This window comes from Rhodococcus sp. IEGM 1406 (assembly GCF_030056745.1).
GTDB lineage: Bacteria > Actinomycetota > Actinomycetes > Mycobacteriales > Mycobacteriaceae > Rhodococcus_F > Rhodococcus_F erythropolis.
Window position 1 is genome coordinate 57,672 of the sequence record NZ_JASHKO010000008.1, and the last position, 56,052, is coordinate 113,723.

General features: G+C 62.3%; 57 protein-coding genes and 1 riboswitch (2 of these 58 running past the window's edge). Of the genes, 29 read left to right on the forward strand and 28 right to left on the reverse strand.

Features of this window, described 5'->3' with window-relative positions:
* The 9 genes from QM596_RS28340 to QM596_RS28380 all read right to left on the reverse strand — a co-directional run.
* Positions 1 to 340: the beginning of an enoyl-CoA hydratase/isomerase family protein gene (locus QM596_RS28340; RefSeq protein ID WP_283310459.1), read on the reverse strand. 719 nt of this gene lie to the left of the window's left edge; only the first 340 of its 1,059 coding nucleotides appear in the window; its start codon is at positions 338 to 340; its stop codon lies off the left edge, out of view.
* The gene (locus QM596_RS28345) at positions 337 to 1,497 is read right to left on the reverse strand and encodes an isobutyryl-CoA dehydrogenase (RefSeq protein WP_283310460.1); all 1,161 of its coding nucleotides are present in this window, start codon (positions 1,495 to 1,497) and stop codon (positions 337 to 339) included. The genes QM596_RS28340 and QM596_RS28345 overlap by 4 nt, the downstream gene beginning before the upstream one ends.
* A gap of 14 nt (positions 1,498 to 1,511) precedes the next feature.
* Entirely contained in the window at positions 1,512 to 3,029 is a 1,518-nt protein-coding gene (locus tag QM596_RS28350) for a CoA-acylating methylmalonate-semialdehyde dehydrogenase (protein WP_003941275.1), read from the reverse strand.
* Between the two features lie 129 nt (positions 3,030 to 3,158).
* On the reverse strand, positions 3,159 to 3,881 hold the full coding sequence (locus QM596_RS28355; RefSeq protein WP_020970067.1) for a copper homeostasis protein CutC: 723 nt from the start codon (positions 3,879 to 3,881) through the stop codon (positions 3,159 to 3,161).
* A gap of 1 nt (position 3,882) precedes the next feature.
* The gene (gene nagB, locus QM596_RS28360; protein WP_021334281.1) at positions 3,883 to 4,662 is read right to left on the reverse strand and encodes a glucosamine-6-phosphate deaminase; all 780 of its coding nucleotides are present in this window, start codon (positions 4,660 to 4,662) and stop codon (positions 3,883 to 3,885) included.
* Complete coding sequence (locus QM596_RS28365) at positions 4,650 to 5,891, reverse strand: N-acetylglucosamine-6-phosphate deacetylase (protein WP_069147267.1); 1,242 nt, start codon at positions 5,889 to 5,891, stop codon at positions 4,650 to 4,652. The genes nagB and QM596_RS28365 overlap by 13 nt, the downstream gene beginning before the upstream one ends.
* A complete protein-coding gene (ptsP, locus tag QM596_RS28370; RefSeq protein ID WP_019749211.1) occupies positions 5,888 to 7,561 on the reverse strand; it encodes a phosphoenolpyruvate--protein phosphotransferase in 1,674 nt (557 codons plus the stop codon). The genes QM596_RS28365 and ptsP overlap by 4 nt, the downstream gene beginning before the upstream one ends.
* On the reverse strand, positions 7,561 to 7,830 hold the full coding sequence (locus QM596_RS28375; RefSeq protein WP_283310461.1) for an HPr family phosphocarrier protein: 270 nt from the start codon (positions 7,828 to 7,830) through the stop codon (positions 7,561 to 7,563). Before QM596_RS28375 ends, ptsP begins: the two co-directional genes overlap by 1 nt.
* Positions 7,831 to 7,832: 2 nt before the next feature.
* A complete protein-coding gene (locus QM596_RS28380) occupies positions 7,833 to 9,176 on the reverse strand; it encodes a PTS transporter subunit EIIC (protein WP_019749213.1) in 1,344 nt (447 codons plus the stop codon).
* A 327-nt stretch (positions 9,177 to 9,503) separates the two neighbouring features.
* Here QM596_RS28380 and QM596_RS28385 point away from each other — a divergent pair, with 327 nt between their 5' ends.
* Positions 9,504 to 9,734, forward strand: coding sequence for a PTS sugar transporter subunit IIB (locus tag QM596_RS28385; protein WP_003941324.1), 231 nt, complete (start codon positions 9,504 to 9,506; stop codon positions 9,732 to 9,734).
* Positions 9,731 to 10,189 (forward strand): PTS sugar transporter subunit IIA, encoded by a 459-nt coding sequence (locus tag QM596_RS28390; protein ID WP_019749215.1) that lies wholly within the window; start codon positions 9,731 to 9,733, stop codon positions 10,187 to 10,189. Before QM596_RS28385 ends, QM596_RS28390 begins: the two co-directional genes overlap by 4 nt.
* Before the next feature lie 54 nt (positions 10,190 to 10,243).
* Here the strand turns inward: QM596_RS28390 and QM596_RS28395 are convergent, their stop codons facing one another.
* The 3 genes from QM596_RS28395 to QM596_RS28405 form a co-directional block, all read right to left on the reverse strand.
* On the reverse strand, positions 10,244 to 10,993 hold the full coding sequence (locus QM596_RS28395; RefSeq protein ID WP_019749216.1) for a GntR family transcriptional regulator: 750 nt from the start codon (positions 10,991 to 10,993) through the stop codon (positions 10,244 to 10,246).
* A gap of 149 nt (positions 10,994 to 11,142) precedes the next feature.
* A complete protein-coding gene (locus tag QM596_RS28400; protein WP_020908321.1) occupies positions 11,143 to 11,916 on the reverse strand; it encodes an SWIM zinc finger family protein in 774 nt (257 codons plus the stop codon).
* Positions 11,913 to 14,729, reverse strand: coding sequence for a DEAD/DEAH box helicase (locus QM596_RS28405; RefSeq protein ID WP_211919131.1), 2,817 nt, complete (start codon positions 14,727 to 14,729; stop codon positions 11,913 to 11,915). The genes QM596_RS28400 and QM596_RS28405 overlap by 4 nt, the downstream gene beginning before the upstream one ends.
* 92 nt (positions 14,730 to 14,821) lie before the next feature.
* Between QM596_RS28405 and QM596_RS28410 the strand changes: the two genes are divergently transcribed.
* Together QM596_RS28410 and QM596_RS28415 are read left to right on the forward strand one after the other, a co-directional pair.
* Positions 14,822 to 15,742 (forward strand): NADP-dependent oxidoreductase, encoded by a 921-nt coding sequence (locus QM596_RS28410; protein ID WP_283310463.1) that lies wholly within the window; start codon positions 14,822 to 14,824, stop codon positions 15,740 to 15,742.
* An 80-nt stretch (positions 15,743 to 15,822) separates the two neighbouring features.
* Positions 15,823 to 16,524 carry an HNH endonuclease family protein gene (locus tag QM596_RS28415; protein ID WP_283310465.1) on the forward strand — a complete coding sequence of 234 codons (702 nt, stop codon included), beginning with the start codon at positions 15,823 to 15,825 and terminating at the stop codon, positions 16,522 to 16,524.
* Position 16,525: 1 nt separating this feature from the next.
* Here the strand turns inward: QM596_RS28415 and QM596_RS28420 are convergent, their stop codons facing one another.
* On the reverse strand, positions 16,526 to 17,758 hold the full coding sequence (locus QM596_RS28420; protein ID WP_021334169.1) for a metal-dependent hydrolase family protein: 1,233 nt from the start codon (positions 17,756 to 17,758) through the stop codon (positions 16,526 to 16,528).
* Positions 17,759 to 17,916: 158 nt separating this feature from the next.
* Between QM596_RS28420 and QM596_RS28425 the strand changes: the two genes are divergently transcribed.
* The gene (locus QM596_RS28425) at positions 17,917 to 18,552 is read left to right on the forward strand and encodes a TetR/AcrR family transcriptional regulator C-terminal domain-containing protein (RefSeq protein ID WP_283310467.1); all 636 of its coding nucleotides are present in this window, start codon (positions 17,917 to 17,919) and stop codon (positions 18,550 to 18,552) included.
* On the opposite strand, the gene QM596_RS28430 is transcribed toward QM596_RS28425, so the two are convergent.
* Positions 18,539 to 20,113, reverse strand: a complete 1,575-nt coding sequence (locus QM596_RS28430; protein WP_283310468.1) for a molybdopterin-dependent oxidoreductase — start codon at positions 20,111 to 20,113, stop codon at positions 18,539 to 18,541. The two genes, QM596_RS28425 and QM596_RS28430, sit on opposite strands and share 14 nt — an antisense overlap.
* 127 nt (positions 20,114 to 20,240) lie before the next feature.
* Between QM596_RS28430 and QM596_RS28435 the strand changes: the two genes are divergently transcribed.
* Together QM596_RS28435 and QM596_RS28440 are read left to right on the forward strand one after the other, a co-directional pair.
* On the forward strand, positions 20,241 to 21,059 hold the full coding sequence (locus QM596_RS28435; RefSeq protein ID WP_029538385.1) for a shikimate 5-dehydrogenase: 819 nt from the start codon (positions 20,241 to 20,243) through the stop codon (positions 21,057 to 21,059).
* Between the two features lie 13 nt (positions 21,060 to 21,072).
* Positions 21,073 to 21,534, forward strand: a complete 462-nt coding sequence (locus tag QM596_RS28440) for a DUF6328 family protein (protein WP_003941357.1) — start codon at positions 21,073 to 21,075, stop codon at positions 21,532 to 21,534.
* Position 21,535: 1 nt separating this feature from the next.
* On the opposite strand, the gene QM596_RS28445 is transcribed toward QM596_RS28440, so the two are convergent.
* On the reverse strand, positions 21,536 to 22,372 hold the full coding sequence (locus tag QM596_RS28445; protein WP_279219266.1) for a sulfurtransferase: 837 nt from the start codon (positions 22,370 to 22,372) through the stop codon (positions 21,536 to 21,538).
* Positions 22,373 to 22,394: 22 nt separating this feature from the next.
* A complete protein-coding gene (locus tag QM596_RS28450; protein WP_003941342.1) occupies positions 22,395 to 23,018 on the reverse strand; it encodes a LysE family translocator in 624 nt (207 codons plus the stop codon).
* A 102-nt stretch (positions 23,019 to 23,120) separates the two neighbouring features.
* Here QM596_RS28450 and QM596_RS28455 point away from each other — a divergent pair, with 102 nt between their 5' ends.
* From QM596_RS28455 to QM596_RS28465, 3 genes are read left to right on the forward strand one after another with little or no spacing between them, the layout of a single operon-like run.
* Complete coding sequence (locus tag QM596_RS28455; protein WP_003941284.1) at positions 23,121 to 23,594, forward strand: Lrp/AsnC family transcriptional regulator; 474 nt, start codon at positions 23,121 to 23,123, stop codon at positions 23,592 to 23,594.
* A gap of 36 nt (positions 23,595 to 23,630) precedes the next feature.
* Positions 23,631 to 24,869: a benzoate/H(+) symporter BenE family transporter gene (locus tag QM596_RS28460; protein WP_283310470.1), complete on the forward strand. Its 1,239-nt coding sequence runs from the start codon at positions 23,631 to 23,633 to the stop codon at positions 24,867 to 24,869.
* Complete coding sequence (locus tag QM596_RS28465; protein WP_021344881.1) at positions 24,866 to 25,315, forward strand: acyl-CoA thioesterase; 450 nt, start codon at positions 24,866 to 24,868, stop codon at positions 25,313 to 25,315. The genes QM596_RS28460 and QM596_RS28465 overlap by 4 nt, the downstream gene beginning before the upstream one ends.
* On the opposite strand, the gene QM596_RS28470 is transcribed toward QM596_RS28465, so the two are convergent.
* On the reverse strand, positions 25,312 to 26,340 hold the full coding sequence (locus QM596_RS28470) for a phosphotransferase family protein (protein WP_020908344.1): 1,029 nt from the start codon (positions 26,338 to 26,340) through the stop codon (positions 25,312 to 25,314). The genes QM596_RS28465 and QM596_RS28470 overlap by 4 nt on opposite strands.
* Positions 26,341 to 26,561: 221 nt before the next feature.
* On the opposite strand from QM596_RS28470, the gene pdhA reads away from it, so the two are divergent.
* The 5 genes from pdhA to QM596_RS28495 are packed head-to-tail and all read left to right on the forward strand — an operon-like array spanning position 26,562 to position 31,755.
* Complete coding sequence (pdhA, locus tag QM596_RS28475; RefSeq protein ID WP_283310473.1) at positions 26,562 to 27,650, forward strand: pyruvate dehydrogenase (acetyl-transferring) E1 component subunit alpha; 1,089 nt, start codon at positions 26,562 to 26,564, stop codon at positions 27,648 to 27,650.
* The gene (locus tag QM596_RS28480; RefSeq protein WP_283310474.1) at positions 27,647 to 28,624 is read left to right on the forward strand and encodes an alpha-ketoacid dehydrogenase subunit beta; all 978 of its coding nucleotides are present in this window, start codon (positions 27,647 to 27,649) and stop codon (positions 28,622 to 28,624) included. The genes pdhA and QM596_RS28480 overlap by 4 nt, the downstream gene beginning before the upstream one ends.
* On the forward strand, positions 28,621 to 29,856 hold the full coding sequence (locus QM596_RS28485; RefSeq protein ID WP_283310475.1) for a dihydrolipoamide acetyltransferase family protein: 1,236 nt from the start codon (positions 28,621 to 28,623) through the stop codon (positions 29,854 to 29,856). The genes QM596_RS28480 and QM596_RS28485 overlap by 4 nt, the downstream gene beginning before the upstream one ends.
* 10 nt (positions 29,857 to 29,866) lie before the next feature.
* A complete protein-coding gene (locus QM596_RS28490) occupies positions 29,867 to 31,072 on the forward strand; it encodes an MFS transporter (RefSeq protein ID WP_019749231.1) in 1,206 nt (401 codons plus the stop codon).
* 29 nt (positions 31,073 to 31,101) lie between these two features.
* Positions 31,102 to 31,755 (forward strand): hypothetical protein, encoded by a 654-nt coding sequence (locus QM596_RS28495; protein WP_349307332.1) that lies wholly within the window; start codon positions 31,102 to 31,104, stop codon positions 31,753 to 31,755.
* Between the two features lie 371 nt (positions 31,756 to 32,126).
* Here QM596_RS28495 and QM596_RS28500 read toward each other — a convergent pair whose 3' ends face one another.
* The 4 genes from QM596_RS28500 to QM596_RS28515 all read right to left on the reverse strand — a co-directional run bounded on the left by QM596_RS28500 (position 32,127) and on the right by QM596_RS28515 (position 37,052).
* On the reverse strand, positions 32,127 to 33,554 hold the full coding sequence (locus QM596_RS28500) for an NAD(P)(+) transhydrogenase (Re/Si-specific) subunit beta (RefSeq protein WP_020970092.1): 1,428 nt from the start codon (positions 33,552 to 33,554) through the stop codon (positions 32,127 to 32,129).
* Complete coding sequence (locus QM596_RS28505) at positions 33,554 to 33,877, reverse strand: NAD(P) transhydrogenase subunit alpha part 2 (RefSeq protein WP_003941319.1); 324 nt, start codon at positions 33,875 to 33,877, stop codon at positions 33,554 to 33,556. Before QM596_RS28505 ends, QM596_RS28500 begins: the two co-directional genes overlap by 1 nt.
* Positions 33,877 to 34,986 carry a Re/Si-specific NAD(P)(+) transhydrogenase subunit alpha gene (locus QM596_RS28510; protein WP_003941381.1) on the reverse strand — a complete coding sequence of 370 codons (1,110 nt, stop codon included), beginning with the start codon at positions 34,984 to 34,986 and terminating at the stop codon, positions 33,877 to 33,879. The genes QM596_RS28505 and QM596_RS28510 overlap by 1 nt, the downstream gene beginning before the upstream one ends.
* Before the next feature lie 527 nt (positions 34,987 to 35,513).
* Positions 35,514 to 37,052, reverse strand: a complete 1,539-nt coding sequence (locus tag QM596_RS28515; protein WP_165639720.1) for an AMP-binding protein — start codon at positions 37,050 to 37,052, stop codon at positions 35,514 to 35,516.
* A 191-nt stretch (positions 37,053 to 37,243) separates the two neighbouring features.
* Here QM596_RS28515 and QM596_RS28520 point away from each other — a divergent pair, with 191 nt between their 5' ends.
* Both QM596_RS28520 and QM596_RS28525 read left to right on the forward strand, forming a co-directional pair.
* Positions 37,244 to 38,062, forward strand: coding sequence for a maleylpyruvate isomerase family mycothiol-dependent enzyme (locus QM596_RS28520; RefSeq protein ID WP_283310480.1), 819 nt, complete (start codon positions 37,244 to 37,246; stop codon positions 38,060 to 38,062).
* A 34-nt stretch (positions 38,063 to 38,096) separates the two neighbouring features.
* Entirely contained in the window at positions 38,097 to 38,720 is a 624-nt protein-coding gene (locus QM596_RS28525) for a Type 1 glutamine amidotransferase-like domain-containing protein (protein ID WP_283310482.1), read from the forward strand.
* A 57-nt stretch (positions 38,721 to 38,777) separates the two neighbouring features.
* Here the strand turns inward: QM596_RS28525 and QM596_RS28530 are convergent, their stop codons facing one another.
* A complete protein-coding gene (locus QM596_RS28530; RefSeq protein WP_003941297.1) occupies positions 38,778 to 39,104 on the reverse strand; it encodes a hypothetical protein in 327 nt (108 codons plus the stop codon).
* Positions 39,105 to 39,677: 573 nt separating this feature from the next.
* Here QM596_RS28530 and QM596_RS28535 point away from each other — a divergent pair.
* Together QM596_RS28535 and QM596_RS28540 are read left to right on the forward strand one after the other, a co-directional pair.
* Positions 39,678 to 39,947, forward strand: a complete 270-nt coding sequence (locus tag QM596_RS28535) for a GNAT family N-acetyltransferase (protein WP_007726096.1) — start codon at positions 39,678 to 39,680, stop codon at positions 39,945 to 39,947.
* 161 nt (positions 39,948 to 40,108) lie between these two features.
* Entirely contained in the window at positions 40,109 to 41,335 is a 1,227-nt protein-coding gene (locus tag QM596_RS28540; protein WP_054826359.1) for an MFS transporter, read from the forward strand.
* On the opposite strand, the gene QM596_RS28545 is transcribed toward QM596_RS28540, so the two are convergent.
* Positions 41,328 to 42,896 (reverse strand): carboxylesterase/lipase family protein, encoded by a 1,569-nt coding sequence (locus QM596_RS28545; protein WP_030536828.1) that lies wholly within the window; start codon positions 42,894 to 42,896, stop codon positions 41,328 to 41,330. The genes QM596_RS28540 and QM596_RS28545 overlap by 8 nt on opposite strands.
* A gap of 104 nt (positions 42,897 to 43,000) precedes the next feature.
* Positions 43,001 to 43,096: riboswitch (TPP riboswitch) on the forward strand.
* Between QM596_RS28545 and QM596_RS28550 the strand changes: the two genes are divergently transcribed.
* The 7 genes from QM596_RS28550 to QM596_RS28580 all read left to right on the forward strand — a co-directional run bounded on the left by QM596_RS28550 (position 43,084) and on the right by QM596_RS28580 (position 49,495).
* Positions 43,084 to 43,827: a TenA family protein gene (locus QM596_RS28550; RefSeq protein ID WP_069147279.1), complete on the forward strand. Its 744-nt coding sequence runs from the start codon at positions 43,084 to 43,086 to the stop codon at positions 43,825 to 43,827. It overlaps the preceding riboswitch by 13 nt.
* Positions 43,827 to 44,855 (forward strand): ABC transporter substrate-binding protein, encoded by a 1,029-nt coding sequence (locus QM596_RS28555; protein WP_020908360.1) that lies wholly within the window; start codon positions 43,827 to 43,829, stop codon positions 44,853 to 44,855. Before QM596_RS28550 ends, QM596_RS28555 begins: the two co-directional genes overlap by 1 nt.
* Positions 44,833 to 45,636 (forward strand): ABC transporter permease, encoded by an 804-nt coding sequence (locus tag QM596_RS28560; RefSeq protein ID WP_069147280.1) that lies wholly within the window; start codon positions 44,833 to 44,835, stop codon positions 45,634 to 45,636. The genes QM596_RS28555 and QM596_RS28560 overlap by 23 nt, the downstream gene beginning before the upstream one ends.
* Positions 45,633 to 46,424, forward strand: a complete 792-nt coding sequence (locus QM596_RS28565) for an ABC transporter ATP-binding protein (protein WP_283310484.1) — start codon at positions 45,633 to 45,635, stop codon at positions 46,422 to 46,424. The genes QM596_RS28560 and QM596_RS28565 overlap by 4 nt, the downstream gene beginning before the upstream one ends.
* Positions 46,425 to 46,730: 306 nt before the next feature.
* Positions 46,731 to 47,288 carry a LysM peptidoglycan-binding domain-containing protein gene (locus tag QM596_RS28570; RefSeq protein ID WP_020908363.1) on the forward strand — a complete coding sequence of 186 codons (558 nt, stop codon included), beginning with the start codon at positions 46,731 to 46,733 and terminating at the stop codon, positions 47,286 to 47,288.
* Positions 47,289 to 47,453: 165 nt separating this feature from the next.
* The gene (locus QM596_RS28575; protein ID WP_020970103.1) at positions 47,454 to 47,936 is read left to right on the forward strand and encodes a hypothetical protein; all 483 of its coding nucleotides are present in this window, start codon (positions 47,454 to 47,456) and stop codon (positions 47,934 to 47,936) included.
* Between the two features lie 212 nt (positions 47,937 to 48,148).
* Positions 48,149 to 49,495 (forward strand): T3SS (YopN, CesT) and YbjN peptide-binding chaperone 1, encoded by a 1,347-nt coding sequence (locus tag QM596_RS28580; protein WP_070385708.1) that lies wholly within the window; start codon positions 48,149 to 48,151, stop codon positions 49,493 to 49,495.
* A 20-nt stretch (positions 49,496 to 49,515) separates the two neighbouring features.
* Here QM596_RS28580 and QM596_RS28585 read toward each other — a convergent pair whose 3' ends face one another.
* The 3 genes from QM596_RS28585 to QM596_RS28595 form a co-directional block, all read right to left on the reverse strand.
* Positions 49,516 to 50,883 (reverse strand): acetamidase/formamidase family protein, encoded by a 1,368-nt coding sequence (locus QM596_RS28585; RefSeq protein WP_283310487.1) that lies wholly within the window; start codon positions 50,881 to 50,883, stop codon positions 49,516 to 49,518.
* A gap of 113 nt (positions 50,884 to 50,996) precedes the next feature.
* Positions 50,997 to 52,115: a methyltransferase gene (locus tag QM596_RS28590; RefSeq protein ID WP_283310488.1), complete on the reverse strand. Its 1,119-nt coding sequence runs from the start codon at positions 52,113 to 52,115 to the stop codon at positions 50,997 to 50,999.
* 129 nt (positions 52,116 to 52,244) lie between these two features.
* Positions 52,245 to 53,360 carry a Glu/Leu/Phe/Val family dehydrogenase gene (locus QM596_RS28595; protein ID WP_007726076.1) on the reverse strand — a complete coding sequence of 372 codons (1,116 nt, stop codon included), beginning with the start codon at positions 53,358 to 53,360 and terminating at the stop codon, positions 52,245 to 52,247.
* Positions 53,361 to 53,579: 219 nt separating this feature from the next.
* Here QM596_RS28595 and QM596_RS28600 point away from each other — a divergent pair, with 219 nt between their 5' ends.
* Positions 53,580 to 54,092, forward strand: coding sequence for an Lrp/AsnC family transcriptional regulator (locus QM596_RS28600; protein ID WP_003941343.1), 513 nt, complete (start codon positions 53,580 to 53,582; stop codon positions 54,090 to 54,092).
* A gap of 46 nt (positions 54,093 to 54,138) precedes the next feature.
* The gene (locus QM596_RS28605) at positions 54,139 to 54,600 is read left to right on the forward strand and encodes a 6,7-dimethyl-8-ribityllumazine synthase (RefSeq protein WP_003941401.1); all 462 of its coding nucleotides are present in this window, start codon (positions 54,139 to 54,141) and stop codon (positions 54,598 to 54,600) included.
* A 56-nt stretch (positions 54,601 to 54,656) separates the two neighbouring features.
* Here QM596_RS28605 and QM596_RS28610 read toward each other — a convergent pair whose 3' ends face one another.
* Positions 54,657 to 54,863 (reverse strand): hypothetical protein, encoded by a 207-nt coding sequence (locus QM596_RS28610; protein WP_283310489.1) that lies wholly within the window; start codon positions 54,861 to 54,863, stop codon positions 54,657 to 54,659.
* Between the two features lie 212 nt (positions 54,864 to 55,075).
* Positions 55,076 to 55,603 (reverse strand): DUF3558 domain-containing protein, encoded by a 528-nt coding sequence (locus QM596_RS28615; RefSeq protein ID WP_283310490.1) that lies wholly within the window; start codon positions 55,601 to 55,603, stop codon positions 55,076 to 55,078.
* 180 nt (positions 55,604 to 55,783) lie between these two features.
* Here QM596_RS28615 and QM596_RS28620 point away from each other — a divergent pair, with 180 nt between their 5' ends.
* Positions 55,784 to 56,052 carry the beginning of an NAD(P)/FAD-dependent oxidoreductase gene (locus QM596_RS28620; RefSeq protein WP_019749255.1) on the forward strand. Its footprint extends 1,408 nt past the window's final position, so only the first 269 of its 1,677 coding nucleotides appear in the window; its start codon is at positions 55,784 to 55,786; its stop codon lies beyond the right edge, outside the window.

Consider the following 56,052-nt stretch of genomic DNA (forward strand, 5'->3'; position numbering starts at 1 on the left):
CCATGACGATCCCGTCCATGATTGCGACGTACGGCTTCGGGTAGTTCGCGATCTCGGAATTGAGGATGTACTCCTCACGCCAGAAATCGAGCGAACCGGTCTTGCCGTCCTTGGCGTCGTGGTAGATCGAGACGATGTCGCCGCCGGCGCACAGACCACGCTCGCCGGCGCCCGTGAGTACGACCGCCTTGACGTCGTCGTCGGACTTCCATTCCTTGAGTGCCTTGGCCATCGCCTTGACCATCGAGTGGTTGAGGGCGTTGATCGCCTTGGGCCGGTTGAGGGTGATGAGCCCCAGTCCGTCACGCTTTTCGATCAATACCTCGAGCTCGTCGCTCATGCTGCTCCTTGCTTTCCCTGACCTGATGCGACCACGCTTCGCGCGATGACCACCCTCATGATCTCGTTGCTGCCTTCGAGGATCTGATGAACCCGAAGATCGCGGACGATCTTCTCGATCCCGTACTCAGCAAGATAGCCGTACCCGCCGTGAAGCTGGAGAGCCTTGTTGGCTACGTCGAACCCGGTGTCGGTGGCAAAGCGCTTGGCCATCGCACACAACTCCACGACGTCGGACGCTCCGTCTTCGAGTGCGGCAGCGGCGCGCCACAGCAACGTCCTGGCCGCTTCGAGTTCGGTACGCATGTCGGCGAGCTGGAACTGCAGGGCCTGCGACTCGATCAGTGCCGAACCGAAAGCTTTGCGGTCCACCAGATATGCGACTGCCTTCTCCAGCGCCGCCTGGGCCCCACCGACCGAGCAGGCGGCGATGTTCAGCCGGCCGCCGTTGAGACCCTTCATAGCGATGCGGAAGCCGCTGCCCTCTTCACCGAGCATGTTGGCGGCAGGAACTCGCACGTCTTCGAAGATCACCTGACGGGTGGGCTGCGCGTTCCAGCCCATCTTGACCTCGTTGGCACCGAACGACAGTCCGGGCGAATCCTTGGGCACGATGAACGCCGAGATCCCTTTGGCACCGGCAGATCCGGTGCGTGCCATCACGACGTACACGTCGGAAGTGCCTGCGCCGGAGATGAACTGCTTGACGCCGTTGAGGATGTAGTCGTCGCCGTCACGAACGGCCTTGGTGCTCAAGCCCGCAGCATCGGAGCCAGCGCCGGGTTCGGTGAGGCAGTAGCTGCCCAGTTGATCCATCGAGCAGAGTCCGGGGACCCACTTGTGGCGCTGTTCGTCGTTGCCGAACTGGTCGATCATCCACGTGACCATGTTGTGGATGGAGATGTACGCGGCGATCGACGGATCGCCCTTGGCCAGCTCTTCGAAGATCCGGGCAGCGTCGACGCGGCTCAGCTCACTGCCGCCCACGTCTTCACGAATGTAGATACCGCCCATTCCCAGGGACGCCGCCTTACGGAGGACGCCCACCGGGAAATGCTTGGTTTGATCCCACTCCACTGCGTTGGGCGCCAGATGCTCGGCCGCGAAGTCGCGGGCAGTGTCACGAATCGCCCGCTCGTCATCGGTCAGAGTAAACATGGAAGGTAGTCCGATCAGTTCATCGTGGGGATGACGAAGTGATTGGTCTCTTCCTTCTTGCCGGAAGGCCAACGCTGCGTCACCGTCTTGGTCTTGGTGTAGAAGCGGAAGGAGTCGGGACCGTGCTGGTTCAGGTCACCGAAGCCGGAGCGCTTCCAGCCACCGAAGGTGTGGTACGCGATCGGGACCGGGATCGGCACGTTGACGCCGACCATGCCGACGTTGACGCGAGCGGTGAAGTCACGCGCGGTGTCGCCGTCGCGGGTGAAGATGGAGACGCCGTTGCCGTACTCATGTTCGGTCGGAAGACGCAGTGCCTCTTCGTAATCGGCAGCGCGAACCACCTGAAGGACAGGTCCGAAGATCTCTTCCTTGTAGATGCGCATGTCCGAGGTGACGTTGTCGAACAGGGTTGCGCCGGCGAAGAATCCACCTTCGTGGCCTTCGAGGGTGAAGCCGCGGCCGTCGACGACTGCCGTTGCGCCTTCGTCGATGCCGATCTGCACGTAGTTGTTGACGCGGTCGAGGGCATCCTGGCAAACGAGCGGTCCAAAATCGACGCCTTCGTCGTCACTGCGACCGATCTTGAGCTTCGCGACGCGCTCCTTCAGCTTCGCGACAAGAGCGTCCGCGGTCTCCTCGCCGACGGGAACGGCAACCGAGATGGCCATGCAACGCTCACCGGCACTGCCGTAGCCTGCACCGATCAGGGCGTCGGCAACCTCGTCGAGGTCGGCGTCCGGCATGACGATGGCGTGGTTCTTGGCGCCACCGAAGCACTGTGCGCGCTTGCCGTGAGCTGCGGCCGTCTCGTAGATGTACTGAGCGATCGGCGTGGAGCCGACGAAGCCAACAGCCTTGATGCGGTCGTCGGTGAGCAGGACGTCGACAACTTCCTTGTCACCGTTGACCACGTTGAACACACCCGCAGGCAGTCCGGCTTCGAGGAACAGCTCAGCCAGTCGCAGCGGGACAGAGGGGTCACGCTCGGAGGGCTTGAGGATGAAGGCGTTACCGGCGGCGAGGGCGGGGCCGGCCTTCCACAGCGGGATCATCGCGGGGAAGTTGAAGGGCGTGATGCCTGCGACGACGCCGAGCGGCTGACGCATGGAGTACACGTCGATGCCGGTGCCGGCACTCTCGGTGAATTCACCCTTGAGCAGGTGCGGAGCGCCGACGGCGAACTCGATGACCTCGAGGCCACGCTGGATGTCACCCTTGGCGTCGGCGACGGTCTTGCCGTGCTCGGACGAGAGGAGGCGGGCCAGAGAATCCATCTCGGCCTGAGCGAGCTGCAGGAACTTCATCAGCACGCGGGCGCGCTTCTGCGGGTTGAATGCTGCCCACACCTGCTGCGCCTCTTCGGCATTGGCGATGATGGCTTCGGTCTCGGCCTTGCTCGCGAGGGGGACGCGGGCCTGCACCTTGCCGGTGTTGGGATCGAACACGTCCGCAAATCGATCAGATGTCCCGGGAACACGCTTGCCACCGACGAAGTGCGTCAACTCGTGAACCGTCGCATTTTCAACCATTGTGCTAACCCGTTCCTTGCTCGTATGGACCGCCCAGGAGGCAGCAGTGAATATGTCTACCATCCTATAGTTGGATGTCCATGTATGTCTAGAGCCCAAGGGCCGTGCGCCTTTATTAACCGCGGGGGGTTAATAAAGGCGCACAGCGCGGAGCGCGGCTGCCGCTTCCTGCGCGACTACTGCATCGGTGACGTCGTATCCGTCCGATCCCCCGCCCGGGCCACCGGACACCGCGACAACCTTGCGTGCCGAGAGATGCACCGCATCGACGCCGACTGCGGCGATTGCCGGGATGTCGTCGACGGTTATTCCGCCACCGGCCATGATCTGGATCCGGCCTGCGGCATGTTCGACCATTCGACCGATCTCGTCGAGGCCCTCGCTGCAGGTGTCCGCACCCCCGGACGTCAGCACGCGGGTCACGCCCAGGTCGATCAGTTCGTCCAGCGCGGTCAGTCGGTCGGCCACCACGTCCATCGCACGATGTACCGTCACCTCGACCCTCGCACGGTCCACGCATCCGATGATGCGACGCAGCACGACGGTGTCGATCGTATTGTCTTCTGTCAGCGCGCCGACCACGATGCCGGAAGCTCCACCGGCCACGGCCGCACGTACGTCGTGCTCCATCACCCACACTTCGTCGGGTGAGAACACAAAACCTCCGGCGCGCGGACGGATCAGCGGGTGAACCGCGATCCCCACTTCCGACGCTGCCTCGATCACTCCAATGCTTGGCGTCAATCCCCCCGTCGGACCGAGCGCCGCACACAACTCGACTCGAGTCGCTCCTACCGAACGTGCGATCCTCGCCCCCCGCACGTCCTGCACCGCCAGCTCCAGAACCGTCATGTCAGAAGGACTGCCACGACGGCTTGTGCTCGAGCGCATACCGGTAGTAGTCGGCAAGTTTGAGCGAACTGGCCGCAGCTTCGTCGATCACGACGGTGACATGGCGATGCAATTGCATCACCGAAGCCGGGCAGAACGCAGACAACGGACCTTCGACGGCAGCGGCGATCGCATCGGCCTTACCCTCTCCGGTCGCGATCATCACCAGATGCCTTGCATCGCTGATGGTTCCGAGACCCTGGGTGAGCACATGGTGTGGGACGTCGTCCACCCCGTCGAAGAACCGTGCGTTGTCGATCCGGGTCTGCTCGGTCAGCGTCTTCACGCGAGTTCTCGAAGTCAACGACGATCCTGGCTCGTTGAAGCCGATGTGACCGTCGGTGCCGATGCCGAGCAACTGCACGTCCACTCCCCCGGCCGCCGCGATGCTCTGGTCGTATCGCGCGATCTCTTTCTCCGGGCACGGCGCTTCACCGTTGGGACTCGACACCATCGCCGGATCCAGATTGACGTGATCGACGAACTCCGACCGAATCACCGAGTAGTACGACTGCGGATGGCGTTTCGGCAAGCCCAGGTACTCGTCGAGCAGAAACGCCCGAGCCAGCGAGAAGTCGAGTTCGGCATCGCGATGCCTCGCTGCCAGTTCACGATAGGTTCCGATCGGCGACGACCCCGTTGCAAGCCCAAGCGTCGTCGCCCCGGCTCTGACGTAGCCTTCGACGATGTCCGCGACGGTCGAGTCGACCTCCGCGGGTGTCGGCTGAATTACGATTTCCATGATTGTTCCTTTCCGGCGGCTTTTCCGCCGAGTAGTACACGCCCCAGGCGCAAGTGACGATCGGTGACCACGATGTCGGCTCGGCAGCCCACGGCCAGCGATCCGATCAGGTCGCCAAGTCCCAGCAGACGCGCTGGGCTCCGAGTTGCCGCTGCGACAGCGTCTTCCAGCGCGACGCCGCCGTCGAAGACAGTGCTGCGAAGCACGTCGAGCAATCTTGCAGTCCCTCCGGCGATGGCACCGGAACTGCCGTCGGTGGTCGCGAGTCTTGCCACTCCGTCGGCAACCGTGACGTCGAGCGCACCGAGTTGGTAGTCGCCGTCGTCCATTCCGGCCGCGGCCATCGAATCACTGACCAAGGCGATCTGGTCCGGTCCGACAGCGTCGAAGACCATCGACACGGTCTCGGGCGCAAGATGCACACCGTCTGCGATCAGTTCCACCACCATCTCGCCTCTCGCGGCAGCCGCCAGGCACGCCGCGACGGGACCCGGAGATCGATGGTGCAGGGGCGGCATCCCGTTGAAGAGGTGGGTTGCGCTGATCTGACCGGCCCAATCCCCTTGCACCGCAGCATCGATGCGCGCCGATGTCGTTGCCGCGTCCGCATCGGTGTGACCGAAACTCGGCACGATATTGCGATGACGCATGATCGCGAGCAACTCTTCGAAGTTCTCGGTCTCGGGCGCCAAGGTCATGGACCGCACGGTCCCCCGCGCAGCGTCACAGACGGCTTCGAGAAGGTCCGGATCGCCGGGCACGATCGCCGCCGGATCCTGGGCACCGCAGCGAACGCCGTTGATGAACGGCCCCTCGAGGTGGATACCCAGAAGTTCTCCGCGTTCGACCAGATCGGCGAGCATCGTTGCTTGTCGGACCAGATCTGCGCGCGGTGCAGAGACCAGGCTGGCCAGCATTCCGGTCGTGCCGTGCTCACCATGGTGCGCCGCAGCGCGGCTCGCACCATCGGCGTCGGTGTTCGGGAAACCAGCACCAGCTGCGCCGTGGCTGTGGACATCGATCAGGCCGGGCATGATCACCGTGTCGGTGCGTTCCGGAATGACGACGACCGGTGCGGACGCCATGTAGTCCGCAGCCGAGCCGACCCAGCTGATCTTCTCACCGTCCGCGACCACAACTCCGTCGTGAATCTTGCCGATCGGAGACCCGATCACCGTTCCCCGCAGTACGAGCGGATCGCCGACAGCAGCCGAGCCTGATGTACTCATGCTGACTCGCGAATCCGCGCGACAGCTGCTCTACCCTCGAGCGGGTTTCGCGCGCCCCGCGCCGCAGCGGCCATGTCCTTGCACACCGCCAGATCGAGAGAGGCCAGTTGCGCGCGAACTGCGCCCAATGCCGGGACCGACATCGACAGACTCGTCACGCCCAAACCGACCAGAACCGGAGCCAACAGCGGGTCCGACGCGGATTCTCCGCACACACCAACAGGTTTCCCGGCGTCGGCGCCCGCCTGACCGACCATCGCGATCAGATCGAGGACCGCCGGCTGCCACGGATCGAGCAGTTGCGCCAGGCCTCCGGCCATACGATCCACGGCGCAGGTGTACTGGCTCAGATCGTTGGTGCCGATACTGACAAAATCGAGGTGCTCGAGGATATCCTTCGCTCGCAACGCTGCAGCCGGAATCTCGATCATTGCTCCGACCTTGCCGATCCCCCGCGAACGCGCAAGTTCTGCAAAGTCTTTCGCCTCGTCGGCAGTGGCTACCATCGGCGCCATCACCCACAGATCGGCGCCCGTCGCGGTGCCTGCCGCCGCGAGGGCGTCGAGCTGACTGATGAGGGTGTCGGGATAGACCGTGCCGACACGAAGTCCGCGGATACCAAGGGCCGGATTCTCCTCGACCCCGAGATCGAGAAACGGCAACGGCTTGTCCGAACCCGAATCGAGAGTGCGGACCACCACCTTCTGTCCGGCGAAGTGCCCGAGCACCGACGCATACGTCTGCGCTTGCTCCTCCACCGAAGGTGCGTCGTGGCGCCCGAGATACGAGAATTCGGTACGGAACAGTCCGACGCCCTCACAATCCGCCGCCCCGGCCCGCGCGGCGTCCTCGAGGGTTCCGATGTTGGCCGACAACCTCACCGCGAACCCGTCACGCGTGCGTCCTGGACCATGTGCCGAAGCTGACTGCTCTGCCACGAACGATGCTTCGAGGACAGCGCGCTCGCGCATTTCTGCCGAGGGATCGATGGTGACCGTCCCGGTGGTGCCGTCGAGGATGAGGAGTTTTCCCTCCGCCAGCAGATCGGTTCCCGAGCAGTTGACCACGGCCGGGATTCCGAGCGACTTCGCCAAGATTGCGGTGTGGCTGGTCGGACCTCCTTCGGCAGTCAACAATCCGACCACGTCACTGTTGCCCAACGTCGCTGTATCTGCCGGAGCGAGGTCGCGCGCCACCAGGATGTACGGATGACCGGGAGCGGGGATTCCGGGCATCGGTTCCCCGCGAAGAACGGCCACGGCTCGCTGCCCGAGATCGCGCAAATCCGTTGCCCGCTCGGCCATGTACCCACCGAGCGCCGTGAGCTTTTCACAGAATGCGTCGAAGGCAACTGCGACGGCGTGTGCGGTCGGCAACCCCGATTCCAGGTTCGCCTTGGCCGCCTTCACGATGCCCGCATCGCGCGCCATCGCAGCCGACGTCGTCAGGATCTCCGCCGACACGCCCTCGACTGTCTCTGCACGCGAGAGCAGTTCCTCCGCGACGGCGTCCAGTGCCTCACGGATCCTGATCAGCTCCGCCTCGGGACTGCCGGTGATCGGGTCCGACGCCGAAGTCGGCTCAGGCGTGGAGAATCGCAACCACGGCGCACAGACCGAACCCGCGCTCACTCCGATACCCGCGATGCGGTTGTCCACACTCGCCGTCATCAGGCTTCGTCCAGTTCGGAGGCGAGAAACTCTGCGAGCGAACCGACCGCAGCATCGGCGCCGTCACCGTCAGCACGCAACGTCACCGAATCCCCAAATGCGGCTCCGAGAGTCATGACAGACAACATGCTGGAGGCGTCGACGGGTTCGCCGTCGCCCAGCGAGATGGTGACGTCGACCGGCAGGTCGGCCGCGGCGCGCGCGAAGAGCGCTGCGGGTCGTGCGTGGAGCCCGACTCGGGATCCGATTGTCGTGGTTGCGATCGCCATGGTCAGCGTCCTCCCAGTTCCTTGTCGAGCTTGTTTTCCAGTTCGGCGACGAGCGGGGCGTCGGTGCGGCTGTCACCTTCGGCAGCCAGTGCCAGTTCGGCCTCGAGCAGCGCGGCGTCGGGCTCACCTGCGGCCACCTCGACCTCTTCTTCTCGTCCCGGCGTGCGCAGATTCCACTTCTTGATGACGAAGCTGAAAAGGAAGTAGTAGATCACGGCGTAGCCGAGTCCGATCGGGATCAACATCCATGCGTTGGTTGCCTTGCCGAAGTTCAACACGTAGTCGAAGAAGCCTGCGGAGAACGTGAATCCGTCGTGAATCCCCAGCGCATTGACCAAGGCCATCGACGTTCCGGTCAGGAGCGAGTGGATGACGTACAGCGGCCACGCGACGAACATGAAGGAGAATTCGAGCGGCTCGGTGATACCGGTGAGGAAAGCAGTCAGGCCGGTGGAGAGCATGATGCCGCCGACGAGCTTCTTCTGAGAAGGCTTGGCGTTGCGCCAGATTGCGAAGGCTGCAGCGGGGAGGGCGAACATCATGATCGGGAAGAAGCCGGTCATGAACGTGCCGGCAGATGGGTCGCCGGCGAAGAACCGGTTGAGGTCGCCGCGAACGATCTGTCCGCTCGCGTCCTGGTAGTCGCCGATCAGGAACCACACGGCGGAGTTCAAGATGTGATGCAAGCCGGTGGGGATCAGGAGGCGGTTCGCTGCGCCGTAAATGCCGCCGCCCACAACGGTATTGGAAGCAACTGCTTCACCGACCCAGTTCAATCCGGAGTTGAACAACGGGTACACGAATGCCATCAGGACACCGACGACGAGACCTGTGATCGCTGTCAGAATGGGAACGAGCCTGCGCCCGTTGAAGAATCCGAGATAATCGGGAAGCTTCGTTCGATAGAACCGCTGCCACAAGATCGCCGACAGCAAGCCCATCACGATGCCGGCGAGCACACCGTAGTTGATCAGTGATTGATCCCCGTTCGGGTCGGTCTTCCCTTCGAGGACGATGGGCGACATCGCCTTGAACACTCCGTCGATCACCATGTAGCCGACGACGGCTGCCAAGGCAGTCGAGCCGTCGGCCTTCTTGGCCCAGCCGATCGCGATACCGACGGCGAAGATCAGCGGCAGCCACGTGAAGACTGCTTGTCCTGCCGCAGAGATCACTGCAGCAGCACTGTGCATCGAACTGAATCGCCCGAGCAGGTCGTCCTGGCCGAGGCGGAGCAAGATTCCCGCAGCCGGCAGAACGGCGATCGGAAGCATCAAGCTTCGGCCGAGGCGTTGAACCCCGGCGAACACTTTCGATTCCTTCTTCGGGGTGTCTTCGAGAGTCATCAAGGACCTTCTTCGTTCGCCGGGCCGCGTCGCGATCGGCCGCTGGTTCTGGAAATTCGGGTGTCGTGCACGTGCAGGTTTCGTGAAAATGCAGGTCACGGTTCATGCTCGGAAGTGAGGGCAAAACCGTTTTGTCGAAACTGTTGTGGAGCCGGACTTCCAACGGGTACTGTCCGGTCATAACCAGTTGTAGTTTTACCTGGTGGAGGCGAGTTGTCAACACCCAAATGTGACATACGTAACCGGGATAGCCTTGACCAGCAACTAGTCAGCCCACCTGTACGACCGTTCAACGATCACGACCAACCCGACAATCAGGAGCAGCAAATGTCGAAAGCGGAAGCAATCATCAAAGGCCTCGGCGGCGCAGAGAACATCGTCGAGATCGAGGCTTGCATCACCCGCCTGCGTACCGAGGTCAAGGACGGAGCGAAGGTGAACGAGTCCGCTCTCAAGGCTGCCGGTGCACACGGCGTGCTCAAAGCCGGAACGGTTGTCCAGGTCATCGTCGGGCCCGAGGCCGACACCCTTGCCGAGGACATCGAGGACATCCTGTGACGGTCGTCCTCGCCCCGCTGCCCGGCCGGGTCGTCGCACTCGCGGACGTCCCGGACCCGGTGTTCGCTCAGCAGATGGTCGGCTCGGGCGTCGCGATCGAACCCGCCCGCGGTCAAGGCCCGCTCACGGTCGTGGCGCCGATCAGCGGAAAGATCCTGAAACTGCACCCCCACGCGTTTGTGATCTTCGGCGAGAAGGCCACCGGCGTGCTGGTCCATATCGGCATCGACACGGTCAAGCTGGAAGGCGACGGATTCACGCTCATCGCCGCCGAGGGTGACACCGTCGATGCGGGTGATCCCATTGTCAGCTTCGATCCAGCGCACATCGACACGACCGGCTACTCGGCGATCTGCCCGGTTGTCGTGATGGATTCCAAACCGGACACCGTCGAATCCCCTTCCGTCGGTGGGGACGTCGCCACAGGCGACACTCTGTTCGACTGGTCGGCGTAACGCAAAGGGCGAGCACACCGGAAGGTGTGCTCGCCCTTTCGTTTCGAACGATGGCTATTGGTCGCCGCGCGTTTTGGGCCGCGCCTGGCCCTGCACTTCCATCTGCAACTGGTAGCGGTCGGATCGGTACCAACTGCGAGTGTGTTCGACCGGTGCTATCTCACTGAACGACACTCGATCGAAGTACAGGACCGGAGCGCCTTTACGAGTGCCAAGGAGAGTCGCGATCTCCGTACTGGCACCATCTGCACTGACAGTCTGCTCTGCCCGGTCGATCGGCTTGTCGTACTTGTCAGCGGTCGCCCGGTAGATCGAACCCGTCAAGTCCATGTCGAGTAGACCAGGCAACAGTTCCGGATTGAACCAGCCGTCGTCCACACTCACCGGCTCGCCGTCGGCGAGGCGCAAGCGCTTGACGTGATAACCCTCGGAACCCGGTCTCATATTCAGTGCGGCAGCAGTGCTTTCGGGGACCGGCCCCTGCTCACTGACCAGGACCACTGTAGTGGGGTGATGCCCCTGGGCCCTCATCTCCTCGGTGAACGACGCAAGGTGCAGCTTGGACTGGACAGCGCGGTGCGCGACAAAGGTGCCCTTGCCACGCACACGCACGAGGTGTCCGTCATTGACCAACTGGCCGATGGCCTCGCGAACAGTGATCCGACTGACGCCGTAGTCCTGCATCAGGTTTCGCTCGCTGGTCATCAAGTCGCCAGGCTGGAGTTCTTGGGTGCACTTGCGCAGGAGAATGGTGCGCAACTGCTCATGTTTGGGTATTGCGCTGTCGCGCAAATGAACGGGCATCACAGCGACTGTCCCTCCGACAAATGAATAGTCGTCTATTCGCCGACGATAACGATCTGAAATCGCGGGCAGGTCCCGACCGGACCGGTCCAATTAACGATACTGGAATTCACGGTAGGAAACTAGCATCAGTCCGGAGTTGTCCGATTTCAACCGTCCAACCGTCGGTAGATGGACCGTATTTCGTCCAAGGCGACGTTCTGCTGAGCCATGTCCAATCCCAGTGCCGCAACCGCCTCACGCAGACGGCGGATATCCAGATCGTCTATCGCCGGTCGAAATTGCACCTTCGGTAGCGCGGGGAGGGCAGCCGCGATTCCGAACCAATTCTCGACGTCTACCGGAACAGTCGACTCGTCCTCCACTCCCCCGATCAACTGCTCCAGGTCGACCCCGCGAAGTCTCAGCAACCTCAGCGGATCGGTGTCGATCTGCTCGGCAGTCAAGAACGCCACGGCCGCAGCGTGTTTGCACGGCCAGCCGACATCGGGGCAGGTGCAGTCGAAACGGAAAGCCGACGGGCCGTCCGGTATCAGTTGGGCAGCAAGCATGTCCGGGACAGTGCCGGACACCAGCGCGGCAAGGCTTCCCGGCACTCGGCGGATCTTGGTGATGATGTCGTCGATATCCGATTGATCAAGAGTGTCGATCGACAGCGTGGAAACGAAAGGTTGAAGTTGGCTGCCCTGAACCTCGGCCGTCACCACTCCCGGTTCGATGTCGAGCGCCAAAACCTGACCCGAACGCGCATACGTTCGCCCACGCGTGACACGAGGTTTGTCGCCGATCTCTTCGACGACGCGGACAAAAGCCTTGCCCCAGAACGTTCTCCCGAACGCTGGACGAGGCTTGACCGGCGCAGGTGCTCGCCGCCGGGGCCCGGTGTACTCGCTGAAATCGGGGCCTTTACCGCGCGGACTCATTCGCCCACCGCGTCGTCGCCGAGTCGCAACAACTCGTCCAATTGCTCGACGCTCATCTCCGTCACCCAGTTCTCACCGGTCCCGACTGCAAGTTCGGCGAGTTCACTTTTACTCGCGATCATCGTGTCGATTCGCTCTTCCAAAGTTCCGACACACACCATCTTGCGGACCTGCACGTTCTTTCTCTGACCGATGCGGAAGACACGGTCCGTCGCCTGGTTCTCAACCGCCGGGTTCCACCATCTGTCGAGGTGAACCACATGGTTGGCCGCTGTGAGATTCAGACCCGTGCCGCCGGCCTTGAGCGAGAGCACCATGATGGGCGGACCGTCTGCGCCTTGGAATGCCTCGACCATCGCGTCGCGTCCAGCCTTGGACACACCACCGTGGAGAAACGGAACCTCGGTGGTGAACCGGTCGGCCAGGTACGGCACCACTAATTCCCCGAACTCACGAAACTGTGTGAACAACAGAACCTTCTCGTCATCGGCCGTGACCGACTCGACGATATCTTCGACCAGGCCAAGTTTTCCCGAACGGTGTTGCCCGCGGCGCATCACCGGCGAACCGTCGCGCAGGAAATGCGCCGGATGATTGCACACCTGTTTGAGTTTGGTCAGCGCAGACAGGACGGCGCCTTTGCGCTTCATCCCTTCCGTTCCCTTGATCTGCGCCATCATCTCGTCCACCACGGCGCGGTACAACGCCGCCTGTTCCTCACTGAGATTCGCTCGAACCGTCATCTCCAACTTCTCCGGGAGATCCGCGATCACGGAGGGATCGGTCTTGACCCGTCGCAGCACAAAGGGGGACGTGACGGCTCGCAGTCTCGAGACGGCAAGTTGATCTTTTTCCCGCTCGATCGGCACGACAAACCGTTTGCGGAACATCTGCTCAGAGCCGAGTACCCCGCGATTGGCAAAATCGAGGATGGACCGCAACTCGTCCAGCCGGTTCTCCACCGGTGTTCCGGTCAGAGCAACGCGATGGTCCGCAGGAATGCTGCGAGCAGCGCGGGCCTGAGATGTCTTGGCGTTCTTGATGTGTTGAGCTTCGTCAAGCACCACGCGCCGCCAGTCGAGATCCTTGAGCGCCGCGACGTCGCGGGTCATGAGCGCGTAGGTGGTGATCACCAGATCACTCTCACGAACTGCCTGTTCCAACTCCGCCCCGGTAGCGCGATCCGAACCGTGATGAATGTAGACGCGCAGGCTCGGCACAAATCGCGCCGCTTCACGCTGCCAGTTTCCCACGACCGACATCGGACACACCAAAAGTGTTGCTGTCTTGGACTTCTCGTGCGCAAGTAACGCCAACAGTTGCAGCGTCTTACCCAGACCCATGTCGTCGGCCAGTACCGCGCCGAGCCCGAGAGCACTCATGTACGCCAACCAGTCGAGACCGCGTCGTTGATACGGACGCAAAGTCGCGTTGACCGTCGACGGTACCGCGACCTGCCGCGGAGCTACCGACTGGTCGAGCAGTGCAGAAGCCCATCCGGTTGCCTTCACTTCCTCGACCGGCAGGTCTTTGAGGTCGTCGGCGATCAAATCCTTGATCAGATCGACAATCGCCCGGTCCCCGCTCGAGTGCCGCTGACTGACAAAACGAGCCGCGCGGGCCAGGACGTCTTTGTCCGCCTGAACCCACTCGCCGCGCAACTGGACCAGATCGGACTTCGCATCGACCAGTCGGGTCATTTCCTCGGCGGTCAGTACCTTGTCTCCGAGCGCCAATTCCCAATCGTATTCCAGCAATTGGTCCATACCGACCGTACGATTCTCCGCAACGATCGGAGACGCCGCCGAGGTCACCCGCACACGCAGGGATGGAGACACCACGTTCCAGGCACGCGGAAGCAGCAGCGTGATCCCTCGCTCTCGCAGGACTGTCGCGCCGTGTCCGACCAGGTCCATCACGACAGGAGTGGGCAGCAACAGGTCGAGACTGTCCTCGTCGCGCGGCACGTCGCGAAATCGTGGGTAAGCCTTGATCGCCTCTTCGAGTTTGCGGCTGCCGAGCTGGATACGTTTGGGATCCGCCCGGTGCAGTCGAACACGTTCGGGCGCTTCACCTTCGGGACGCAAACACACGTGCAGACGCCACAGCGCATCGTCGTCCGGATCGGAATTGTCGTCGAGTTCAGGCTCGATCAGCCGCAGAACCAAGTCCGGCTCTCCGGCGGTGAACGTCGACCCCCATTCGGCGAGTCCCTCGGCCGCTCGTACCGACACGTCGTCGAAAGCGTCCCCGGACAACACGGCCTGCCACAGCGGGGTCTGCACCACCGGATGCGAGTCACCGAGAACACGACGGACGATCGGGTCCGTGAGTTCGTTCGTGATGTCTTCGATCGTCGCCCTCGGCGAGCCGACCGCCCGCTGCACCGGCGGCATGGCCACTACCAATTCGCCGATCCAGGCGCGCTGGCGTTCCCCCACCGACAACTGCCACCGCGGCCACCAACTACCCTCGGCTCGCGTCAGCGCCGGCACCACCCGCCCGGCGCGCACCCAACGGTCGATTCCTCGCGCCACGTGCACGAGAAAGTGCAGGTCTCCCGCGATTCGCTGGTCGTCGGCCTTGAACCGTAGCAGGAGATCGACTGCGTCCGGCGGCGCCAACGCAACCGCTGCGTACTCACTCTGCAAAGGCCCGCCAGGCACGGGCGGCATAGCGACATTCACACGATGACGGAACTTACGATGCAGGACAGCACTGACCGGATCTCGCGGATCGTCGGTTCCGGCACCGTCGTGCCCGTCGACCCACAGTTTGAGCCCCGATCCCGGTGACCAGAGTCCATGCAGCATCCGACCATCCAATCAGGTGCCACCGACACCGCTCTTCGTCACCACCCTTCCGGACCGTCCTTCCGATCTGGCTGGGCAATAGGCTGGCAGTCATGACGACGGCATACGGCTTCACCGAGTACGGCGGACCCGACACACAGTCCTACTTCGACGTCACCCTGCCCCCACCGGGTGCCGGCCAACTGCTGGTGTCGGTCCGAGCGGCGGGCGTCAACCCAGCTGACTGGAAAGTTCGCGCAGGTACTCGAAAAGATACTGTCCCGGTGACGCTGCCTGCGGTTCTGGGCCGCGAAGTGTCCGGTGTTGTCATCGGAGTAGGTCCGCGGGTCACCGAGTTCGAGGTCGGCGACGAAGTGTTCGGCGCTACCGCTACCGGCTTCGGCGCCTACGCCGCGTCGACATTGCTCAACGTCTCCTCGACAGCACACAAGCCGCCGACCGTGTCCTGGGCCGATGCCGCGGTGCTGACAGTTGCGGCGGGAACGGCTTACGACGCTCTCCACGGTCTGGGTCTGAAATCCGGGGCAACACTCCTGCTCCTCGGTGCCGGCGGCGGCGTTGGTCGAAGCACGACCGCGATTGCGATGTCTCGAGGCATCGACGTCATCGGCGTCGCGAGTGAGTCCAAGCGAACCTCGATCGAGGGCGCGGGAGCACGGTGGGTTGCGTCGGGAGACGCCTTCGCAGGCGAAGTGTCCGCGTTGTACCCAGACGGAGTGGACGCGGTTTTCGACCTGGTCGGCGGGGACACTCTCACTCGCGGCGCTGCGCTCGCCCGACCGGACGCGCCGATCCTGAGCATCGCCGATCCTCTGGCGGCGAGCCGACTCGGCGGCGGCGGTGTCGAACGCCGAAGAACTACAGCAGTATTCACGGAGGTCGCGGCGCTCGTGGCCGACGGGACCCTCGACCCGTCCGTGTCCGGCCGTTACCCATTCTCCCGCGCTGGGGAAGCGCTCGCTGCAGTCGAAGACGGCCATTCAGCCGGCAAAGTGGTGATCGAGTTCGGCTGATTTCTGTCGGCCCCCGATGGTTCAATCACGGTCTACGACGGGCGGCGTTGAATCACCGTCTACGACGGACGGGGGCACAGGTGGTTGCACGGTTATCTGCGATCCTGTCGACGCTCGCGCTCGTATGTCTCGTCGCGTCCTGCGGATGGTTCGGGGACGAGCGTCTCGATTCGGCCCCGGGCAGCCCGACACGATCGGAACTGGAAGAGCTGCTGTCCCGGACCGCGATTGTCGACAACCGACCACATCCGGGTGGATACGAGCGCGGCTGCGGTAACGGCGAGGCTTGCGTCTTCGGCCCCGCTTGGTCCGACGACCAGGACGCACCTGGTGGCCACGACGGGTGCGATACCCGCAACAACGTTCTGGCCCAAGATCTCTCGGACGTGGTGTTCAAACCGGGAACACGTGACTGCGTCGTACTGTCGGGCGCGATGACCGACCCGTACTCCGGTGATCGCATCGAATTCGAACGCAGCCAGGCCAAGTCCGTTCAGATCGACCACGTCTTCCCACTCGCCGCGGCTTGGGACTTCGGCGCGAACTCCTGGACGCCCGCGCTTCGGATGAGGTTCGCGAACGACACGTCACTGAACCTGTTGGCCGTCAACGGCCCCGACAACCAGTCGAAAGGCGACAGCACGCCCGGTGAGTGGTTGCCGCCCAATCCTGCATACCGATGCTTTTACGCCGGCAAGTACTTGACCGTCGCGATTTCCTACGGCTTACCGGTCAGCCGGGCGGATCACTCGGCGTTGACAGAACTCGCCACTCGCTGTTGAGCTACCGGCCGTCCTTCACCACTCGACCGCTCTGAATGACGAGTGCGATGCGCTCACGATCGGCGAAGATGGACGGATCCGTCAACGGATTGCCGCGGAATGCAACGAGGTCGGCGAACTTGCCGACTTCGATGGTGCCGACCTCGTCGGCGATACCGAGAATGTCGGCGTTGATCCGGGTAGCGGAAACCAATGCGTCCATCGGGGTTTCGACCTTGGCGCGCAGGACTAGCTCCATTCCCCGGCCCGTTTGATCGGTACCGATGAGGTCCGATCCCAGTCCCACTCTGACGCCGGCATTTCGAGCAGCAAGAAGCCCGTCGATCTGACCCTGCATCATCTGACCGATCCGAGCCGAAATCGATTCGGGTAGACCTGCTGACGCCGCGCTGTCCGAGAGTGCCTGCACCACAGCCAACGTCGGCACCAACGCGACGTCGTGCTCGGCCATCAACTTGGCAGTCTCGTCGTCGATACCTGAGCCGTGCTCGACGCATTTCGCGCCGGCAGTGACAGCGTTTCGGATTCCCTCGTTGTTGTGGGCATGCACCGTGACATAGGTACCGCGCGCATTGGCTTCCTCGACGGCAACTTCGATCTCGTCGACCGTGAACTGGGTATCGGTGAGCTTGTCATGAGTCGATACCACTCCCCCGGTAACACACAGTTTGAGGAAGTCCGCACCCCTGCGGAACGTCTCGCGAACGTTCTTTCGCATTTCGTGCGGACCGTCGGAAAGCAGAGACATACAACGTAATCCGGGGATGTCATGATCGGACCAGTCCGAAGTCGGCTCCCACTCGGCCGCCAGGTGTCCGTGTCCACCGGTCTGGCACTGGATCGGGCCGCACTGAATGATCCGCGGACCCGGAATCTTGCCCGAGGCGACAACTCCGGCGAGTCCACCGTCGATTCCGCCGCAGTCACGAACAGTGGTGAATCCCCCGTCGAGGGTCGATGCGCAGGTCGCGAACATGTCTGCAGCGAGTTCGGCTACCGAGATCTGACGCCGCAGGCTAGGTGCGAGATCGCTCGATCCACCGAGATGAACGTGTGCGTCGATGAGGCCGGGAGTGATTGTCAGCCCGGTGCAGTCCAGCACCTCCGCCCCCGCGGGCGGCGTTCCACCGAGTGCACTGATGCGGCCATCTTCCACGGCAACAGCGCAGTTCTCGATCGGGTCGGCGCCCGTGCCGTCGATGATCGTTGCACCGGTCAGCCATACGACAGACATATTGAATGTTCCTCCGACGTGTACCGATCGCCGGAAGATTCCGCCGACATACCGAATAGGGTTCGGTTAGTATGATGCATACCGGCTCCCGAAATCAAGGAGTTGTCATCAATCGATCAAGTCCGAGATTGCCGACGAATCCCTCACCAGGAGAATCGATGCCGCGTCCCACTCAGCCGATACTGTCCACGCGAAACATCACCGACGCGGCTCTGGATGCTGTCGACGCAACCGGCGACTTCACCATGCCCGGGATCGCCAAGCAACTGAACGTGACTCCGTCTTCGCTCTACACACATATTTCGGGTCGATCCGAGATCGTCGAACTCATGCGCATCCGCGTGATGTCGTCGATCTCTGTCCCCCACCCACCCGCAGGGTGGAGCGAACGGGTCAGCGCGTGGGGGTGGGCATATCGCCGAACTGCTGTCGAACATTGGCGCCTCATCCCGCTGCTCATGACACGCAGCGTCCGCACCGAGGTGACTTTTGATATTGATACTGCACTCGTTCAAGCATTTTCGGACGGGGGTTTCGATTCGACCGATACGCGTCACGCAATTTCCACGCTGGACAGTCTGGTTCTCGGATCCGTCGTGAAACTCTCGACGCCGGATGTCGCGTGGACTCAATCCTCCAACCCGAGCGAGGTCACGCGTGAGGCCGCGAACCCACTGCGAACCGACGACACCTTCGACTTCGGCCTGCGAACGCTGATCGCTGGATGGATGGCCCAGTGCGTCGTCCGCCTGTATACCGAATCCCATTCGGATCTACCTGTCACTTCACGGTGAACGACCTCGTATGCCATCCAGTGGCTCCACCGGGAATCGGCGGAGTGCGCTCTTCCACCTGAACGTTCCCGTCCAAATCCGTCGCTCTGACCTGCACGGTGTGCAAACCTGAGCCTGCATCCCACATCCACGACCATTGACGCCAGGTGTCGATCGAGTACTCCTGCGCCAGTGTCGCCGGTTGCCATTCGCCGTTGTCGACGCGAATCTCGACCTTCTCGATCCCGCGATGCTGCGCCCAGGCCGTTCCCGCCACCAGCACCTGGCCCGGCTCGATCGGCGCCAAAGCTGCCGGCACCTCGATACGCGACGACGTCTTGATCGGTGCCTGCGCACCCCAACCGCGCTGGGTCCAATAGGCCTCGACCTTGTCGAAACGCGTGAGTTCCCACTCCGTCACCCACTTGGTGGCGGAGACGAAACCGTACAAGCCGGGAACTACCTGCCGAACGGGATAACCGTGCTCGAACGGCAACGGCTCACCGTTCATCGCCACGGCGAGAATCGCGTCACGGCCGTCGGTGACTATCTCGACCGGGGTGCCGACTGTGAAGCCGTCGACGCTGGTCGACAGGAGCATGTCGGCGTCGGGATGGACACCGACTTCGTCGAGCAGGTCCTTCATGGGATAACCGATCCACTTCGCGTTCCCGGCCAGAACGCCGCCCACCTCGTTGGAAACACACGTCAGCGTGATGACTCGCTCGATGGGCGTTCTCGCCACCAGATCGTCGAACGACAACGTCATCTCGCGGTCCACCATTCCGTGAATCCGCAGTTCCCACGAATCCGTCGTCAATTGCGGAACGAGGAGTGCAGTGTCGATTCGATAGAAGTCGTCGTTGGGCGTGATGTACGTCGACGCACCCGCAATCGCGATGTCCGCACCCGCCGGAATCGGCGGCGCCGGGTCAGCGGCAGTGGGCACGACAAAATCTTCACGATTCGCTACTGCTCCGGCGATCCTCTGCCCCACGAACTTCCCGGCGGCACCCGCTGCCGCAGCCACTGCCAACGCCGCACCTGCCAGCAGAAGAAACTGACGACGAGGCAACCACGAGTCGGCGACGCCAGGCGAGAGCGGCACCTCCAACTGTGTGATCAGCAGCCGCAAGGTTGCGACGCCCGCCACCACACCGACCAGTGTCGGGAACACGTACATCGCATCGGCAGTCGGGCGCTGCATCGCCGCATACACACCAACCGCGCCCAGAAGAACAAGGATGACACTGCCGATCGGGCGGCGTCGCCGTTCCAACAGCCCGGCCACCGCACCGAGCAGAACGATCAATATCGACATTCCGATGAACAGCGCCGGCTTGTCGTTGGTGCCGAAGGTGTCGATCGCGAACTCGCGAGCCCACGCCGGGGTTCGGTCGACGGTCGTTGCCCCAACGGCGTAGAAGGGCGACGCGTCCGGGTTGATCGGCAGCGCAACCAGTTCACCGACGCCCAGGACGACAGCCGCGGCCAAGACCCCGGAGATCGCGTGAGCAGCCCATCTACGACGCGGTGGACGAGATTCGGTGCTCGGGTGCTCGTCGATGTTCTGTGTGACCATGTCGTCTCGGCTCTGTCGGTGCGAGTGGTGCTTCGATCGGATACCCGACATTCGGCGCTGCGGGACATCCGGATGGGTGCACTCCTCTATCAAGAACTACGCCGAACTCGCGATTAGAGTGGGGACAATGACCGTCGACCTCAACAAGGACACGCTCCTGTGCATGTCGCTCTCCGGGCGACCGAGCAATATCGGCACGAGGTTTCACAATTACCTCTACGAGGAATTGGGCCTGAACTTCGTCTACAAAGCCTTCACCACCGAAGACGTGCCAGCCGCGATCGGCGGCATCCGAGCACTCGGGATTCGAGGCTGCGGGGTGTCGATGCCGTTCAAGGAACAGGTCATCGAGCACATCGACGTCATGCATGATTCGGCCAGCGCCATCGACTCCGTCAACACGATCGTCAACGAGTCCGGAGTGCTGCACGCCTACAACACCGACTATCAGGCGGTGGCCGATCTGCTGCGTGACAACGAGGTCGACACGAGCCTGTCCGTCGCTGTCGCCGGCAGCGGTGGCATGGCAAAAGCAGTCGTCGCTGCGGTGCGCGACACCGGATTCACCGACGTCACCGTGATCGCCCGCAACCAGCAAGTGGGGTCGTCGCTCGCGAAGCAGTACGGCTTCGACTGGCAGGCCGAACTCGGCGAGCTTCGTCCCGGTGTGCTGATCAACGCCACTCCGATCGGTATGTCCGGCGGCGCAGAAGCAGATGCACTGTCGTTCCCCGAACAAGCAGTGCGCGCCGCCGATGTCGTCTTCGACGTCGTCGCGATGCCTGCGAACACGCCACTGATCGCGTTGGCGACCGAACTCGGCAAGACGGCGATCACGGGAGCGTCGGTCATTGCCCTTCAGGCCGCCGAGCAGTTCGTGCTCTACACCGGCGTGCGTCCGAGCGCGGAGCAGATCCAGCGAGCGTCGGAATACTCACGGGCGTAGGAACCACGTCGCCGTGAACGAGACCGGGGAGACTCCACCTCAACAACTCGCGCGGAACTTCAACGAGTTGTTGCAAGAACTGCGCGTCGCGCTCTCTGGTGTTCAGATCCTGTTTGCCTTCCTGCTGGCCGTGGCATTCACCGAACGCTACGAGGAAGCGTCGGCGTACATCCGCGGCATCCACTTGGTGACGGTGATACTTGTTGCCATCTCGTTCGGGTTCCTGATGGCACCCGCGGTCTGGCATCGCATGCTCTTCCGCCGTGGGCACCGCGAGAACATATTGCCCGTGGCCAACCGATTCGCCCTGTGCGGCATAGCCTTTCTGGCCGCCTCCATGACCGGCACGGTCCTGTTGATCGCCGAGGTCGCCGTCGGCGGAGTTGCCGCAAAGGTTTTGGCAGCGTGCGCCGCGATCATGTTCACGGCACTGTGGTTTCTCGTGCCGTCATTCATCGATCGCACCAAGAGCTGACTCAGGCTCCGGTGTCGACGGCGCGAGTGCTGTCGTTCGACCACTGTGACCACGAGCCCGGGAACAGCGTCGCGTCGTAACCGGCGATCGCGAGTGCCGCAATCTCATGCGCTGCAGTTACTCCGGATCCGCAGTACACCGCGACACTGTCTCCGGCGCCCAGTCCGGCGAACCGCTCACGCAGGCGGGTCGCATCCAGGAACCGCCCGTCGCCGGTGATGTTCTCCGCGGTCGGCGCGCTCACCGCACCGGGGATGTGCCCTGCGACGGGATCCATCGGCTCGACCTCGCCGCGGTACCGCTCCCCTGCTCGGGCGTCGAGAAGCACACCGCCCGCACGCGTCCAGTCGCCGACGCCGTCGATGTCGACCGTCGGCATGTTGCCGCCGGTGAAAGTCACGCTGCCCGGAGTGACCGACTCACCGATACCGGCCGCCAACGGCAGTCCCGCGGACTCCCAGGCCTGTAGCCCGCCGTCGAGCAGTCGGACATCCGAGAGCCCGGCCCACCGCAGCAGCCACCAACCACGGGCAGCGGCCGTGTTGCCGGTGGCGTCGTAAAGCACCACCGAATCACCGTCGTCGATTCCCCAACGACGCGCAGCGTCCTGCAGGTCTTCGAGACTCGGCAGCGGATGCCTTCCCGTGCCCGGCGACGGCGGCGAGGCAAGTTCCTCGTCGAGGTTCACGAATACCGCGCCGGGAATATGGCCGTCGCGAAAATGCTGCTCGCCGTTCGAATCACCCAGCGCCCATCGGACATCGAGCAATCGCGGCGCAGCGCCGGCCTCGATGAGAGCGGACAGTTCTTCGACGTCGATCAGCACGGGAAGTGTCATGAACCCATCCTGACACGACCACTCATGCAACCCCGAAGAAGGCACCGAGACCCACCAACAACACTCCCGTCACCACGTCGATTCGCTTGCCGACGCCGGGACGACGCAGCTTCTTGCCGGCTCCGGCCGCCAGCACCACCACGATCGCCCACCACAGTGCCGCGGCGACCACCGTCGCGCCCGCCAACATCAACGTGCGCAGCCCTGCGCCTTCACCCGGCTCGATGAATTGCGGGAGTAGCCCGAGAAAGAACAACAGCGCCTTCGGGTTCAGCAGGTTCGAGAGGAAGCCGTAGCGAAATGCCGTGGTGACCGCGATCGGCTCTTTCGCTGCCGGAATTCCCTCGTCCGAGGCTCGGGCTTTGAAAGCACTTCGAATCGCGGAGATGCCGAGCCAGGTCAGATATGCCGCCCCGGCGTATGTGAGCGCAGAGAGCAACTGTGGCCGTGTCGCCACAAGTGCGGAGAGACCCAGTGACGCGGCAGCGGTGTGAACGAAGAGCCCGGAAATCACACCGGCGGCCACCACCGCGCCGGTCCGACGATCTGCCAGAGAATGACGCAGGATCAGGACAAAATCCGGTCCCGGCGTGAACAGGACGATGGATAGCAGGGAGCCGAAAGCGAGCCATTGACCGACACTCATCCGAAATACCTCACACCCGAGCTGATTCGAGACACATGTTCATGCCAGGAGTGTGCAACTGGATCCGGGAAGTTCAAAACGACTCCGGATATAGTTCGGCAGATGACGAAGAATGAGCCTCTGGATCCGGTGGACTGGAAGATTTTGGCCGAATTGCAGAACGACGCGTCGATCACCAACAAGGTGTTGGCCGATCGAGTCGGCTTGGCGACTTCCTCGTGCCACGAGCGCGTACGACGCCTACGTGCCAACGGAACAATTAGCGGTATCCATGCGGTTGTCGATCCGGCAGCCGTTGGCCGGTCGATGCAGGCGATCATCGCCGTTCAATTGCGACCACACCGCCGCGACCTCGTCGACCGGTTCACCGCCGACGCGCTAGCGCTGCCGGAAACGCTTGCGCTCTTCAACGTCTCGGGGCCCGAGGATTTCTTCCTCCACGTCGCGGTCCGTGACAGTGCGCATCTACAGCGAGTATTGATCGACCACCTCGCCGCACATCCCGAAGTCTGGCATGCCCAAACGCACCTCATCTACGGCAAAGCGGTCACCTCACCCATCCGACCGGACAGGTAAATCGGGTCTGGGGCGGGTCGGGCAGAATCACTGACCATGTCGGACTCCACAGATACCACCGAACCGGAAGCCGTTCGCAGCAACTCGCAACCGATGAGCGCAGGCATCGTCACGGCCCTCGTCGGCTTCACCAGTTCGTTCGCGGTGGTGCTCACCGGCCTCGCGGCTGTCGGTGCGGACGCGACCGAGGCGGCGTCCGGACTGCTGGTTCTGTGTGTGACCCAAGCGTTCGGAATGCTCTGGCTCTCACGCCGGTATCGGATGCCGATCACCCTGGCCTGGTCGACGCCCGGTGCCGCCCTCCTCGCCGGCGCCGGAGCGGTCGAGGGTGGGTGGCCGGCCGCGGTCGGAGCATTCATCGTCGTCGGAATCGCGATCGTGCTGACCGGACTGTGGCCGACGCTCGGAAGGATCATCTCGGCAATCCCGACGCCCCTCGCGCAAGCGATGCTCGCCGGGGTTCTGATGCCGTTGTGCCTGGCGCCGATCATCGCCGTCCGGGACGCACCGGCAGCGGTCGCGCCCGTCATCCTGGTTTGGCTTGCCGCGCAGCGCTTCTCCAAGCGATGGGCGGTTCCGCTCGCGTTTCTCACAGCAGCGGTCGTGATCGGGATCAGCCTCGTCACGTCGGATCGAGTGCTCGACGCCGGCGCCATGATTCCCCGCATCGATCTCACCGCGCCGTCGTGGACCTGGCAGGCAATGATCGGCATTGCGATTCCCCTCTACATCGTCACGATGGCTTCGCAGAACATTCCCGGTGTGGCCGTGATGAATTCGTTCGGCTACACCGTTCCCTGGCGGCCGTCGATGATCGTGACGGGTATCGGCACCATCGTCGGCGCACCGGCCGGTGGACATGCGATCAACCTCGCGGCGATCAGCGCGGCCCTGGCCGCCGCCCCCACCGCACACCCGGATCCCAAACGTCGATGGATCGCTGCCTTCACCGCAGGCTGGGCGTATCTCGTTCTCGCTGCCGGCGCGGCCGCGGTGGCCGCTCTGGTAGCCGCCGCACCGGCCGGAGTCGTGGAAACTGTTGCCGGACTGGCGCTCCTGGCAACGCTTGCCGGCGCCCTCACGTCGGCGCTGAGCGAGGCGAGTGAACGTGAAGGCGCCGTGGTCACGTTTCTGATCGCCGCATCCGGGGTCAGTATCCTGGGAATCGGTTCGGCATTCTGGGCGCTGTTAGTGGGGCTGATTGTGCGTGCAGTCCTACAGGGCACTACCCTGCCCTCACTCTCGCGAAAGTCCTCACTACAGTCGAAGCCGTGAGCACAGCGCAGACGCCCCCGTCGATCAGCGAGTTTCCCGTTCTCTGGCCCGTCCCGACGCGGTGGGACGACAACGATCACTACGGCCACGTCAACAACGTGACCTACTACTCGTACTTCGACACCGCGGTCAACGCCTGGCTGATGTCTTCCACTGGAACCGACATCCGCAATCTGCCTGCCATCGGCGTCGTCGCCGAGACGTCGTGCCGGTACCTGAGCGAACTGTCGTTCCCCGAGCAGTTGCAGGTGGGTATCTCCGTCGAGAAGCTGGGCACCAAGAGCATCGTCTACGCGCTGGCGATATTCCACGAGGTCGAAAGCGGCCATTGGGAGCCTGCCGCGACTGGGCGCTTCGTGCACGTCTACGTCGATGCCGACACCCGTAAGCCGGTGGAGATCCCGGCTGCGATCAGATCAGCAGCCGGGACCTTGACCGAAAACTAGCTCAGACCGAGCTGATCTGCCGTCAAGACGGCGCGTGCAACGATTCCGTCGATCAGCGCGACCGTCGGGCCGCCGTGCTCGGCTTTGTTCCGCGGATCGTCGAGAATGCGTCGCAGCACGCCCTCGGCGATGATCGAGAGCTTCCACAGAGCGAGTACGTGCCAATATCCGACCGCTGACACGTCGCGGCCGGTCGCCTCGACGTAGGCAGCGACCAGCTCGTCGCGGTTCGGGAAGCCTTCCAGCGTGGACGCCATGAACGGACCGGCAACTTTGTCACCGGCTTCCGGCCAGTACGCGAGTAGCGCACCGAGATCCGCGAGCGGCTCCCCCAACGTGCACAGCTCCCAGTCGACGACGGCAACGATGCGCCCCTCGACCGGGTCGGTGATGACGTTGTTGAGGTGGAAGTCGCCGTGGACCAAGGTCACTTCGTTCTGTTCCGGAATGTTTCGGTGCAGAATCTCGGCCAACCTGTCGACGTCAGGAACATCGCGGGTCTTCGACTTCTCCCACTGCGCCGACCACCGTTTGAGCTGACGCTCGGCAAAGGGCTTGCGGCTGGCCAGATCGTCGAGGCCGGTCTCTTCCAGGTCAACCCCGTGAATGCTTGCGAGGGTTTTCGGCATCGCCAATCCAACCGCGCGACGCTCGTCCTCGGTCAACTTCTGAGCCACTGGAACGCCGTCGATCACAACGCCGTCGATGTAGCTCATGAGGACCAGCGGAGCGTCCGTGATCTCCGGATCTTCCGTGATGCCGAGGATCTTCGGAACCGGCACTTTGGTTCCCTGGAGCGAGGACAGGATGCGGTGCTCGCGAACGACATCGTGCGCGGACGCCAACAACGTGCCGAGTGGAGGTCTGCGCAGTACCCACCGTCCTCCGCCCGCATCCGTCACGGAGTAGGTCAGGTTCGATTGCCCGTTACCGATCCTCTCGAAAGTCAGTGGTGTCGTGGCGCCGACCCCCAGTTCGGCGATCCACGCGGAAACAGCTTCTTCGTTCAAACCGACTGCAGTCACCGCACCGATGCTAGCGGTTGAATTCCGATCGGTTGGCCGTACCGACACGTTTGTTACTCGCCAGTTCGCAGTTCAGGTCTTGATACGGCAGTGAAAATACTTGCGGATTTCCCAATCAGGGGGATCCTGATGGTAGAGCGACAACTGCATACAACACATCGGGATTGTGCGGCGTACTCACGAGGCGCGCCGGGCATGAGCAGAAACCGAGGTGAGCGAAGATGATCGACAACCTCGATTATCCGGTCCAACTCATCCAACCGAACGGCGCACGAGTGTGCCGTCCCGAATTCGACCGTCTGATAACAGACATCGGGTCTGACGAACTGCTGTCGTTGTATCGCGATCTCGTCGTGAGTCGCCGAATCGACACCGAAGCTGTTGCCCTGCAGCGTCAAGGCGAAATAGGTTTGTGGGCTCCGATGCTGGGCCAAGAAGCCGCCCAGGTCGGTTCCGCGAGAGCGCTCGCCCCAGACGACTTCGCGTTCACCAGCTACCGCGAACATGCCGTCGCGTACTGCCGGGGTGTTCCCCCCGAATTGCTGACCACCATGTGGCGAGGAATCTCCCATTCCGGTTGGGATCCAGAACAATTCAACGTCACCAATCCGGCGATCGTCGTCGGCTCCCAAGGGCTGCACGCCACCGGGTACGCACTCGGCGCACACCTGGACGGCGCCGAGATCGCAACGATCGCGTACTTCGGCGACGGCGCCACAAGTCAGGGCGACATCGCCGAGGCGATGGGATTTGCCGCCAGTTTCCGTGTCGGCGTTGTCTTCTTCTGCCAGAACAACCAGTGGGCCATCAGTGAACCGGTATCCCTCCAGTCACGCACGCCCATCTCACATCGGGCGATCGGTTACGGCATCCCCGCGATCCGCGTCGACGGCAACGACGTCCTCGCAGTTCTCGCAGTCACGCGCTCGGCGCTCAATCGCGCACGCGAAGGCAGCGGCCCGACGTTCATCGAGGCGATCACCTGCCGAATGGGCCCGCATACGACGTCCGACGATCCGAGCAGGTACCGCGCCGATACTGACATGTCGGAGTGGAGAAGCCGCGATCCGCTCGAGCGAATGCGTCTGTTCCTCGGCCGTCGCGATCTTCTCGGAGAAAACGAACTCAGCACCATCGCGGCGGCGGCCGACGACGTCGCAACTGGACTGCGACGCGCAACCATCGCGCTTGCCGATCCACCCCCGTCAGCGCTCTTCGATCACGTCTACGCCGAGGCACACCCACTGATCGACGTTGAACGCGAAGAGCATCGCGCGTATCTCCGCAGCATGGAAGGGGCTTCGTCATGACCGTCATGAATCTGGTGACAGCGCTCAACACCGGCCTGCGACGCGCACTCGAAGACGATCGTCGCGTTGTCATCATGGGAGAGGACGTGGGCCGTCTCGGCGGTGTATTCCGGGTTACCGACGCCCTGCAGAAGGACTTCGGCGATACTCGGGTGATCGACATGCCCCTCGCCGAATCAGGGATCGTGGGAACAGCTTTCGGTCTTGCCTTGCGCGGATATCGGCCTGTCTGCGAAATTCAGTTCGACGGGTTTGTCTACCCGGCTTTCGATCAGATCGTCTCGCAGGTGGCCAAGATCCAGTACCGCACCCGAGGCGCTGCGTCTGCGCCACTGACGATTCGGATTCCCAGTGGCGGCGGAATCGGTGCGGTGGAACATCATTCGGAGTCGCCGGAAGCGTACTTCGCTCACACCGCGGGACTGCGGGTGGTGTACCCGAGCAATCCGATCGACGGTTTTCACATGATCCGCCAATCCATTGCGGCCGACGACCCGGTGATATTCCTCGAACCCAAACGGCGCTACTGGGATACCGCCGACGTGAATACCGATGCCGCGCCCGAGCTTCCGCTCCACCGTGCCCGCGTCGCTCGCCCTGGAGACGACGCGACAGTAGTTGCGTACGGATCCATGGTCGCCACCGCGCTCGACGCCGCGCGGATCGCCGAAGAAGAAGGCCACGATCTGGAGGTCGTGGATCTGCGTTCACTCTCCCCCATCGACTTCGACACGATCGAGGCGTCGGTGAACAAGACAGGACGGCTGGTCGTCGTCCACGAGGCGCCGAAGTTTCTCGGCGTCGGCGCCGAAATCGCAGCACACGTCGCGGAACACTGCTTCTATCAGCTCGAGTCACCGATCCTGCGGATCACCGGATTCGACATCCCCTACCCGCCCGCCAAGCTCGAGCGATTTCACCTTCCGGACGCCGACCGGATCCTCGCAGCACTCGACCGGACGCTGGCAGCATGAGTACAGGGCACGAATTCCGGTTGCCGGATCTCGGCGAGGGCCTGACGTCCGCCGATCTGGTCGAATGGACGGTCGGCATCGGCGACAAGGTGAAACTCAATCAAGTTCTCGCCCAGGTAGAGACAGCCAAAGCTCTTGTCGAACTGCCGTCGCCCTACGTGGGCGTTGTCAGAGAACTCCTCGTCGAACCTGGCTCTACCGTCCCGGTCGGCACTCCGATCATCCGAATCGAGGAGCCTGCAGATTCACCGTCTCCAAGTGATTCACAGTCTCCGAGTGTGCTTGTCGGATACGGACCCGCGGCCGAAAGACCGAGCCGACGACGGAACAGGGTTACGCCACACTCGCAAACCGCGGCGAGTACCGAGCGTCGGCCCGCAACACCCTCGGCGCGGCGCGCGGCCCGCGAAGCCGGCATCGACCTGAGCGAAATCACCGGAAGCGGATTCGACGGTGCCGTCACGGCAGCGGACGTCGCAGACGCGCTTCGCGTGAAGGCCGCGTCGAATGAAGCTCCGCGGCCGGCCGGATCCGGTATGCAGAAACAGCAGGTCTCGTCCGGCATGCGGAAACAGATGGCGTCGGCGATGGTCGCCAGTACCCGTGCCCCTCAGGCCAGCGTCTTCCTCACCGCCGATGTCACGCCTTCGATGGAACTACTCGGCAGGCTCCGTCCCTCGGACGCATTCACCGGGCTTTCTCTCACTCCGCTGACTCTCGCGGCCAAGGCCTTGGTTACGGCGATCTCGTCGCACCCGATGGTGAACGCGCATTGGGACGAGGCCCGCGGCGACGCCGTCATCGACGATCACGTGAATCTCGGCATCGCCGTCGCCTCCGAACGTGGACTGTCCGTGCCCAACATCAAAAGCGCCGAGACGCTGAGCCTGGTCCAACTTGCACGCGCGGTGACCGAACTGACCGTCGCTGCCCGCGCGGGAGTGACCGACGTCCATCACCTGACCGGCGGAACCGTCACGATCACCAATGTCGGAGTCTTCGGCGTCGACGGGGGCATTCCGCTCCTCAATCCGGGAGAAGCCGTCATCCTTTGCCTGGGCACAGTGAGCGAGCGTCCCTGGGTAATCGAGCGCAAGATCGAAGCGCGGAGCGTCGCGACACTGACGTTGACGTTCGACCACCGGATACTCGATGGTGAGCAGGCCGCGAGATTCCTCTCATTTGTCGCACAGATGCTCGCGGACCCGGACCTGTTGCTGTCTCACCTGTAAAAAGGAACGAGTGAGCGTCAACCCCACCGACCGAGTAGTCCCCACCTCCGCCCTGGTACGCGCCCGGGCCGGCATCTTCGGCATCTTCGGCATCAACGGATTTCTGCTCGCGATGTGGGTCGTCCACATTCCGTCCATCGAACACCGTGTGGGAATCAGTCACTCGACGCTCGGCTCACTGCTTCTCCTTCTTGCTGTCGGAGCCATTGCCGGTATGCAATTGAGCGGTCCGCTCGCCGATCGATACGGCAGCAGGCGCATGGTCATCCTGGCGGGTAGCGGGCTGGCATTCGCCACTCTCGGCCCGGGATTTGCCACGAACACCTGGCAACTGGGCGCTGCACTTGTTGTATTCGGCTTCGCGAACGGCGCGTTGGACGTGTCGATGAACTCGCAGGCTGTCGAGGCCGAACAGTTGTACCGGCGCCCGATCATGGCGGCCTTTCACGGCATGTTCTCGGTCGGCGGCGTATTAGGGTCCGTCATCGGATTCGGCACTCTCGCACTGGATCTTCCGCCGTACGTCACGCTCAGCATCGCGTCGGCAATCGGCTTGCTCGCGGTCTGGTTGTGCTCGCGACCCCTGCTCCCTCACGTCGACGTGCATGCCGAAACCGCGTCGACTACCGGAAAGACACACGGCAGATTCTCGGCTCGCGTACTTGCCCTCGGAACCCTCGCCTTTGTTCTGATGCTGGCCGAGGGAGTGGCAAACGACTGGAGCGCACTGCAGGTCAAGGAAGATCTGGGTGTCTCGAATGCCGTTGCTGCACTGTCGTTCGGTGCATTCTCTGCCATGATGACCGTCGGCCGATTCACCGCGGATCGGATCAGCGCGGCAGTCGGCCCGGTGGCAGTGGTTCGCTACGGTGCGTTGCTCTCGTCCATCGGAATGCTGACCGTCGTGGTGTCGGGCTGGCTACCACTGACGTTGCTCGGTTGGGCGCTGTTCGGCGCCGGCCTGTCGGGATGCATTCCGCAGATCTTCACCACGGCGGGAAATCTGGGCTCAGGTTCGGCCGGCACCAACATGTCTCGCGTCGTCGGCATGGGATACATCGGATTCCTCGCCGGTCCGGCAACCATCGGCTGGGTCACCACGCTTGTGCCTCTCACCACAGCAATGTTGATCCCGTTTGCATGCGTCCTGGTCGCAGCGGCTTGTGCGGGTGTCGTTCGGCGCGATTCTCCGACCGCCTACAGACCTCACAGCTGATCCTCACGATCGGCACAGACTCAACAGGGATGCTGGTACTCGTGACCGTCTCGACCTCCACCCAGCACCCCGCTCCCTCCACAACTACTCGCTTCCTCGTCCTTGCTGCGATCGCCGTCGTAGCGCTGGGCGTCTTGTATTTCGTGCGACCCACCTCGCCTGGGGTGAGCGTCCCCGAACAGGTGCGCGCACTTGCCGAGTGGACGGTAGGCCGATTCGACGTCACCGCTGTACTCGCAGCCACTACTGCTCTGGCCGTCGTCTCGATGGTCCGCGGACTGCCATACGGCATCGGCGCGATCCTGCTCCTCGGAATGGGCGCCAATCTCACCAACGCGGCGTTCGGCTCCTGGCTCCCCGATGTGCCCCAGGACCTGTTGCCCAGCGGTCACGTGGCAGCGGCGACCGCGCTGTACTGCTCGGCGATCTTGATCTCCGCCCCGCAGTGGCGTCCGGTGCTCGCCGGTCTCGGATTCGTGGGGGTTGCTGCGATCGGTGCCAGCGCACTGGCCGCCGAGTTGAGCGGCCTTTTCGGAGTGATAGCTGGCGTTCTGATCGCTCTGGTATGGGCCTGTGCTGCAGCCATTTTGATGGCACGATCGCCCATCGCCGCGAAACGTGAAGCGCTACGCCCGGATACGGCTGCAATCGCGTTCTCCCGGCACCGGAGCATCCGACTTTAGTCCTAAATCTTTGTGATTCAGAGATTCTCGCCGCTAAGCCCTCCCGCGACGGCGGGGCATGACGTATGTTCTGAAATGTCCGAATCAAGTAGTTCCACAGCGAAGGAGTCTTTACCGTGAGCCTCGAAGATCTGAACCCGCTCGAACTGATCCAGAAGTTGATCGAACTACTTTCCGGCTTCTCTTCCGACCCCGAAACCCCCGAGGTCCCGTAAAACGTCGCCAGAGGCGCCTGTTCCGAGTTTCGTCTCGGACCAGGCGCCTTTGTCGTTTCAAGAAGTCGTTTCAGCACAAGAAGCCGTTTCAGCACAGGGACACGAAAAAGGCGCCCACTCGTGGTTACGAGTGGACGCCCCTTCCGAGCTCGAGCGCTACAGCGCCTTGAGTTCCTCGGTTACTTCGGAGACCGACTTCTTGGCATCACCGAAGAGCATCGAGGTGCCCTCGGCGAAGAAGAGCGGGTTCTCGATACCGGCGAAACCGGAGTTCATCGAACGCTTGAGCACGATGACCGACTTCGACTGGTCGACGTTGAGGATCGGCATTCCGTGAATCGGTGAGCTCGGATCGTTGCGCGCCGCCGGGTTGGTGACGTCGTTCGCGCCGATCACCAAGGTGACATCGGTACGAGAGAACTCGTCGTTGATGTCGTCCATTTCCTTCATCGCGTCGTACGAGACATCCGCCTCTGCGAGAAGAACGTTCATGTGACCGGGCATACGGCCGGCGACCGGGTGAATGGCGTACTTGACCTCGACGCCCTTCGACTCGAGCAATTTCGCCATGTCCTTGACCGCATGCTGAGCCTGCGCGACGGCAAGTCCGTATCCGGGTACGACGATGACCTGGTTGGCGTAGGCCATCTGGATAGCCGCGTCGGCGGCCGAGGTCGCCTTTGCCGTGCGCACGACGCCGTCGGAGGACGGCGCTTCGCCGCCGCCACCGAAGCCGCCGGCCACGATTGCCGGGATGGACCGGTTCATGGCCTTGGCCATGAGGTTGGTCAAGATGGTGCCCGAAGCACCGACGATCATGCCGGCGACGATCATCGCCTGGTTGTTGAGCGCCAAACCTGCAGCAGCAGCTGACAAACCGGTCAGAGCGTTGAGCAGCGAGATGACGACGGGCATGTCCGCGCCGCCGATGGGCAGCACGACCATCAGTCCGAGGATGCCCGAGAGTACGAGCACGCCGACGATCCACAGTGAGCTGGTCGGGCCTTCCGGTGAGATCGCCTTGATACCGATGATCACCGAGAACGCGACGGCGGCAATGAGCAGCAGAGCATTGAGCGGCTGCTGGAGCTTGCCGATTCCGATCGGACGACCAGGCAGAGTTTCCTGCAGCTTCAGGAACGCGATCACGCTGCCCCAGAAGGAGATCGATCCGATCACCGCGGCAAAGAGCGAAGCGATGACGATGTGTACCGTCGGCGACTCGCCGTGCTGGAATGCGGTGAAACCGTCCGAGTCCAGGAATTCCGCGTACGCGATCAACGCGACCGTGCCGCCGCCGACACCGTTGAACAGTGCCACCAACTGCGGCATGGCCGTCATCTTCGTCCGGAGCGCCGGCGGGACGCCGAGCACGACACCGATGACAAGGCCGGCAGCGATGAGGATCCAGTTCCCCATCTCCGCATCACGAATGGAGATCAGAGTTGCAACGACGGCGATGAGCATGCCGACCGCGGCGATCTGGTTGCCGCGGACTGCGGTCTTCGGGCCGGTAAGGCCCATGAGGCCGTAGATGAACATCGAGAACGCGACAATGTAGAGCGCATTGACCAGGTATTCCATTACTGGTCACCATCCTTCGACACAGACTTGGCGGCCGGCTTGGCCTTGAACATCGCCAACATGCGGTCCGTGACCACAAAACCACCGACAACGTTCACGGTTCCGAAGACGAGCGCGACGAACAAGATGATCTGCAACCCGATCGAGGGATCGTGCACCTTGCCCAGGACGACCAACGCACCCAGGACGACGATGCCGTGGATGGCGTTCGTACCGGACATCAACGGGGTGTGCAGGGTGTTCGGAACTTTGGAGATCACAGCGAAACCGACGAACCCGGACAACACCAGGATCGCGATGTTCGCCAGAAGTGATGTGTACATCAGGCGCCCTTCTCTTCACGGGTGACGCACGCACCGGCCAGAACCTCGTCGGAGAAATCAGGCGCCAAGGCACCTTCCACCAACATGAGTTCGATCAGCGCGGAAATGTTCTTCGAGTACAACTCGGACGCATGCTCCGGCATGGACGCCGGCAAATTCAGCGGAGAGCAAATGGTCACGCCGTGCTTGACGACGGTTTGACCCGGCTCGGTCAGCTCGCAGTTACCACCGGTTTCACCCGCGAGGTCGACCACGACACTGCCCGGCTTCATGCCTTCGACCGCGGCAGCGGTCACCAGGCGCGGCGCGGGACGACCCGGAACCAGAGCTGTGGTGATCACAACGTCGAAGCCCTTGATCGCATCTTCGAGTGCCTGCTGCTGCTTCGCTCGCTCGTCGTCGGTCAACTCGCGGGCGTATCCACCCTCGCCCGCCGCATCGATTCCCAAGTCGAGCCACTGTGCACCCACCGAACGCACCTGGTCGGCGACCTCAGGACGCACGTCGTACCCGGTAGCGCGGCCACCGAGACGCTTGGCTGTCGCCAGCGCCTGCAGACCTGCCACACCCACTCCGAGGACCAGAACCGTCGCAGGCTTCACCGTGCCCGCAGCGGTGGTGAGCATCGGGAAGAACCGCGTCGACTCCGATGCTGCCAACAGAACAGCCTTGTACCCGGACACGTTCGCCTGCGAGGACAACGCGTCCATCACCTGCGCGCGAGAGATACGAGGAATCGCCTCCACGGCGTATCCCTCGATGCCGGCGGCCTTCAACTCGGCGATGCGGTTGTCCGCATTACGCGGATTCAGGAAACCGATGAGCTTCGCGCCGGTACTGATCCGGGCGATCTCTTCTGTCGACGGAGGCGCAACCTTGACCACCACGTCAGCAGTCCACGGATCGCCGATCTTCGCGCCGGCAGCGGTGTACAACTCGTCGGGAATCAACGCCCCGAGACCGGCCCCGGACTCGACGACCACGTCGACACCCTTGCCGATCAAAGCGGACACAATTTTCGGCACCAATGCGACCCGACGCTCACCATCACTCGATTCTCGAGGGACGCCGACCGACGGACGCACTTGTGCGCTCTTCGATGTTTCCATTTTCCATTACCTTCTGCGGTTGGTGGTTCGCCTGCTGCGACGAGCGGCAACCAGCATGTGATGAGCGGAAGATGACCCGCTTTTGGGTGAATGGTGACTGATAGTAGCCAGAGTTAACGCGGCGTAGGGAAACCGACGACGCACTTTCTCCATCTGAATCGAGTCCGAACAGTATGTTTGGACATACCTGAAGAAGCCTACTGTGAGGCCGATCACACCGGAATGGCGGACTATTCCACTATTTGAAACGGCCGAAAGACGTAAAGACATCAGAATGACGCGCCGAATAATCACCGTCGAGCGAGTTCACGAACCGGCTTCCGAATGTAACGCCGTCCGACTCCGCGTAGACCGACTCCGGCCACGCGGCCTCAAACGCGAAAACCTGCAGTACGCCTCGCACCGGCCTCGGATGCTCGACCCGTTGTTCTACTGACAGCAAGCAAGGACCTGCCATACAGTCACGCGCAGGTCCTTGCCGACTATCTCGCAGAATTACTCTGATGTCCTAGTATTTCACTAGACCATCAATTGCTCACATATTGAGACCGCAACTTGTGCTTTACGAGCTTTCCTGTAGCGGTCCTAGGCAATTCGTCGGCAAAGTCAATGCTTCTCGGAGCTTTGAAATGTGCGACCTGACTGCGAACGTATTCCAGCAATTCCTCGGCGACATGGGCACCGGGCTCGATTCCCTCCGCTAGTTGGACAACCGCCTTGACCTGCTCACCCATTTCTTCGTCGGGAACACCGATGACCGCCACGTCGAACACCTTCGGGTGCAAAGTAAGGATGTTCTCGGACTCCTGTGGGTAGATATTCACACCACCGGAGATAATCGTGAACGCGGCGCGGTCGGTCAGATAAAGGAAACGCTCGGAGTCGATATAGCCGATATCTCCACTCGTCGTCCACGTCGGATGATCCGGATGCTGCGCGGCAGCCGTTTTCTCGGGATCATTGTGGTACCGGAACGGCAAAGTCTCCCGCTCCCAGAACACGGTACCGATCTCGCCGACCGGAAGATCGCGCCCGGCGTCGTCACAGATGTGCACGATCCCCATCACTCCGTCACGCCCGACGGAACCCGGATGCGACAAGGCCTGCTCACTGTTGATGAAGGTAGCGCCCGAACCCTCGGTCGAGGCGTAGTACTCGTAGATCACCGGCCCCCACCAGTCGATCATTGCCGTCTTCACTTCGGGCGGGCAGGGAGCAGCAGCGTGAATGGCGACCTTCACCGTCGAGACGTCGTAACGATCACGGGTCTCCTTCGGAAGTTTCAACATTCGAACGAACATCGTCGGTACCCACTGACTGTGCGTCACAGCGTATTTACCGATCAACTCCAGCGCGGTTTCGGCTTCGAATGCATCCATCAAGATCACGGTTCCGCCGACCGAATTGATCACGCCGCAAAAACGCAGGGGCGCCGCGTGATAGACCGGAGCCGGGCACAAATAGACTGTGTCGGAATCGAACCCGTACATCGGTGCGAACACCGCGGTGTACGGATCCATGGTGGTGTTCACCTCACCCTCCGGGAGATCTCCTTTGATCCCCTTCGGCCTGCCGGTGGTTCCCGACGAATACAGCATGTCAGCCCCACGCGGCTGCGAGTCGAGTGGAGCAGTGGACTGCGCATCGACCGCGTCTTCGTAGTCGTCGAAGCCCTCGAGGGCGCCGCCGTACACCAATCGGTGCCGCACGCGTGGAATCAGCTTCTCGTCCAACGGAACTGCTGCGGACGCCTGCCCCGACGCCACCAGAATTGTCGCCTCGCAGTCGTCGACGATGTAGGCAGCCTCCGAAGCCGTGAGATGCCAGTTCACCGCGGTGATGTAGAGGCCGGATCTCAACGCTGCCCAGTACACCTCGAACGCCCGGAGATCGTTGTTCGAGATGAGAGCGACGTGGTCCCCAGGCTTGGCACCGACACTTCGGAAGTATCGCGCCAACTGCGTCGACCGTTCGTCGAGTTCCCGATAGGTGATGGACTCACCCGTCGCAGGGCGAATGACGGCGGGCTTGTCCGGCGTGGACTGGACAAAATTTCCTGGAAACACGAAGACTCCTCTGTCGGTGACGACAACGCCGCGTGAGCCTGCTTCGGCGTCGACAATCCTGGTCTACCACAGGAACTCTGCCACCCTCGGAGGTTTGGTGACACCGACTCGAAGCATGGGAATGCCCGCTCACTTATCCGCCGGGACATACAGTGAGGAGAACCGCACCGTCCGAAACAGGAGATGTCCACATGAGTGGTTGGCCCCAGGACTCAGTAGTCGACGCATTGACCGAGGAATGGAGAGTCATCGACGCACTGCTGGCCGAACTCGACGGCGACCAGTGGTTGGCACCGTCGAACCTTCCGGGGTGGACGGTTCACGACATCGTGTCCCATCTGATCGGTACGGAATCACTGCTCTCCGGTATCGAACCACCGTCGATCGACCTCGACGTGCACGCATTGCCCCACGTCCACAACGAGATTGCTGCATTCAACGAGCGCTGGGTCGAAGGCCTGCGGCGGACACCGCACTCGGACCTGCTGACCCGATATCGCGAGATCACCGCCGAACGAACCGAGGCACTTCGCTCGATGACGGGCGCCGACTGGGACGCCGAGACACAAACACCGGTCGGTCTTGCACCCTATGGCCGGTTCATGCGCATTCGGACCTTCGACTGTTGGATGCACGAACTCGACATCAGAGATGCAGTCGGCATTCCGGGTGAGGAAGGCGGATTGCGCGCGGAGACTGCATTCGGCGAAATCACCAGCGCGCTCGGATTCGTCGTCGGAAAACGAGGAAAGGCGCCAGAGGGAGCACGGATCACTTTCGAACTCGAAGGGCCACTTGCCCGTTCACTTCACATCTCGGTCGATGCGCGTGCAACGCTCGTCCCGGAGCTCGACGGTCCGGCGACCACGACCATCTCGATGAGCTCACCGCTCTTCACCCGGATTGCCGGTGGCCGCGTCCACGCGTCCGATCATCGAACCGACATCTCACTTCGCGGCGACACCACGGTGGGCGCACGCGTCGTCGACAATCTGGCGTTCACGATTTGAGAGCTGGGTGGGTAGGTCGCGAAGGTACTGAGAAGTGAAACTGTTTCTCTCGTCCTACCGTTTCGGCGACCACCGCGAGGCTTTTGTCGATCTTGTAGGCCGCGGCGCGCGCATAGCGGTGATCGCCGCGGCTGCAGATTCGTGGCCCGTCAATGCCCGCAGTTCGGCAGTGACAAGCGAATTGACCCCATTGCGGGCTGCGGGCTTCACGGCAGAGGAAGTTGACGTCCGAGACTTCCTGGGGGCACCGGAAGCACTCGAAGTCCGGCTTCGCGAATTCGACTGCCTGTGGGTTCGCGGCGGAAACACGTTCGTCCTGCGAGCTCAGCTAGCCCGAAGCGGCGCAGATCGGGTCATCGAGATGCTGGTTCGTTCGGGCCTCGTGGCCTATGCGGGATACAGCGCCGGAGCGTGCCTGGCGACTCCGACTCTGATCGGGCTCGACGCGTCGGACGACCCCGCTGAAGTCACGCCTACGTGCGGTATCGACCCGATCTGGTCCGGGCTCGCGCTGATCGACTTCGCGATAGTGCCGCACGGCGGCGATTCGCTACTCGAAGATCCACAGGTGACTGCGCGGACGGTTGCGGCCCTGACCACGGCGGGCGTGCAATTCACCGTGCTCACCGATTACGAGGTGATACTCGTCGACCGTTGATGTAACGCAGACGGTTGATCTTGACGCAGACTGAGCAGTCGACTCGGCCCGACCGGATCAGCCGTGCTCTGCCACCGCGGTTCCGGCTGCCGGCGACTGACGCTCGAGCCTCGTCCACGCGATCTCCCAGCGCTTGACAGAGACCTCGTCAGCGTCCTCGAGAAGGGCGTCGAGGAGCAGGCGTGGATTTTCGCGCCATGCCAGTTCAGCGGCATGGACTTCCGCAGCCGAGAACAACCCGGAAGCTTCGAGATCACGAATCCATTCGCAGATCTCGCCACGGTGAATCCGTGCGATGGTCTCGTATCCCAGACCTTCGTCAAGGAAGTCGTACGAAAAAATTGCGGCAAAGTAACTGTTCGACTCACGCTGCCCGAAAATCATGTGCGTTCCTTCCTCGAAGTTGTCCGACGAAGACTCGAAATCGAACCGTTGCGCAGCGACGCCAAAGTTTTTTGGCGAAGTTGTAACGCTTCTTCTATCCCCGACGATTCAAACGCTAACCCCCCGAGCGGGTCTTTGGGATCACGTCCGAGAAACGATCTGATGACCAACGCAATACCCCTGGGGTTTCCGGCCGCTCGCACCCATCATCGACACGCAACCAGCGCGCCGCTGACCTGCAATTTGCCCGTTTCAGGCCCTCCACTTAATCCATCCGAACAGACGACAAAAAACTTTGTGACCAGTCCCACATATTGGGATGTTTACGATCGTGATGCATATGTATCACCCATTGTGGGCACAAAAGTACGGGCAAATCGGCACGTACAGACCAGTTTTGTTCGTTCTCCATGGCGACGAAGGTCCCTTGAACGGTCGTCCAGTTGTAGTTGCGCTAAGTAACGGATCCCACGTCGGCAACCGATATTGCGGACGGCCTGCCAGGTAGCGTGCTCCAGAGAACGCAGACGCGGCGCGGCGCAACCGGCCGCCCTTTCGAAACGGAGCCCGAAGATGACCGAGACAGTGGCGCACAATCCCGCGGAAACGCGTTTCGAGATCCGAGTCGACGGCGAACTCGCCGGTTTTGCCGAGTACTCGGACCATTCCGGCGTCCGTGATTTCCACCACACGGTGACCTATCCGCAGTTTCGTGGGCGCGGGCTTGCCGCCATCGTGGTGCGTGAAGCGCTCGATCAGACCCGGAACGAGGGATTGAAGATCCTTCCGACGTGCTCGTACGTCGAGAAGTTTGTTGCGGAGAACCCCGTCTACCAGGCATAACCGAACGAGAACGGTCAGCGAAAAACCAGTCGCGAACCTGCAGACCCCGCTGCTAGCGTCGATGGTGCCGTCGTCGAAATCCTGGGCGGCACCATCTCGGGGAAGGAAAGAACGTGGTCGCCTCAGCAGATCGGCGTCCACCTGCGTCCACGGACGTAGCTATCCCCAGCTATCTCCCTCTCGTACTGGTCAATCTCGCGACGCTGTTCTCGGCGATCGGCAACGGTATTGCCATCGTCGTGCTCCCCTGGCTGGTGCTCGAACGAACCGGTAAGGCTACCGACGCGGCGATAGTTGCCGGCGCAGCAGCCATTCCGCTACTCGTGTCGAGCCTGTTCTCGGGGACATTCGTCGACAAGTTCGGACGCCGTCGAACGTCGATGATTTCCGACGCTCTCTCCGCGATGTCCGTTGCAGCGATTCCGATCATCGCGGCCACCGCGGGCTTGACGATCCCGGTGATCGCGGCGTTGGCCGCACTCGGCGCCGTGTTCGACCCCGCCGGAATGGCGGCGAGGGAGTCCATGCTGCCTGCAGCGACTCGGACCGCCAAGTGGAAGCTCGATCGAACCAACAGTGTGTACGAGGCCAACTTCAACGTCGCGTATCTGATCGGCCCTGGCATCGGCGGTGTCCTCATCGCAACGATCGGAGCGGTGAACACGCTCTGGGTCACGGCGGCAGGTTTTGTGTTCTCGATAGTCGTGGTCGCCTTCATCCGGCTTCCCGGCGCCGGAGTGCCCGAACACGAACACCGTCCGAAATCGATCTGGCACGGCACACTCGACGGTCTTCGGTTCGTCTGGAACAACAAACTGCTGCGCACCCTGGCGCTGATCGACATGGCAGTCGTCGCGCTCTACATGCCGGTGGAGAGTGTCGTGTTCCCGGTGTACTTCACAGAGTTGGATCAACCGGCCCAACTCGGATCGGTGTTGATGGCCTTGGCGATCGGCGGCATCATCGGCTCTCTCGCCTACGCCCCACTGGCGCCGATCATGTCCCGGCGGCTGATCATGATTTTTGCCGTCGCCGTTCTCGGCGTAGCGATGCTGGCCATGGCGCTTCTACCTCCGCTGTGGGTGATCCTCGTACTTGCCGGACTGCAGGGTCTCGTCTACGGACCAGTCGGCCCGATCGCCAACTACGCCATGCAGACGCACAGCCCGGAGCACATGCGCGGACGCGTCGTCGGTGTCATGACGTCGACGGCCTACGCCGCCGGCCCGCTCGGCTACCTCGCGGTCGGCCCGCTGCTCGATCAACTCGGAATCGCGTCGACCTTTGTGGCCCTGTCGATTCCGATCATCCTGATCGCCGCAGTAAGTGCCTCCCTACCGGTGCTTCGCGAACTCGATCGTCCGCGGCACTCGACCGACGTCAGTTGAACCCCATCACGTCGTTGCCCCAGGCGACGCGCAGTCCGTGATCGGGGTCGCTGACGAGGGTGTCGGCGGAGTCGATCAACAGCGTCGACCGCTTCTCTTCCTCGTACGGCGCCCAGTGCTTCGAGCCGTCGAGGGCCGCCGGCACGGCATGCCTGGCGAAGGCCAACCATCGCCGTTGGATACGGCCGGCCACCTCCATCGCAGCCTTCCGTCCGCCGAGCCAGAACGTGGGGTCGACGTTCAGGGTTCCGAAATTGCCGAATACATAAGGTAATTCGGTCGCGTGGCCCGCGCCGATCCGCGCCGCCTTGAGCATCGGCGTCGCGTGATCGAAGCGGTAGACCCACGTAGGGGAATGCCTGCAGTGCGCGTCGGCGATCCACAGGGTCGGCATGCGAAACGCCGCGTCCCGTGAAAGCGCCAGCGCACCACTCGGTTTCGCATGGTCAGGGTAAGCCGACATGATCTCGGCAAGTTTGGTCGCCGAGATGTCGGGGTGATCGTCAGCCAGTAATTGGAGCATTGCCTCGACGGACTGCGCACTCACCGGCATCAGCGGAGACTTCATGAACTTGAAGATCGACGCCTCGTCCTTGTTGGAACCGATGATCAGTGGGATTCGGTGCGCGTAACCCTTCTGGAAAGCCGCAACCGGGTAGTGCGGCACCAGATCGCGATCGACAACGGGTGCCATTGCCAAAGTTCCCGGAATCCGGGTCGGAATTTCGTTGACCAAATCATCGCTTGCCTTGACGAGCAGTTCCAGATCCGTGGTCAGCAGATCGCCTGCGTCTTCGGGGTCGATCGAGAGCAGTTCGAGAAACCGCTCTGCAACGGTCTTGGCGCGCTCGGCCCCGTAGACGGAGGTCGCGGGCGGACTCTGGGCAATCGCACGATGGAACAGACCTTCGGCGCTCGGACAGGTCATGAGCGTCGTGATGGATCCTGCGCCGGAGGACTCCCCGAACACGGTCACCGCACTCGGGTCACCACCGAAGGCGTCGATGTTGTCTCGAACCCATTCGAGTGCCGCAATCTGGTCTCGCAGACCACAGTTCGACTCGAAAACGGTATCCGCGGTGGAAAATGCAGACAGGTCCAGGAACCCGAGTGCGCCGACGCGATAGTTGAAGGAGACGAGAACGACGTCACCGGTTTCAGCCAGATGACGGCCGTCGTAGATCGTTTGGGCGGCAGACCCGAGGCAGTAGGCGCCGCCGTGAATCCACACCATCACCGGTCGCGGCGTGGCGTCGGGTCGCGGGGCCCAGACGTTGATCGACAGGCAGTCCTCGTCGATTTTGAAGGCCCGATCGATCGGAACCGCCGGACTCTGGCCTTGCGGCGCGATCGGCCCGAACTCACGACAGTCGCGCACCCCGTCCCACGGCTGTGCGGGTTGCGGCGCTCGGAACCTCCGCTCACCCACCGGCGCCGCTGCGTAGGGCATGCCCTTCCACGCGAATACACCGCCATCCGGATACCCGCGGGCTTCTCCGCCTCGCGCCCGGATCACCAGAGTTCCGTCCTCGCCGAGATTTGGTCGAACGTCGGTCTCCATGTCTGAATCCCCTCCCGACCCGCGCGTGTGGCAATCAAGACCAAACCTACCAATCTCGGACGGGTGTGCGCCGAGTACACAACCCCTCGGTGTTAAGGTCGCCTAGTTCTGACACGGGGTGCTCCGCATGGGCGGGGCTGAGAACACACCCGGGAACCTGATCAGGTAATGCTGACGAAGGGATGTCATGGCTACTACGCAGCCTGCATACAATTCTGCCGAAAACTCGGTGGCCACAGCGCCGTCGACGGATCGGTTCACCGATCGGCTCTGGGCCGAGACGAAGGTCCTCCGCGAGTCGATCGACTCACTGGAGTTCCTCGAACGCCTCGGCGACGGAACCTTGCCTCTCGACGCGTTCCGCACGTACATCGAGCAGGACAAGCTTTATCTCGAGGGGTATTCGAAAGCGTTGTCCCTGGTCGCGGCCCACGCCCCGGATCCGCAGTCCGCGGGCTTCTGGTCGAATTCCGCGTCCACGGCAGCGACAGTGGAATCTGCGCTTCACGACGGACTTCTCACCGGTGGAATTCTTCCAGCGGGATCGGGAAGGCTCGCGCATTCGCAGGCCTGCCTGGGATACGTCTCGTATCTGACGGCGACTGCGGCAACTGCGCCTTACCCGGTCTCCGCAGCGGCAGTACTCCCCTGCTTCTGGATCTACGCCGAGGTCGGCCGCGATCTTGCCGCTTCAGCGCGCGAGGTACTCGACGCCGATCCGTCGCATCCGTACGCACAGTGGGTCACGACGTACGACGCACCCGAATTCCACGAGTCGGTGGCGCAGGCCCGCGTACTGGTCGATGCTGCGGCCGAAGCAGCCACCGAGACAGAGCGTGAGGCGATGAGTGAAGCATTCCGCATCGCCAGTCGCTACGAGTTGATGTTCTGGGATTCCGCACTCCACCAGCAGCCTTGGCCGGCGTCGTGATGTCGTTTGCGGCGCTGCGCCGCACACTTGCCACGTCTGCCGCGATCGCAGCCGCATTCACAGTTCTGACCGGATGCGCCGCTGACACCGGCTCTTCCGACGGGACCATTCGGTTCGCACTCGACTGGACCCCGAACACGAACCACACCGGTTTGTACGTTGCACTCCAAGAGGGCTACTTCGAGGACGCCGGTCTGGACGTCTCGATCCTGCCGTACAACAACACCTCGCCCGACACCCTGGTCGACGCCGGCAACGCGGAGTTCGGCATCAGCACACAGAGTCAGGCCACGTTCGCCCGAGCGGCCGGCGCCGCCACGACGTCCGTCATCGCGCCACTTCAGCACCGCGCCACCGGCATCGGTGTGAAGGCGGATCGTGCGGACATCACGCGCCCGCGTGATCTCGACGGAAAGACGTACGCCGGGTTCGGCGATCCCGGCGAAGTCGAAACGCTGCAGCAGATCATCCGCAACGACGGCGGGACCGGGAACTTCACGACGGTCACGCTCGGTACGTCCGCGTACGAAGCCGTGTACTCGGGCCAGGCCGATTTCACGGTCTCCTACTTTGCGTGGGAAGGCCTCGAGGCGGAGCGAAACGGAACTCCGATGCGGTACTTCCAGTACACCGATTACGGCTTCCCCGATGCATATTCGATCGTGATCAACGGCAACCAGCAGTGGTTGAAGGACCATCCCGACGAGGCACGCAAGTTCGTCAAAGCCGTTCAACGCGGATATCAGACTGCTGCCGACAACCCGGACCAGGCCGCGCAGGATCTCATCGACGCGAACCCCGGAGCTTTCACCGACGAAGACCTCGTCCGTGACAGTCAGCGGATGCTCGCCGCCGACTACATGAAAGACGCCAACGGCGTCGTCGGTACGCAGAATCTCGAAACCTGGTCGGGTTATTCGGGATTCCTCTTCGACAACGGATTGCTCGCCGGACCCGACGGGAAGCCGCTGACCCAGAAGCCGGACTGGTCGGAGTACTTCACCAATGAGTATCTCGACGCGTCCTGACGCGAGCGGGCGGCTGGTCTCGGCCATGCGGCGGGCGCTTCCCGCGCTCGCCGTGGTGGTGCTCCTCGTAGCGGCGTGGCAGATCTACGTCGAGATCAGTGGGATTCGGCCGCAGGTACTTCCGTCTCCTGGTCGCGTTCTGTCCCAAGGGTGGGACAATCGCGAGATCATCTCCGGCCACGCCTGGTCGACATTGCAGGTCACGTTGGTCGGCTTCACTGTTTCATTGGTGTTGGCCTGGATTCTTGCTGTGGTCGTGGACTTTTCGCCGTGGTTGTCACGCGCGCTGGTACCACTTTTTGTCGTCTCGCAGACGCTGCCGATCATCGCCATCGCGCCGCTGATGATCATCTGGTTCGGCTTCGGGTTGTTGCCGAAGGTGTTGGTGATCGCACTTGCGACGTTCTTCCCCATGACCATCGGACTCATCGAGGGATTTGCCGCGGCCGATCGGGAAGCGGGCGCTCTCCTGCGCAGTATGGGCAGCACTCGCTGGCAGGAGTTCCGATACGTTCGCCTTCCTTCGGCAATTCCGCGATTCTTCACTGCCCTGCGCATCGGCATCACGTATGCGGTCGTGGGTGCGGTGTTCTCCGAATACGTCGGCGCTACTTCCGGTTTGGGTATCTACATGAGCACCCAGAAGAACTCCTTCCGCACCGACCTGGTGTTGGCGGCCGTACTGGTGACCGCGTTGATCAGTGTCACGCTGTACTTGCTGACGTTCGCCATCGAGCGCATCGTTGCACCATGGGCGATGAACGAAAGGTCACGGACATGACTGACCCCATGGTCGAAATCCAGGACCTGACCAAGAGGTTCGACACGGCCGGAGAATCGCGTCTCGTGCTCGATTCGGTGTCCTTCCGCGCCGATGCGGGCGAATTCGTGTCGGTGATCGGGCCGAGCGGCTGCGGCAAGAGCACGATCTTCAACGTCCTGGCCGGGCTCGAATCCCCGACCTCGGGTTCAGTCCGTGTGGGCACGCGCGCAACTGAATCCGAAGCAGCCGCCGAGGTGCACACCGCATACATGCCGCAGAAGGATCTTCTGTTCCCTTGGCGCTCGGTACTGGACAACACGGCCCTCGGTTTGGAAGTGCAGGGAGTCGGCAAGAAGGAAGCACGCGAGCGCGCTCGTGAGTTGTTCCCCGCGTTCGGCCTGTCCGGATTCGAGGACGCCCGGCCGTCACAGCTGTCGGGCGGTATGCGCCAGCGAGCGGCGATGCTGCGCACCGTTGTTCAGGGCAAACCTGTCCTGCTGCTCGACGAGCCGTTCGGCGCACTGGACTCGTTGACCCGCACCGAGATGCAGGCTTGGCTGCAAGACGTGTGGCAGCAGTACCGGTGGACCGTGCTGATGATCACCCACGATATTCGTGAAGCGATCTATCTGTCCGACCGCGTGGTCGTTCTGTCTGCGCGTCCGGCAACGGTCAGGTGCGTAGTCGACGTCCCCTTGCCGAGACCACGCGAGCTGGACATGATCACCACGCCCGAGTTCGCCGACGTCGAGCGTGAACTGCTTGCCGTTCTCCACGACGAGACGCGCAAGTCGCTACGCCCCTAGCGGTTACTGATAATGCAGTAGTTACTGATAATGCGCTGAGAGAGTTTCAAGTTCATCTGGAGTTCAGGAGAATGCGCACCGAAACCTGATGAGGTCACGTACCATTATCCGGCACTTTCACCCAAAACGCCTTAATATCAGCAAGATCCGAACGCTCGACACGCAGTCCGTCAACGCTGCACAATTCTCCGTACTCTTCGGTAACGTACACTCGGTCGCCTACGAGACCAACGGCCAGAAGGTAACTGGACGGTAAAGCGGAATCGTGGAGGCACAGTCATCGCAACAGATTTGGAAAGGGACAGCGTGAGCACACTGCAGTCAGGTCAGAGCCTCGGAGTCGGCCAGGAACTCAAGTCCGACAACGGCGCATACACCCTCACCTTGCAGGACGACGGCAACCTGGTTCTGTCCGAGGGCGGACAGGCTGTTTGGGCCGCAGGCACCAACGGATCCGGCGCCAACCGCGCCGAGGTGCAGGCTGACGGAAACTTCGTCATCTACAAGGACTCCGACGCCGTGTGGGCATCGCAGACCGCAGGCAACGACGGTGCCTCCCTCTCGGTTCAGGACGATCGCAACGTCGTTCTGTCCGCCGGTGGAAATGCCCTGTGGTCTTCGGACACTGCAATCGAGGCTCCGGCCGCCGAGGCTGCCCCGGAGCCCGCTCCGGCACCGGAGCCCGAGCCTGCACCCGCCGCTCCGGCAGCGCAGAGCTACACCGTCGAAAGCGGCGACACCCTGTGGGCAATCGCCGAGCGTTTCTACGGTGACGGCAACCAGTACCAGCGCATCGCGGATGCAAACGGCATCCCGAACCCGGATCTCATCAACGCCGGTCAGGTACTGACGATCCCCGCCTGATTCACTGCTTGACCTGGCCCTGGGTGCCGACGTCCGCGTCGACGCCCGGGGCCTTTTGTGTTCTACGCCACACAGATTCGCGTCCCGCCCAGCAGGCCCTGATACTCCATTGCGGCATCTTTTCGCCTACAGTACTTCCGTACTGCTCCCGAAGGACAGGTGTGCATGAAAGACAGAACAGTCATGATCGGCGCTGTCGCAGTGGCCGCTCTCTCTCTGACATCAGGCCTCGTTTTCGGCGGAGCAGCCGGCGCATTCGGTTCCGGCGGCCCTGTGGTGAAGCCTCCCGCTCTGGTCTCGTCGGTTTCCGTGGAGTCCGTCGCCGGGATCGAACCGGCCGCGTTCTACAGCTCGGTTGCAGTTCCCACGGTTGTCATCCCGCCGACGCCGACCTGGCGAATCGCCGACGAGACGACTGCTCCTCGTAATCAGCCGCTGGTGGTGACCGCGACAAGCACGAGCTCCGCTACGTCCACTACGACTGCAACGAGTACGACAACACCGGTCTCGTCCACGACCACCGCGTCGGCTACCGCGACCTCGTCACCGACCGCGACAGCCACGACCACCAAGACCAGCACCACCCCAGTTGTCACGACCGGGTCCACGCCGCCCGTCGTCGAGGTCTCGCCCGTTCTCGCCGGATAGTCCTCGCTCTTTCGCCTGCATACCGCCTGGCGTGACGGCGGTTACAGGCACACTTCAGTCGCCGCTCTCAAATACCCGATCTACCTGCGACAACCTTCCTAGTCGTCACGGTTCGTGGCCCGCTGCAATCCGGTCGACCGGAAAAGGACAGCAGCATTGTCGGGAGCTCGCGATACCGTATAGGTCTGAGCTTTTGCGGAAGGAGGTGGCTGATGAGCGCAATGGGCTTCGATCTCGATGTCAGTGTCGACCGGGCATGGGCAGAATTTCAACGTCGCCTCGGCGATCACATTTCCATCATGGTCGACGGCGACGTGCTTGCCGTGGAATCGTCCACCGGCGACTTCGATCCAGCTGACGGCGCAGCGCCATGTGTTCAGTTCCTCGTGTGGGACGAGAACACAGTCCGCTGCGAGGTTCCTTCCAACGACTTCCTTCATCCGCGCTATCGACTCGAAGATGCCGACGAACAAAAGTTGATCGCACTCGGCTGGAATCCGCCTTCCGAGAATCTCGACGATCCGAACAACTCCCCCGCCTTCTGCGTCGACAAGGCGCAGAACTGGGCCGATCAGCTCGCAGCGATGACTGTCGCTGCGTTCCGTGATGTGTTCGGTGTGCAGCACCCGGCTTTTCTATCCAGCGATCTCACCGGCAACGAGCAGACTCCGGATTTCGATCCGTCGGTTGTCGAGTCGACAGAACTTCCGACACTCGACCCCACCGCGGCCTACATGCCCAACGACGTCGACCACCTCAAGGAGTTGGTCACTCTCGCTTTGCTTCCCATGCTCGGCACGCTTCCCGAGCGGGACAGCGACGGCGACATACCAATTCGGGTCGGTTCGACGGTCATGTTCGTCGGTCCGCTTTCCGAGTCCATGGACGTGCAGTTGTTCTCCCCGCTCGTTCAGGACATCAGCAACCGCACTCGTGCAGCCGAGGTCATCGCCGATCTCAACCGCAAGTGGTCGCGCATCAAGTTCGTCTTGATCGACGACCGTCTGTCGGTGTTCCTCGAGGTGGCGGGCTCACCATTCGTTCCCAAACAACTCACCGATACATGCGCAGCCTTGACGTCGTTCCTGCGTACCGTGGACGACGAGTTCGCCGCACGCGTCGGCGGAGACCTCTTCTTCGCGAACAAGAGCGGTGACTCCTCCTCGCTGCAGCCCGATCTGACGGCCGAGGACCTGCCTCCCGAACTCGAGACCCTGCTGCATCTCGATCTGGACGTGGCCGAGGATCTCGACGCGGTAGCCGATGTCTGCGGGCGCGATCGCGATCTGATTCTTCAGCTCCTCCACATCAGTAACGAATGGCAGATTCAGCTCCGTAGTCAGGCGGTGGACGCCCACAGTCGCGGGGACGCCGAAGAGGCTGCAGGATACGAGGATCAGGTCGGTGGGTGGGAACTCATGGTCGACCGTCTTCGCGGGGCTTTGCGACTGGTGGTCCTGCCCAATTCTCGAACCGAGACGCCGGCAAAGCCGCAACCTGAGCAGATGGGCCTGTTTGCCGATCCCTTGCAACAGAGTCTCTTCGACGATCCGTCCTGACACGACGGATCGCCTTCTCGCTATTCGAAGTGGGATTTGAAGATCTGTCCGTGGACGCCCACGGTTCGATCGACTACCTGTGAGACCGTGAAATCGGCTGCGGCAGAAAGATAAGCGTAGGCCGTCGCTCGATCCATACCACGATCATGCTCGAGGAAGTCGAGTGCGTTGACCACCGCACGTCGCATGGCACCGTTGAGGTCACTGTTCTGGCCATCGATCGAACCGTTGGGGTCGGACAGGCCGATCGGAATCCAGGCCTCCTCGGTCTCGGCGAACGGGTATCCAAATGCCACCGATGGGGCGTCGCCGGAATCCTTCTTGCACACACTGAGTCGGAACGTGCCGCGCAGCGAACCTTCCATCGCGGTCAACGCGGCCTCGCCGTCGCCCATGGCCATGTGTGGGTCACCGACGTAGAAGAGGGCGCCTTCGGCAAAGACCGGCAGGTAAAAGGTTGATCCGACGCCGAGATGCCTGATGTCGATGTTTCCGCCGCCCAGCGTCGGAGGAATCGAGTTCGACGACGGGGACGTCGGGTCGGCATCCGAGGAATAGGCAACTCCCATCATTCCCATGAAGGGTCGCAAGGGAAACCGCACCTTCGACTGTCCGAAAGGCATCACGCCCTTGCCGTCTTCGATCGCCGTGAAGGTGGAAACACCGCCGTACTTCAACGGGTCCTTTGTTGCGCGCCCGTCTGTGGCGACCGGCGGCATGACTTCGTCCAGAGTGATTCCCGCTGGAGCGGTTCCGTCTGCTGTGACGGCGAGAGCGCCCTTGCCGTGTCTGCTCGACACAACGCCGTACGGCACGCGGGGAATGGCTTCGAGAGTCTCGATCTTGAGTACGTCTCCAGGCTGGGCGCCTTCGACGAAGACCGGGCCGGTGACGACGTGCGGTCCGTCCTTGTCGAAGTTTCGTTCGGTTCGGTTGTATTCGGCCGCAACGGCAATCGCATCTTCGAGCACGTCCTTCTCGGAAACGCCTTTGCTACCGAAGTATTCGAGAGGATTGCGCCCTTGATCCTCGAGAATTCCCTCGTGCGAGAGGGCGTCGATCGTGACGGTCTGACCCGACTTCATCCGCATCACCTCGCGGGTGTGGATGTTGGGCACATAACCCCACATGACGTCCGACGGATCCGAACTCAGATAGTGATCGCCACTGACGTTTCCGCTGCCCGGTTGCAGAATCGGCACACCATCGGCGAACGGCAGCGCAGAGGAGGATGATCCAGCCGGCGATGCGTTCGAGTGCGCGCATCCCGAAGCCACACCCGCAACGCCTACTCCCGCACCGAGAGCCGCGACTGCCCTCATGAATCCGCGTCGGCCAAGACCTTTCGTCAGATCTTCGGCTGCGTTGCGGGCAAGAGTGTTTTCCATCGAGATTCCTCCGGAGTGCGTGACGATGTGCGACTGCGAAGAAAGCTAGACCCGATTTGTTACTCGTTCATTACCATTTCATGGCAGGGAAATACCGTTGACTGAGAATGAATTCAGCGACGGCGAAGCCGCCAGAGCGAGGTCGTCTCTCGTGCCCGGGCAGCGTGAAGCGCATCGGTTCGGTCACTGACCTTTGCGTGCGTCGGCTTGACGTCCATGCGATCGACAACAGTGAGCCCACCGGCTGCAATCAGATCGTGCAGTTCGGATCGCGTTCGGAGACCGAGGTGTTCGGCAATGTCCGAGAGGATCAGCCACGCTTCTCCCCCGTCGTCCAAATGCGCTGCGACACCAGTCAGGAAGCCCTTCAGCATCGCTCCAGCGGGGTCGTAGACGGCGTATTCGATGGGCGAGGTGGCCTTGGCCGGAATCCAGGGAGGATTGCAGACCACCAACGGAGCGGTGCCTTCGGGAAAGAGGTCTGCTTCCACCACGTTCACCTGATCGCCGTAGCCAAGCCGCGACAGGTTGGTGCGCGCGCATTGCAATGCCCGAGGGTCCTGGTCGGTGGCCGTCACTGTCTGAACTCCACGCCGCGCCAGGACGGCAGCAAGAACGCCGGTACCTGTTCCGATATCGAAAGCAGATTCCGTCGACGGTAGTGGCGCAGACGCGACAAGATCGACATACTCCCCGCGGACGGGTGAGAACACTCCGAAGGCGGGATGCACTCGTGCGTCGAGAGCCTCGATGAAAACACCTTTGCGGTGCCACTCGTGAGCGCCGATCGCGCCGAGGATGTCACGCAACGAGCGAACCGAAGGCTCACCGGTAATCCCGAAGGCTTCAGTCAACGCTACTTGCGCGTCCGGGGCTCGCCGGAGTGGAATCGACAGATCTGCATCCAAGGGAATGAGCAGCATGCCGAGGATCTGCGCGCGGCGTCCTTGGGTCTGCCGGTGGAGATGGAAGGCTTTGGCTGGGTCGTCGGACGCTCGGCGCGGCTTGCGGTCGATGCGCGACGCGACGGCCTTCGACAGTTGGCGAGCGTTCTGAAAATCTCCGCGCCACAACAACGCCGTGCCTTCGCATGCCAAGCGATAGGCGTCGTCGGCCTTCATCGTGTCGTCGGCGACAACAATGCGCTTGGGCACCGGGGCGTTGCTCGTCGAACCCCAACGGGCCGATTGCTCGGCGTCGTTCTCGGTCCACACTGCGAATTGTTCAGTCATGTAAGCCCTTCCGGCGTCCGACGCATAGCGGCCGGTCTACCGGCTGATGTGGTCCAGATCTGCAAAATCTGCTCGTCTGGTGTCCACACTAGTCGGGACCGGCCGCGCTACATGACTGCGAGAGGGATGTCAGCCCTTGGCGACGCGAGCTGCCTCTGCGATCCGAGCCTCGGCGACCGCGTCAGCAGCCTCGCCGGCGAGGATTCCGTCGTTTTTCGACTTCGCGAAGATCTCGGTGACCGTGTCGAAGATCTTCTCGACCTTGAGCTTGACCTCTTCGGCCGAGTTGCCCTTCAGCTCGCCGGCAACCTGGATGAGGCCGCCGCCGTTGGCGACGTAATCGGGGGTCCAGGTGATGCCGCGGTCGCGGAGAATGTTCTCGACCTCGGGCACGGTGAGCTGGTTGTTGGCAGCGCCGCAGACAACCTCGGCCTTGATCGAGCGTGCGGTCGTGTCGGTGAGGGTTGCGCCCATCGCGCAGGGTGCGTAAACGTCGAGATCGGCGTCGATGATGCTGTCGACGATGCTCACCTGCGGGAAGTCAGCCTTGACGCGGTCGAGCGCTGCGGCGTTGACGTCGGTCGCGAGAACGGTCGCGCCGTCTGCGAGGAGGAGCTTGATCAGCTCGTAGCCGACCTTGCCTGTGCCTTCGACACCAACAGTCTTGCCTGCGAGCGACGGAGTGCCCCAATGCGACTGTGCCGCGGCGCGCATCGACTGGAATACGCCGAGGGCCGTCATCGGAGCGCTGTCGCCGGAACCGCCGACCGTAGCGTTGCGGCCGACGACGAAGTCGGTGTTACGACCGATGATGTCAAGATCGTTGGAGTTGGTTCCGACGTCACCAGCGGTGATGTAGCGGCCGCCGAGGGTCTGGACGAATTTTGCGTAGGCGCCGAGCAATTCGTCGGTCTTGGCCGTTGCGGGGTCGCCGATGATGACGGCCTTGCCGCCGCCGAGGTCCACGCCGGCAACCGCAGCCTTGTAGGTCATTCCGCGAGAGAGACGCAAAACGTCTGTGACTGCGGCGGATTCGTCGGAGTACGGGTAGAAGCGCGTTCCGCCGAGCGCGGGGCCGAGCGTCGTGGAGTGGATGGCGACGATGGCCTTGAGGCCGCTCGCGGGATCCTGGAAGAAGCTCACCTGCTCGTGGGGGTAATCGCGCAGGTAGTCGGCGCGATCGAACACGCCCGCAGTGTCGTCATGGGAAACAACAGAGTTCACGGGCTCGGCGGTGAGAGTCATTGTGGGATAGACCTTTCCGAAGGATAAACGGGGTGCAGTCGAAACATTGGGACGAAATGGGCGTTGGGTACTATTGGGGACAAATAACCCAAAGAGAATCCCGCTGAGCAATTCGTGGAACCAATGCTCTGCCTGAGCTACGATTTGGTCAATGCAAATCTCTTGAACTAGTCAATTCGATCATCCAGTGACCCATATCACTGAGGAGAGGTTCACAAAGTGCTCAGCATCGACAAGCTCGACGTCCAGTTGCTCGGACTGCTCAGCAAGGACTCGAGGATGAGTGTGGCCGAGTTGGCCAACTCGTTGGGCGTCGCCCGCAACACCGTCCAGTCGCGAATGAAGCGCATGGAATCCAACGGACTTCTCACCGGGTTTCGGCCGAATCTCAATCTCCCCGAGGTCGGTATCCCGATTCAGGCATTTGTCGGTCTGGAACTCGAGCAGGGCAAGATCAGCGCAGTCGCTCGGAGTCTGACCGAGTTGCCCGAGGTGATCGAAATTCACGCCACAACCGGTCGCGAGGATTTGCTCGTTCGCGTCGCCACCTCGACGCACGCGGCGCTGCAGAAGTTGGCCGAGCAGATCGTGTCACTTCCAGGCGTCACGCATTCGACCACGACCATCGCTCTGACCAATCCCCTTCCGTATCGAATTCAGCCTCTCCTCGAGCACCTCACCAATGACGCCGGATGGGGTCGTTCGACCGCCTTCCCCCGTCAGCAGGACTAGGACGGGTGGTCGCGTCGATGCTTCCCAGTGCGCTAGTTTCATGGTTATGAGTGAGATCCAGGGACAGCGCATCGCGTTCATTCAGGCGACGTGGCATCGCAACATCGTCGACCGTGCACGTGACGGATTCACCGACGCGATCGTCGAGCTCGGCTACCCCAAGGACACGGTTGATTTCTTCGAGGTACCGGGAGCTTTCGAGATCCCGCTGCACGCCCGGCGGTTGGCCAAGACCGGCCGCTACCAGGCGATCGTTGCCGCAGGTCTGGTCGTCGACGGCGGTATCTACCGGCATGACTTCGTGGCGACGGCTGTCATCGACGGTCTGATGCGCGTGCAGCTCGACACCGACGTTCCGGTCTTCTCGGTGGTCTTGACGCCGCATCACTTCCACGAGCACGCCGAGCACGTCGACTACTTCAGCACGCATTTCGTGAAGAAGGGCGCCGAGGCTGCGCGCGCGGTCGACGCCACCGTCAAGTCGTTGAAGGCCCTGCCAACCAGCTAGTCGTTACCCAAGTCTCGCTGAGTCGAATGCCATCGGCTCAGCGAGATTTTTTGTGTCTATCGAGGGGTGTCGACGCTTGCCAGTGCAGAGGCATTCGAGTCGTCGACTTCGCCGTAGCGGTCGACGCATTGCTGGAAGAAGTCCCGCATCTCGGTGACCACCTGGATGTGGCTGGTCAACGACTTCTCCAACGAATCTTCACCGCCGACGGCCTTCTTGGAGAATTTCGCGGCCAAGTCCTGTCCTGACTTCAAAGTTCCCATCCCTTTGACCTCTCTGAGGTCCGAAACAGATCGCAGCGCAGCATCCAACTCTTCCCTCAGGGTAGTGAAAGCCGCCACGACTCTCTTTGCCGAGTCGAAATCTATCGCCAGCTGATCGAACCCCAATCCAGCCATCAAATCCATCCGATCCACTTCGGTGCTAACAACGCACTCTTCGACCCAACGTCCTATTCACGCGCTCTCCATCACCGCTACCTAGGCACGTAACCTTCGAGTGCCGTCGCGTAACTAGTTGCAAGATCGCACGTCGCGCCTTGCATTTCGGCGCTTCCCTTTTTCTCGACCACGATCCAAATCGAACCTTGCTTCGCTTCTAATGCGACGTAGCACTTGCCGATTTCATCGTCGGATACCCGGTGGTACCGAACGCCCGGACGTCCATCCAACGATATCTCCTGGAAACCGATGTAGTCGGGATTCTCCTCAACCTCGTCGATCGTGAACCGATTCGAGAAAAGGACTACGTAGTACCAAGATTCGGTCCACGAACAGATCTTCCAGCCGGGTTGTTCGACGCCCTCGATGTCAACTTCCTCAGTCGACGGATCAAGCCCCACTTCTTCCAGAACCGAGTCCGGGATGTCCTTGCACGGATCGAACAAACCCTCTTGGCCGGATGCAGGCTCAGCCGCCCCCTCCACGACTGAGCTGCATCCTGCCGCAGCCCACACCAACATCCCAGCCATGAGCAGTCGCCCAACCCCCACCGACCCCCGCATGGCACCCCCTGTTGATGTGGACCCACTGTATTGGATGCATCGGAGGCCGGATCGGTTCCCGCAATCTTGAAATTCCCAGGTCACGATCGCTGGTTCACTCAGAGCGCATCTCCAGCGATTGACGCTCAGCTCAGCAGTCGCATACTGGAGAGGTTGACTACAACTTCGGGAAGGCACCGAGTGAGCGCACCGAAAGCCCCGGCCAAACCAGCGATCCTCAGCGTCGACGACGATCCTGGTGTTTCGCGTGCCGTCGTTCGAGACCTCCGCAAGCGGTACGGCGAGAAGTACCGAATCATTCGTGCGGAGTCCGGCGACCAGGCTCTCGAAACCTTGCGCGAAATGAAACTTCGCGGCGATGCAGTCGCAGTGATCGTCGCCGATTACCGCATGCCCGGTTTGAGTGGAATCGAGTTCCTCGAACAGGCAATGGACCTGTATCCCGTAGC

Excerpts from the sequence above, each read along its gene's own strand:
- QM596_RS28345 (WP_283310460.1), bottom strand. The coding sequence starts at position 1,497 with ATGTTTACTCTGACCGATGACGAGCGGGCGATTCGTGACACTGCCCGC.
- QM596_RS28350 (WP_003941275.1), bottom strand. The coding sequence starts at position 3,029 with ATGGTTGAAAATGCGACGGTTCACGAGTTGACGCACTTCGTCGGTGGC.
- QM596_RS28355 (WP_020970067.1), bottom strand. The coding sequence starts at position 3,881 with ATGACGGTTCTGGAGCTGGCGGTGCAGGACGTGCGGGGGGCGAGGATC.
- nagB (WP_021334281.1), bottom strand. The coding sequence starts at position 4,662 with ATGGAAATCGTAATTCAGCCGACACCCGCGGAGGTCGACTCGACCGTC.
- QM596_RS28365 (WP_069147267.1), bottom strand. The coding sequence starts at position 5,891 with ATGAGTACATCAGGCTCGGCTGCTGTCGGCGATCCGCTCGTACTGCGG.
- ptsP (WP_019749211.1), bottom strand. The coding sequence starts at position 7,561 with ATGACGGCGAGTGTGGACAACCGCATCGCGGGTATCGGAGTGAGCGCG.
- QM596_RS28375 (WP_283310461.1), bottom strand. The coding sequence starts at position 7,830 with ATGGCGATCGCAACCACGACAATCGGATCCCGAGTCGGGCTCCACGCA.
- QM596_RS28380 (WP_019749213.1), bottom strand. The coding sequence starts at position 9,176 with ATGACTCTCGAAGACACCCCGAAGAAGGAATCGAAAGTGTTCGCCGGG.
- QM596_RS28385 (WP_003941324.1), top strand. The coding sequence starts at position 9,504 with ATGTCGAAAGCGGAAGCAATCATCAAAGGCCTCGGCGGCGCAGAGAAC.
- QM596_RS28395 (WP_019749216.1), bottom strand. The coding sequence starts at position 10,993 with ATGCCCGTTCATTTGCGCGACAGCGCAATACCCAAACATGAGCAGTTG.
- QM596_RS28400 (WP_020908321.1), bottom strand. The coding sequence starts at position 11,916 with ATGAGTCCGCGCGGTAAAGGCCCCGATTTCAGCGAGTACACCGGGCCC.
- QM596_RS28405 (WP_211919131.1), bottom strand. The coding sequence starts at position 14,729 with ATGCTGCATGGACTCTGGTCACCGGGATCGGGGCTCAAACTGTGGGTC.
- QM596_RS28410 (WP_283310463.1), top strand. The coding sequence starts at position 14,822 with ATGACGACGGCATACGGCTTCACCGAGTACGGCGGACCCGACACACAG.
- QM596_RS28420 (WP_021334169.1), bottom strand. The coding sequence starts at position 17,758 with ATGTCTGTCGTATGGCTGACCGGTGCAACGATCATCGACGGCACGGGC.
- QM596_RS28425 (WP_283310467.1), top strand. The coding sequence starts at position 17,917 with ATGCCGCGTCCCACTCAGCCGATACTGTCCACGCGAAACATCACCGAC.
- QM596_RS28430 (WP_283310468.1), bottom strand. The coding sequence starts at position 20,113 with ATGGTCACACAGAACATCGACGAGCACCCGAGCACCGAATCTCGTCCA.
- QM596_RS28435 (WP_029538385.1), top strand. The coding sequence starts at position 20,241 with ATGACCGTCGACCTCAACAAGGACACGCTCCTGTGCATGTCGCTCTCC.
- QM596_RS28445 (WP_279219266.1), bottom strand. The coding sequence starts at position 22,372 with ATGACACTTCCCGTGCTGATCGACGTCGAAGAACTGTCCGCTCTCATC.
- QM596_RS28450 (WP_003941342.1), bottom strand. The coding sequence starts at position 23,018 with ATGAGTGTCGGTCAATGGCTCGCTTTCGGCTCCCTGCTATCCATCGTC.
- QM596_RS28455 (WP_003941284.1), top strand. The coding sequence starts at position 23,121 with ATGACGAAGAATGAGCCTCTGGATCCGGTGGACTGGAAGATTTTGGCC.
- QM596_RS28460 (WP_283310470.1), top strand. The coding sequence starts at position 23,631 with ATGTCGGACTCCACAGATACCACCGAACCGGAAGCCGTTCGCAGCAAC.
- pdhA (WP_283310473.1), top strand. The coding sequence starts at position 26,562 with ATGATCGACAACCTCGATTATCCGGTCCAACTCATCCAACCGAACGGC.
- QM596_RS28480 (WP_283310474.1), top strand. The coding sequence starts at position 27,647 with ATGACCGTCATGAATCTGGTGACAGCGCTCAACACCGGCCTGCGACGC.
- QM596_RS28485 (WP_283310475.1), top strand. The coding sequence starts at position 28,621 with ATGAGTACAGGGCACGAATTCCGGTTGCCGGATCTCGGCGAGGGCCTG.
- QM596_RS28495 (WP_349307332.1), top strand. The coding sequence starts at position 31,102 with ATGCTGGTACTCGTGACCGTCTCGACCTCCACCCAGCACCCCGCTCCC.
- QM596_RS28500 (WP_020970092.1), bottom strand. The coding sequence starts at position 33,554 with ATGGAATACCTGGTCAATGCGCTCTACATTGTCGCGTTCTCGATGTTC.
- QM596_RS28505 (WP_003941319.1), bottom strand. The coding sequence starts at position 33,877 with ATGTACACATCACTTCTGGCGAACATCGCGATCCTGGTGTTGTCCGGG.
- QM596_RS28510 (WP_003941381.1), bottom strand. The coding sequence starts at position 34,986 with ATGGAAACATCGAAGAGCGCACAAGTGCGTCCGTCGGTCGGCGTCCCT.
- QM596_RS28520 (WP_283310480.1), top strand. The coding sequence starts at position 37,244 with ATGAGTGGTTGGCCCCAGGACTCAGTAGTCGACGCATTGACCGAGGAA.
- QM596_RS28530 (WP_003941297.1), bottom strand. The coding sequence starts at position 39,104 with ATGATTTTCGGGCAGCGTGAGTCGAACAGTTACTTTGCCGCAATTTTT.
- QM596_RS28535 (WP_007726096.1), top strand. The coding sequence starts at position 39,678 with ATGACCGAGACAGTGGCGCACAATCCCGCGGAAACGCGTTTCGAGATC.
- QM596_RS28545 (WP_030536828.1), bottom strand. The coding sequence starts at position 42,896 with ATGGAGACCGACGTTCGACCAAATCTCGGCGAGGACGGAACTCTGGTG.
- QM596_RS28550 (WP_069147279.1), top strand. The coding sequence starts at position 43,084 with ATGGCTACTACGCAGCCTGCATACAATTCTGCCGAAAACTCGGTGGCC.
- QM596_RS28555 (WP_020908360.1), top strand. The coding sequence starts at position 43,827 with ATGTCGTTTGCGGCGCTGCGCCGCACACTTGCCACGTCTGCCGCGATC.
- QM596_RS28560 (WP_069147280.1), top strand. The coding sequence starts at position 44,833 with ATGAGTATCTCGACGCGTCCTGACGCGAGCGGGCGGCTGGTCTCGGCC.
- QM596_RS28565 (WP_283310484.1), top strand. The coding sequence starts at position 45,633 with ATGACTGACCCCATGGTCGAAATCCAGGACCTGACCAAGAGGTTCGAC.
- QM596_RS28575 (WP_020970103.1), top strand. The coding sequence starts at position 47,454 with ATGAAAGACAGAACAGTCATGATCGGCGCTGTCGCAGTGGCCGCTCTC.
- QM596_RS28580 (WP_070385708.1), top strand. The coding sequence starts at position 48,149 with ATGAGCGCAATGGGCTTCGATCTCGATGTCAGTGTCGACCGGGCATGG.
- QM596_RS28585 (WP_283310487.1), bottom strand. The coding sequence starts at position 50,883 with ATGGAAAACACTCTTGCCCGCAACGCAGCCGAAGATCTGACGAAAGGT.
- QM596_RS28590 (WP_283310488.1), bottom strand. The coding sequence starts at position 52,115 with ATGACTGAACAATTCGCAGTGTGGACCGAGAACGACGCCGAGCAATCG.
- QM596_RS28595 (WP_007726076.1), bottom strand. The coding sequence starts at position 53,360 with ATGACTCTCACCGCCGAGCCCGTGAACTCTGTTGTTTCCCATGACGAC.
- QM596_RS28605 (WP_003941401.1), top strand. The coding sequence starts at position 54,139 with ATGAGTGAGATCCAGGGACAGCGCATCGCGTTCATTCAGGCGACGTGG.
- QM596_RS28610 (WP_283310489.1), bottom strand. The coding sequence starts at position 54,863 with ATGGGAACTTTGAAGTCAGGACAGGACTTGGCCGCGAAATTCTCCAAG.
- QM596_RS28615 (WP_283310490.1), bottom strand. The coding sequence starts at position 55,603 with ATGCGGGGGTCGGTGGGGGTTGGGCGACTGCTCATGGCTGGGATGTTG.